This window comes from Actinomycetota bacterium (genome assembly GCA_040881665.1).
Lineage (GTDB): Bacteria > Actinomycetota > UBA4738 > UBA4738 > HRBIN12 > JBBDWR01.
Genome location: JBBECT010000002.1, coordinates 57,672 through 115,342, shown reverse-complemented (window position 1 = coordinate 115,342; position 57,671 = coordinate 57,672). Strand labels below are relative to the sequence as shown.

Annotated in this window: 57 protein-coding genes and 1 tRNA gene (1 of these 58 only partly in view); 42 read left to right on the top strand and 16 right to left on the bottom strand. The window is 69.2% G+C overall.

All coding sequences use genetic code 11. The annotated features are described in order from the left end of the window. The 3 genes in view from WEF05_00550 to holA are tightly spaced (at most 37 nt apart) and all read left to right on the top strand, a layout consistent with a single transcriptional unit that may run on beyond the window. Positions 1-90, top strand: partial view of a ComEA family DNA-binding protein gene (locus tag WEF05_00550; protein ID MEX1100389.1) — the final stretch only. 588 nt of this gene lie to the left of the window's left edge; 90 of the gene's 678 nt are visible here — the last part of the coding sequence; its start codon lies beyond the left edge, outside the window; it ends in the stop codon at positions 88-90. 1 nt (position 91) lies between these two features. Beyond that, a complete protein-coding gene (locus WEF05_00545) occupies positions 92-2,482 on the top strand; it encodes a ComEC/Rec2 family competence protein (protein ID MEX1100388.1) in 2,391 nt (796 codons plus the stop codon). Between the two features lie 37 nt (positions 2,483-2,519). Beyond that, a complete protein-coding gene (gene holA, locus WEF05_00540) occupies positions 2,520-3,467 on the top strand; it encodes a DNA polymerase III subunit delta (protein MEX1100387.1) in 948 nt (315 codons plus the stop codon). Positions 3,468-3,471: 4 nt separating this feature from the next. Here holA and WEF05_00535 read toward each other — a convergent pair whose 3' ends face one another. Together WEF05_00535 and rpsT are read right to left on the bottom strand one after the other, a co-directional pair. Beyond that, entirely contained in the window at positions 3,472-4,845 is a 1,374-nt protein-coding gene (locus WEF05_00535) for a metallophosphoesterase (protein ID MEX1100386.1), read from the bottom strand. Between the two features lie 185 nt (positions 4,846-5,030). Then, a complete protein-coding gene (gene rpsT / locus WEF05_00530) occupies positions 5,031-5,315 on the bottom strand; it encodes a 30S ribosomal protein S20 (protein ID MEX1100385.1) in 285 nt (94 codons plus the stop codon). Between the two features lie 61 nt (positions 5,316-5,376). On the opposite strand from rpsT, the gene lepA reads away from it, so the two are divergent. From lepA to dnaJ, 4 genes are read left to right on the top strand one after another with little or no spacing between them, the layout of a single operon-like run. After that, entirely contained in the window at positions 5,377-7,191 is a 1,815-nt protein-coding gene (gene lepA / locus WEF05_00525) for a translation elongation factor 4 (protein ID MEX1100384.1), read from the top strand. Then, positions 7,188-8,357, top strand: a complete 1,170-nt coding sequence (gene hemW / locus WEF05_00520; protein ID MEX1100383.1) for a radical SAM family heme chaperone HemW — start codon at positions 7,188-7,190, stop codon at positions 8,355-8,357. Before lepA ends, hemW begins: the two co-directional genes overlap by 4 nt. Before the next feature lie 36 nt (positions 8,358-8,393). Next, positions 8,394-9,452, top strand: a complete 1,059-nt coding sequence (gene hrcA, locus WEF05_00515) for a heat-inducible transcriptional repressor HrcA (protein MEX1100382.1) — start codon at positions 8,394-8,396, stop codon at positions 9,450-9,452. Next, entirely contained in the window at positions 9,452-10,558 is a 1,107-nt protein-coding gene (gene dnaJ / locus WEF05_00510; protein ID MEX1100381.1) for a molecular chaperone DnaJ, read from the top strand. The genes hrcA and dnaJ overlap by 1 nt, the downstream gene beginning before the upstream one ends. A gap of 3 nt (positions 10,559-10,561) precedes the next feature. Here dnaJ and WEF05_00505 read toward each other — a convergent pair whose 3' ends face one another. Then, positions 10,562-12,181 carry a hypothetical protein gene (locus tag WEF05_00505; protein MEX1100380.1) on the bottom strand — a complete coding sequence of 540 codons (1,620 nt, stop codon included), beginning with the start codon at positions 12,179-12,181 and terminating at the stop codon, positions 10,562-10,564. 186 nt (positions 12,182-12,367) lie between these two features. Further along, positions 12,368-13,984, bottom strand: coding sequence for a hypothetical protein (locus tag WEF05_00500; protein ID MEX1100379.1), 1,617 nt, complete (start codon positions 13,982-13,984; stop codon positions 12,368-12,370). A gap of 126 nt (positions 13,985-14,110) precedes the next feature. Here WEF05_00500 and WEF05_00495 point away from each other — a divergent pair, with 126 nt between their 5' ends. The 9 genes from WEF05_00495 to uppS all read left to right on the top strand — a co-directional run bounded on the left by WEF05_00495 (position 14,111) and on the right by uppS (position 21,007). Next, complete coding sequence (locus tag WEF05_00495) at positions 14,111-14,470, top strand: histidine triad nucleotide-binding protein (GenBank protein ID MEX1100378.1); 360 nt, start codon at positions 14,111-14,113, stop codon at positions 14,468-14,470. Positions 14,471-14,648: 178 nt separating this feature from the next. After that, on the top strand, positions 14,649-15,575 hold the full coding sequence (locus WEF05_00490) for a PhoH family protein (GenBank protein ID MEX1100377.1): 927 nt from the start codon (positions 14,649-14,651) through the stop codon (positions 15,573-15,575). Then, positions 15,572-16,054 (top strand): rRNA maturation RNase YbeY, encoded by a 483-nt coding sequence (gene ybeY / locus WEF05_00485; GenBank protein ID MEX1100376.1) that lies wholly within the window; start codon positions 15,572-15,574, stop codon positions 16,052-16,054. The genes WEF05_00490 and ybeY overlap by 4 nt, the downstream gene beginning before the upstream one ends. Continuing rightward, positions 16,051-17,346, top strand: a complete 1,296-nt coding sequence (locus WEF05_00480; GenBank protein ID MEX1100375.1) for a hemolysin family protein — start codon at positions 16,051-16,053, stop codon at positions 17,344-17,346. Before ybeY ends, WEF05_00480 begins: the two co-directional genes overlap by 4 nt. Positions 17,347-17,360: 14 nt before the next feature. Further along, complete coding sequence (gene era / locus WEF05_00475) at positions 17,361-18,242, top strand: GTPase Era (protein MEX1100374.1); 882 nt, start codon at positions 17,361-17,363, stop codon at positions 18,240-18,242. A gap of 34 nt (positions 18,243-18,276) precedes the next feature. Further along, on the top strand, positions 18,277-18,672 hold the full coding sequence (locus tag WEF05_00470) for a cyclic nucleotide-binding domain-containing protein (protein ID MEX1100373.1): 396 nt from the start codon (positions 18,277-18,279) through the stop codon (positions 18,670-18,672). A 5-nt stretch (positions 18,673-18,677) separates the two neighbouring features. Next, positions 18,678-19,460, top strand: a complete 783-nt coding sequence (gene deoC / locus WEF05_00465) for a deoxyribose-phosphate aldolase (GenBank protein ID MEX1100372.1) — start codon at positions 18,678-18,680, stop codon at positions 19,458-19,460. A gap of 72 nt (positions 19,461-19,532) precedes the next feature. Continuing rightward, positions 19,533-20,273: a DNA repair protein RecO gene (gene recO / locus WEF05_00460; GenBank protein ID MEX1100371.1), complete on the top strand. Its 741-nt coding sequence runs from the start codon at positions 19,533-19,535 to the stop codon at positions 20,271-20,273. Beyond that, positions 20,270-21,007 carry a polyprenyl diphosphate synthase gene (uppS, locus tag WEF05_00455; protein ID MEX1100370.1) on the top strand — a complete coding sequence of 246 codons (738 nt, stop codon included), beginning with the start codon at positions 20,270-20,272 and terminating at the stop codon, positions 21,005-21,007. The genes recO and uppS overlap by 4 nt, the downstream gene beginning before the upstream one ends. A gap of 18 nt (positions 21,008-21,025) precedes the next feature. Here the strand turns inward: uppS and WEF05_00450 are convergent, their stop codons facing one another. Next, positions 21,026-21,595 (bottom strand): hypothetical protein, encoded by a 570-nt coding sequence (locus WEF05_00450; protein MEX1100369.1) that lies wholly within the window; start codon positions 21,593-21,595, stop codon positions 21,026-21,028. Between the two features lie 284 nt (positions 21,596-21,879). On the opposite strand from WEF05_00450, the gene WEF05_00445 reads away from it, so the two are divergent. From WEF05_00445 to rpoD, 10 genes are all read left to right on the top strand, one after another. Then, a complete protein-coding gene (locus WEF05_00445) occupies positions 21,880-23,178 on the top strand; it encodes a glycine--tRNA ligase (protein ID MEX1100368.1) in 1,299 nt (432 codons plus the stop codon). 5 nt (positions 23,179-23,183) lie between these two features. Then, the gene (locus WEF05_00440; GenBank protein ID MEX1100367.1) at positions 23,184-23,426 is read left to right on the top strand and encodes a hypothetical protein; all 243 of its coding nucleotides are present in this window, start codon (positions 23,184-23,186) and stop codon (positions 23,424-23,426) included. A 38-nt stretch (positions 23,427-23,464) separates the two neighbouring features. Next, positions 23,465-24,832: a hypothetical protein gene (locus WEF05_00435; GenBank protein ID MEX1100366.1), complete on the top strand. Its 1,368-nt coding sequence runs from the start codon at positions 23,465-23,467 to the stop codon at positions 24,830-24,832. A gap of 104 nt (positions 24,833-24,936) precedes the next feature. Continuing rightward, on the top strand, positions 24,937-27,645 hold the full coding sequence (gene ppdK / locus WEF05_00430; protein MEX1100365.1) for a pyruvate, phosphate dikinase: 2,709 nt from the start codon (positions 24,937-24,939) through the stop codon (positions 27,643-27,645). A 223-nt stretch (positions 27,646-27,868) separates the two neighbouring features. Beyond that, positions 27,869-30,109, top strand: coding sequence for a hypothetical protein (locus tag WEF05_00425; protein ID MEX1100364.1), 2,241 nt, complete (start codon positions 27,869-27,871; stop codon positions 30,107-30,109). A gap of 101 nt (positions 30,110-30,210) precedes the next feature. Further along, on the top strand, positions 30,211-30,843 hold the full coding sequence (locus WEF05_00420) for a YdcF family protein (protein MEX1100363.1): 633 nt from the start codon (positions 30,211-30,213) through the stop codon (positions 30,841-30,843). Positions 30,844-30,906: 63 nt separating this feature from the next. Beyond that, entirely contained in the window at positions 30,907-31,248 is a 342-nt protein-coding gene (locus WEF05_00415; GenBank protein ID MEX1100362.1) for a hypothetical protein, read from the top strand. A gap of 377 nt (positions 31,249-31,625) precedes the next feature. Continuing rightward, a complete protein-coding gene (locus tag WEF05_00410) occupies positions 31,626-32,663 on the top strand; it encodes a deoxyguanosinetriphosphate triphosphohydrolase (protein ID MEX1100361.1) in 1,038 nt (345 codons plus the stop codon). A 24-nt stretch (positions 32,664-32,687) separates the two neighbouring features. Further along, positions 32,688-34,487, top strand: coding sequence for a DNA primase (dnaG, locus tag WEF05_00405; protein ID MEX1100360.1), 1,800 nt, complete (start codon positions 32,688-32,690; stop codon positions 34,485-34,487). Positions 34,488-34,584: 97 nt separating this feature from the next. Further along, entirely contained in the window at positions 34,585-35,889 is a 1,305-nt protein-coding gene (gene rpoD, locus WEF05_00400) for an RNA polymerase sigma factor RpoD (protein MEX1100359.1), read from the top strand. Here the strand turns inward: rpoD and WEF05_00395 are convergent. Both WEF05_00395 and WEF05_00390 read right to left on the bottom strand, forming a co-directional pair. Next, complete coding sequence (locus WEF05_00395) at positions 35,877-36,665, bottom strand: MOSC N-terminal beta barrel domain-containing protein (GenBank protein ID MEX1100358.1); 789 nt, start codon at positions 36,663-36,665, stop codon at positions 35,877-35,879. The two genes, rpoD and WEF05_00395, sit on opposite strands and share 13 nt — an antisense overlap. A 24-nt stretch (positions 36,666-36,689) precedes the next feature. Next, the gene (locus tag WEF05_00390; GenBank protein ID MEX1100357.1) at positions 36,690-36,932 is read right to left on the bottom strand and encodes a hypothetical protein; all 243 of its coding nucleotides are present in this window, start codon (positions 36,930-36,932) and stop codon (positions 36,690-36,692) included. 160 nt (positions 36,933-37,092) lie between these two features. On the opposite strand from WEF05_00390, the gene WEF05_00385 reads away from it, so the two are divergent. The 3 genes from WEF05_00385 to WEF05_00375 all read left to right on the top strand — a co-directional run bounded on the left by WEF05_00385 (position 37,093) and on the right by WEF05_00375 (position 38,722). Continuing rightward, positions 37,093-37,165: transfer RNA gene (locus WEF05_00385), tRNA-Asn, on the top strand. A 349-nt stretch (positions 37,166-37,514) separates the two neighbouring features. Continuing rightward, the gene (locus tag WEF05_00380; GenBank protein ID MEX1100356.1) at positions 37,515-38,132 is read left to right on the top strand and encodes a dihydrofolate reductase family protein; all 618 of its coding nucleotides are present in this window, start codon (positions 37,515-37,517) and stop codon (positions 38,130-38,132) included. 41 nt (positions 38,133-38,173) lie between these two features. Further along, positions 38,174-38,722, top strand: a complete 549-nt coding sequence (locus tag WEF05_00375) for a dihydrofolate reductase family protein (protein ID MEX1100355.1) — start codon at positions 38,174-38,176, stop codon at positions 38,720-38,722. A gap of 136 nt (positions 38,723-38,858) precedes the next feature. Here WEF05_00375 and WEF05_00370 read toward each other — a convergent pair whose 3' ends face one another. Both WEF05_00370 and WEF05_00365 read right to left on the bottom strand, forming a co-directional pair. Further along, positions 38,859-39,068, bottom strand: coding sequence for a hypothetical protein (locus WEF05_00370; protein MEX1100354.1), 210 nt, complete (start codon positions 39,066-39,068; stop codon positions 38,859-38,861). Further along, complete coding sequence (locus WEF05_00365) at positions 39,068-39,268, bottom strand: hypothetical protein (protein MEX1100353.1); 201 nt, start codon at positions 39,266-39,268, stop codon at positions 39,068-39,070. Before WEF05_00365 ends, WEF05_00370 begins: the two co-directional genes overlap by 1 nt. Positions 39,269-39,402: 134 nt before the next feature. On the opposite strand from WEF05_00365, the gene WEF05_00360 reads away from it, so the two are divergent. Together WEF05_00360 and WEF05_00355 are read left to right on the top strand one after the other, a co-directional pair. Beyond that, positions 39,403-39,660 (top strand): sigma factor, encoded by a 258-nt coding sequence (locus WEF05_00360; GenBank protein MEX1100352.1) that lies wholly within the window; start codon positions 39,403-39,405, stop codon positions 39,658-39,660. Next, positions 39,612-40,292 (top strand): sigma factor-like helix-turn-helix DNA-binding protein, encoded by a 681-nt coding sequence (locus WEF05_00355; protein MEX1100351.1) that lies wholly within the window; start codon positions 39,612-39,614, stop codon positions 40,290-40,292. Before WEF05_00360 ends, WEF05_00355 begins: the two co-directional genes overlap by 49 nt. A gap of 123 nt (positions 40,293-40,415) precedes the next feature. On the opposite strand, the gene WEF05_00350 is transcribed toward WEF05_00355, so the two are convergent. Both WEF05_00350 and WEF05_00345 read right to left on the bottom strand, forming a co-directional pair. After that, a complete protein-coding gene (locus WEF05_00350; GenBank protein ID MEX1100350.1) occupies positions 40,416-40,850 on the bottom strand; it encodes a VOC family protein in 435 nt (144 codons plus the stop codon). Positions 40,851-40,944: 94 nt separating this feature from the next. Next, on the bottom strand, positions 40,945-41,508 hold the full coding sequence (locus WEF05_00345; protein ID MEX1100349.1) for a hypothetical protein: 564 nt from the start codon (positions 41,506-41,508) through the stop codon (positions 40,945-40,947). A 161-nt stretch (positions 41,509-41,669) separates the two neighbouring features. On the opposite strand from WEF05_00345, the gene WEF05_00340 reads away from it, so the two are divergent. The 3 genes from WEF05_00340 to WEF05_00330 are packed head-to-tail and all read left to right on the top strand — an operon-like array spanning position 41,670 to position 44,144. Continuing rightward, entirely contained in the window at positions 41,670-42,521 is an 852-nt protein-coding gene (locus WEF05_00340; GenBank protein MEX1100348.1) for a sulfurtransferase, read from the top strand. A gap of 49 nt (positions 42,522-42,570) precedes the next feature. Further along, a complete protein-coding gene (gene xth / locus WEF05_00335; protein MEX1100347.1) occupies positions 42,571-43,356 on the top strand; it encodes an exodeoxyribonuclease III in 786 nt (261 codons plus the stop codon). Beyond that, positions 43,353-44,144: a hypothetical protein gene (locus WEF05_00330; GenBank protein MEX1100346.1), complete on the top strand. Its 792-nt coding sequence runs from the start codon at positions 43,353-43,355 to the stop codon at positions 44,142-44,144. The genes xth and WEF05_00330 overlap by 4 nt, the downstream gene beginning before the upstream one ends. Before the next feature lie 111 nt (positions 44,145-44,255). Here the strand turns inward: WEF05_00330 and WEF05_00325 are convergent, their stop codons facing one another. Next, positions 44,256-45,173 (bottom strand): cytochrome c oxidase assembly protein, encoded by a 918-nt coding sequence (locus WEF05_00325; protein MEX1100345.1) that lies wholly within the window; start codon positions 45,171-45,173, stop codon positions 44,256-44,258. A gap of 82 nt (positions 45,174-45,255) precedes the next feature. On the opposite strand from WEF05_00325, the gene WEF05_00320 reads away from it, so the two are divergent. From WEF05_00320 to WEF05_00285, 8 genes are read left to right on the top strand one after another with little or no spacing between them, the layout of a single operon-like run. After that, positions 45,256-45,834 (top strand): heme-copper oxidase subunit III, encoded by a 579-nt coding sequence (locus tag WEF05_00320; GenBank protein ID MEX1100344.1) that lies wholly within the window; start codon positions 45,256-45,258, stop codon positions 45,832-45,834. Beyond that, the gene (locus WEF05_00315) at positions 45,831-46,616 is read left to right on the top strand and encodes a c-type cytochrome (GenBank protein ID MEX1100343.1); all 786 of its coding nucleotides are present in this window, start codon (positions 45,831-45,833) and stop codon (positions 46,614-46,616) included. The genes WEF05_00320 and WEF05_00315 overlap by 4 nt, the downstream gene beginning before the upstream one ends. A 46-nt stretch (positions 46,617-46,662) precedes the next feature. Next, entirely contained in the window at positions 46,663-47,502 is an 840-nt protein-coding gene (locus WEF05_00310) for a Rieske 2Fe-2S domain-containing protein (GenBank protein ID MEX1100342.1), read from the top strand. Next, on the top strand, positions 47,499-48,926 hold the full coding sequence (locus WEF05_00305) for a cytochrome bc complex cytochrome b subunit (GenBank protein ID MEX1100341.1): 1,428 nt from the start codon (positions 47,499-47,501) through the stop codon (positions 48,924-48,926). The genes WEF05_00310 and WEF05_00305 overlap by 4 nt, the downstream gene beginning before the upstream one ends. After that, positions 48,923-49,681, top strand: coding sequence for a cytochrome c oxidase subunit II (gene coxB, locus WEF05_00300; GenBank protein MEX1100340.1), 759 nt, complete (start codon positions 48,923-48,925; stop codon positions 49,679-49,681). Before WEF05_00305 ends, coxB begins: the two co-directional genes overlap by 4 nt. Then, complete coding sequence (gene ctaD, locus WEF05_00295) at positions 49,678-51,348, top strand: cytochrome c oxidase subunit I (GenBank protein ID MEX1100339.1); 1,671 nt, start codon at positions 49,678-49,680, stop codon at positions 51,346-51,348. The genes coxB and ctaD overlap by 4 nt, the downstream gene beginning before the upstream one ends. Further along, positions 51,345-51,737 carry a cytochrome c oxidase subunit 4 gene (locus WEF05_00290; protein MEX1100338.1) on the top strand — a complete coding sequence of 131 codons (393 nt, stop codon included), beginning with the start codon at positions 51,345-51,347 and terminating at the stop codon, positions 51,735-51,737. Before ctaD ends, WEF05_00290 begins: the two co-directional genes overlap by 4 nt. Then, positions 51,734-52,789: a flippase-like domain-containing protein gene (locus tag WEF05_00285; GenBank protein MEX1100337.1), complete on the top strand. Its 1,056-nt coding sequence runs from the start codon at positions 51,734-51,736 to the stop codon at positions 52,787-52,789. Before WEF05_00290 ends, WEF05_00285 begins: the two co-directional genes overlap by 4 nt. A 10-nt stretch (positions 52,790-52,799) precedes the next feature. Here WEF05_00285 and pgi read toward each other — a convergent pair whose 3' ends face one another. The 4 genes from pgi to gnd form a co-directional block, all read right to left on the bottom strand. Then, a complete protein-coding gene (gene pgi / locus WEF05_00280) occupies positions 52,800-54,440 on the bottom strand; it encodes a glucose-6-phosphate isomerase (GenBank protein ID MEX1100336.1) in 1,641 nt (546 codons plus the stop codon). 90 nt (positions 54,441-54,530) lie between these two features. Next, positions 54,531-55,211: an HAD family hydrolase gene (locus WEF05_00275; protein ID MEX1100335.1), complete on the bottom strand. Its 681-nt coding sequence runs from the start codon at positions 55,209-55,211 to the stop codon at positions 54,531-54,533. Positions 55,212-55,218: 7 nt separating this feature from the next. After that, complete coding sequence (gene zwf, locus WEF05_00270; GenBank protein MEX1100334.1) at positions 55,219-56,601, bottom strand: glucose-6-phosphate dehydrogenase; 1,383 nt, start codon at positions 56,599-56,601, stop codon at positions 55,219-55,221. After that, positions 56,598-57,623 carry a decarboxylating 6-phosphogluconate dehydrogenase gene (gene gnd, locus WEF05_00265; GenBank protein ID MEX1100333.1) on the bottom strand — a complete coding sequence of 342 codons (1,026 nt, stop codon included), beginning with the start codon at positions 57,621-57,623 and terminating at the stop codon, positions 56,598-56,600. The genes zwf and gnd overlap by 4 nt, the downstream gene beginning before the upstream one ends. Positions 57,624-57,671 lie beyond the last annotated feature (48 nt).

Genomic DNA, 57,671 nt, shown 5'->3' with positions numbered 1-57,671 from the left:
GGCCCGTTCACGTCGATCGACGAGCTGGAGGACGTCAGTGGGATCGGACCTGCCACCCTCGAGGAGATCCGCGACCACGTGACGATCTGAGGTGGGCGTCGTGCTGCTGCCGGCGGCGGCCGGCGCGTTCACGCTTGGGCTGCTCGCGTGGCCGATCCTTGGCGGCGCCGTTCCGGAATGGGGCTGGTTGCTCCTGGGGGCGGCGGGTCTGATCGGCGCAGCGGTCGGTGCATCCGGACCGCGGTCGTTCGATGAGATCGACCTCTCAGGCAGGATCGGGGCGGAACGTCCGCGAGGGTCCGACGCGATCGCGGCGCTCGAAGCGCTTGCGCCGGGCCGCGTGACGAAGCCGGGTGTGACCGCGCTCGCCCTGGCGGGCCTGATCCTGTTCGGGGTCGGGTGGGCAGGACTCTGGGAGGCCCGGCTCGACGACGGCGTGCTCGCCGGCGCGGCTCCTTCTTCGGGGCGTCTGGAGGCCGCGCTCCGGACCGATCCCACCCTCGGACCGTACGGATGGTCGGCGCTCGCCGACGTCGGCTCGTTCGACGGCGGCGAGGGTGTCGTCGGGGTGCGCGAGCGCGCCTGGATCTCCGGCCGGGGTGATCCACCTGCGGGTGTCGTCCGTGGCGACCGGGTCGTGATCGAGGGCAGCATCGAGGTCCCCGACGATCCAGGGTTCCGCATGTCGTTGCGACGGCGTGGGATCGGCGTGCTCGTGACCGTCGACGAGCTGGAACGGATCGGGCCGTCGGCCAACACGTTCGTGCGCGCGGCACAGGGCGTGCGCGCCGCGACGTCGCGAGCGCTCCTGGCGCTGTTCCCGCCCCGCGAGGCAGGGCTTCTGATGGGGCTGGCGCTCGGTGACGGAGCGAACCTCGATCCCGCGCTCGAGCGCGACTTCGACGCGGCCGGGCTCGGTCATCTGCTCGTGGCGTCCGGCGGGAACGTCGCGATGGTCCTCGTTCCGGCACTCTGGCTCGCGAGCCTGCTCCGGTTGCCGCGGACCGTGCGGTTCGCCGGGGGAGTGGCGCTGGTCGCCGCGGTCGTGCTCGTCACGGGCGGCGAGCCATCCGTGCTCCGTGCCGGCGTGATGGCGGGGCTCGCGTTGCTCGGCGTCGCGTCGGGGCGGCCGAGAGCCACTGGTGCGCTCGTCGCGGGTGCGGTGCTGGTCCTGCTCGTGCTCGACCCCTGGCTCGTCTGGTCGGTCGGTTTCCAGCTGTCGGTCGCGGCGACGGCCGGGCTCGCTGCGCTCGCGGCGCCCCTGGCCGATCGCCTGTCGTGGCTGCCGCGCCCGGCGGCACTCGCCGTCGGAACGACCATCGCGGCCCAGCTCGGGGTCACCCCGTTGCTGCTGTTCCATTTCCGGGAGGTGCCGGGGACCACGATCCTCGCGAACCTGGCCGCGTTCCCACTCGTCGCGCCCTCGATGCTGCTCGGGCTCGGTGCGGCCGCAGCCGGGGCGGTTCTCGAACCGCTCGGACGCCTACTCGCCGGCATGGCGTTGGTCCCGGTCCGCGGTCTGGAGGTCGTCGCCGATCGCGCGGCCAAAGCGCCGGTGCCGGCGCTCGCGTCGGGAGGGGGGATCGGCGTGCTGCTCGCCGGGACGGCGCTGGTCGCCGCGATCGTGTGGCGCCTTCGGACCCAGCGCCCGTTCCCGCGCATCGTCCCGATCGCCGCCGCGGCGATCGTCCCGGTGCTCGCGTGGTGGGTCGCGCTCGGCGCGGGTCCGCCCGGAGGGCTGGAGGTTCGTGTCTTCGACGTCGGCCAGGGCGACGCCGCGCTCGTGAGCTCGCCGGGTGGGGCGCGGATCCTGATCGACGGCGGGCCGGATCCCGACGAGGTCGCCGGCGAGCTGGCCGCGCTCGGGGTCCGGCGGCTCGACCTGGTCGTCGCATCGCACCCACACGCCGATCACATCGTGGGGCTCCCCGCCGTCCTGGCGCGCTTCCCGGTGGGGACCGTCCTCGAGCCCGGGTGCCCCGACGAGTGGGGAGCGCTGCGGCCGGAGTTGTTGCGCGCGATCAGCGAGGAACGCGTTCCCCTTCAGCATCCGCGAACCGGGGCGTCCTACAGGGTTGGCGATCTCACGGTCGAGGTCCTGTCTCCCGCCGAGTGCTTCACCTCGACCGAGTCCGATCTCAACAACGACGCCCTCGTGCTGCGCATCCGCTGGGGCGACCGCACGGTGCTGTTCGCGACCGAACCGGAGGAGCCCGCACAGGAGGCGATGCTCGATGCCGGCCTCGATCTGCGGGCAGACGTGTTGAAGGTGCCGCATCACGGCGGCGGGACCTCCGTTCCCGAGTTCTTCGAGGCGGTGGCGCCGTCGATCGCGGTCGTCAGCGTGGGTGAGAACCCCTACGGGCATCCGGTCGGCTGGGTCCTCGACGAGCTCGAGGCAACGGGGGCGCAGGTGGTCCGTACCGACCAGCACGGGGATGTCGTCCTCACCCTCGGACCCGGCGGCGTCGGGCTCGCCTAGGTCGTCGGTGATCGGGCGCCCGTAGGATGGGCGGGTCGTGGCGAGCTCACCGATCGTGTTGCTGTGGGGCGAGGACCCCTTCCTCTTGCGGGATGAGGCCCTGCGGGTGCTCGGAGACGTCGAAGCTCGTGAGGTCGACGCAGCGGAATGGGAGGGCGCCGAGCTGTCGGACCTCGCGACGCCGTCGCTGTTCGGCGAGCCGCGCGCCTTGCATGTCACCGACTGCCGAAAGCTCACCAAGGAGGCCCAGACCGCGCTCACCGCGTACCTGAGCGCGCCCGATCCCGACGCGATCCTCGTGCTGAACTGCACCACCGCGGAGCGGGGCAAGCCTCCTGCTGCGTTGGTCAAGGCCGTCAAGCCGGTCGGGGCCGTGCGCGAGGTCAAGCTCGCTCGCAAGGAGCTCCCCGGATGGATCGTCGAGCGAGGCCGGCGGCACCGGACCGATGTTTCGGGGGCGGCCGCCGCCGCGCTCGTGGAGCGCCTCGGCGAGGAGCCGGCGGCGCTCGACCAGGCGGTCGTGCAGCTCGGAGCTGCCTACCCCGCTCAGACGATCACCCCCGACCTCGTCTCGACGCAATTCCGGGGGCTGGGGGAACAGCACCTGTGGGACCTGTGCGACCGTGCGTTCGGCAAGGACCTGCCCGGAGGGATCGTCGCGCTGCGGTCGCTGCTCGAGCAACGGGCCGACCCGCTGATGATCCTCGGCTACATCGCGTCGCGGGTGCGAGACCTGTTGAAGGTGCGCTCGCTCCCCGAGCGGATGCCGCTGGCCGATCTCGCGAAGGCCGCGGGTCTGCGCTTCGACTGGCAGGCGCGCCGCTACCGCGATCAGGCCTTCCGCTTCTCGATCGCCGAGCTGATCGCGATCCACGGGCGGCTCGTCGACGCCGACCGCTCGTTGAAGTCCGGGGCCGACGGCGAGATCGTCCTGGCGTCCCTCGTCGGCGAGATCGCCGGCGCGCCGGCCCTCGTCGGCGCGTGAGCGTCTACTCGGGCAGCAGCGGTCCGTTGGGCCAGGAAGCGACCTGGACGGGATCGGTTTCGAGTCGGCGTTCGGCGCGGCCGGCGGCCGCCCGTTCCAGACGTGACGCGCCGGGAACGCCGCGGCGAGCCGCGATCAGCCGGACGGTCCAGCCGTTGGTGAACTCGAGCATCACCCAGGACAGCTGCAACCTCGGTAGGTAGACGTGGGGGAGCCGCAACCGAGCCGGAACCCGGTCGATCACCTGCGAGCACGAGCCGGTGTTCGCGTAGAACCCGGTGTCGAGTTCCGACAGCTCGCAGTGGTGGGTGTGCGCCGCGACCATGCCGGCGTAGCCGTTCTCGACGAGCCTGCGGGCGGCGTCCTTGGTTCGAGCGTTCTGCGTCTTCCCGCGGAACGAGCCGACCTGGTCCTCTCCCCTGTGCCATCCCCGCCGGGCGAATGCGAGGCCGGTGAACGCGAGAACGATCAGGGCGAGCAGCTGGACGGTGTCGAGCCCGATGAAACGCGCTCGCAGGGCGTCATCCAGCCCGGAGCGAGGATCGCCGCTGAGCACGATCAGCAGACCCGTGACGATCCGCGCGAGGAACAGCAGGGCGAGCGGGATCACGATCCACCCGGCGATGCCGACCACCCGGCGGTAGAAGTAGCGCGACGACATGAAGCCCAGGAACGTCCTGGGGTTCGCGAGGCGATCGAAGCCGTCGAGCGCTCCGTGTTCGGCGAAGGTGAGCTCGGGCATCACCTCCTCGACCAGATGCATGCCGAGGGGTGACTCCCCGGGGTCGCGCGGATCCTCGAACGCGTTCGCCGGGTCGTAGGCGTGTCCATGCTCGATCCGGACCCGGCCCCCGTCCCCCTCGTCGGGAATCAGCTCGATCGCGAACGCGAACTCGCAGCCGAGCCGCTCGGAGATCGCGTCGAGCAGATCGCCGTCCCATCCGAGACGACCGTCGTGGTTCCCGATCGCATACAGCACACGCCGTTGCGGATGCCCCGCACGGAACCGTTCGACCGCCTCGGTCAGGTCCGGGTGCGCGTCGAGGGAGCCGAGGCCGTCGGGCGGCTGAACGAACCACATCTCGAGCACGTCGCCGATCAGCACGAGCGTTGCGGGACCGTCGAGCGCATCGAGCGCCTTCGCGAGCTCGGGGATCGCCCACGCCGACGCCTCGCTGCGCTTGGGGCGCAAATGGAGGTCGCTCACGCAGAACACCCGGTGTCCCTTTGGGACGCGCACTTCGAGGACGTCGCTGATCTGCTGCGAACCGGGAGCGCGCACGCGGATGTCGAGTTCGACATCGGGCACGACCGGTGAGGTGGGTGGGTCGGCGGCGGCGGTGGTGGTGGGCGCCGGGTCCGGATCGGTGTTCCTCACGTGGGGGAGCCTAGTGCCGGGGAGGGCCCGGGTCCCGCAACCGATCGAGGACAGCCCGTCAGTTCCCTGACGACAAACCACGGAGCGCTCTCGTCGATGGCGTCAACTGCCTGACCGATCGTAAGGAGGCTGACCGATCTCACCGAACAGCACTCGGCAAGGGTCGTCAGGAGCCTGACCGATCGTCAGGAGGCTGACGGGGAGGAGCCAGCCGCGCGGTTGACGGCCTTGGCCAGGCGGGACTTGCGCCGGGCGGCTGTGCGCTTGTGCAGGATGCCCTTCGAGGCCGCCTTGTCGAGCGCCTTCGAGGTGGCCAGCGCCTGATCGCGCGCGGCGTCCGCGTCGCCTTCGGCCGAGGAAAGCTGCACCTTCTTGGCCGAAGTCTTCAGAGAAGAGCGCACGGCCTTGTTCCGCTCGTTGCGCTTCTCGGTCTGCCGGTTCCGCTTGATCTGGGACTTGATGTTCGCCATGAGCGCCACAGCCTACCAGCGCCTCGTGCGCCCGTACGATAGGGCGGTGACCGAGACGTCCATGATCCGCAACTTCTGCATCATCGCGCACATCGACCACGGCAAGTCCACGCTGGCCGACCGGGTGCTCGAGCTGACCCATGCCGTCGCGGCCCGGGACATGCGCGCGCAGTACCTCGACAAGATGGATCTCGAACGCGAGCGCGGCATCACGATCAAGGCCCAGGCGGTGCGGCTCCACCACGCCGGTCACGTGCTCAACCTGATCGACACGCCCGGCCACGTGGACTTCACCTACGAGGTCTCCCGCTCGCTCGCTGCGTGCGAGGGAGCCGTCCTGCTCGTCGATGCCGCCCAGGGGATCGAGGCCCAGACCCTCGCGAACTACCATCTAGCGCGCGACGCCGGGCTCGTTATCGTTCCCGCGGTGAACAAGATCGACCTGCCGGCGGCCGATCCCGACGCCGTGAGCGAGGAGCTCGCTGATCTGCTCGGTGTCGATCCCTCCGATGTCCTGCGTGCGTCGGGCAAGACGGGAGCCGGCGTACGGGAGCTGCTCGATGCGGTGATCGAGCGGGTTCCGGCTCCCGAGGGAAACGCCGGCGGTCCGTTGCGCGCGATGATCTTCGACTCGATGTTCGATCCGTACCGTGGCGTGATCGCCTACCTGCGAGTGGTCGACGGCCACCTTCCCTCGAGCGCCGCGATCCGGCTGATGGCGGCAGCGCACGAGACCGACGCGGAAGAGGCGGGCGTGCTCTCGCCCGATCCGGCTCCCGTCCCCGTGCTCGGCCCCGGTGAGGTCGGCTACCTCGTGACCGGGCTGAAGGACGTGCACCTGGCCAAGGTGGGGGACACGGTCACCCTGGCCGGCAAGCACGGAGCCACGGAGCCGCTGCCCGGCTACCGCGAGCCGAAGCCGATGGTGTGGAGTGGACTGTTCCCCGCCGATGGCGCGGACTACGCGGACCTGCGCGAGGCGCTCGACAAGCTGAAGCTCTCCGACGCCGCGTTGCACTACGAGCCGGAGACGTCGCAGGCACTGGGGTTCGGCTTCCGCTGCGGGTTCCTCGGATTGCTCCACATGGACATCGTGAAGGAACGCCTCGAGCGCGAGTTCGATCTCGAGCTGATCGCGACGGCTCCGAACGTGGAGTTCCATCTGTTCCGGATCGGCCAAGACGGGGCTGACGAGGGTCCCGTCGTCGTCCACAACCCGAGCGAGATGCCGCCGAGCGGTGACTACGAACGCGTGGAGGAACCGGTCGTGCTCGCGACCGTGATCGTGCCGAAGGACTACCTCGGCGCGGTGATGGACCTGTGCCAGTCGCGGCGCGGGGAGATGGTGGACATGACCTACCTGTCGCCCCAGCGCGCGGAGGTCCACTATCAGCTGCCGCTCGCGGAGATCATCTTCGACTTCTTCGATCAACTGAAGTCGCGGACGAAGGGCTACGCCTCGCTCGACTACGAGCCGTGGGGCTACGTGCCCGCGAACCTCGTGCGCGTGGACATCTTGCTGCACGGCGAGCCGGTGGACGCGTTCAGCTCGGTCGTCCACAAGGACAAGGCGTACGCCTACGGCCGGCGCATGACCGAACGGCTGCGCGAACTGATCCCACGGCAGATGTTCGACGTCGCCGTCCAGGCCTCGATCGGCAGCAAGGTGATCGCGCGCGAGACGGTCAAGGCCAAGCGCAAGGACGTGCTGGCAAAGTGCTACGGCGGCGACATCACCCGCAAGCGCAAGCTGCTCGAGCAACAGAAGAAGGGAAAGGACCGCCTGCGCCGCGTCGGGAAGGTCGACGTTCCGCAGGACGCGTTCATCACCGCCCTGCGGGTCGACCAGGGCGAGCAGAAGGCACAGAAGAAGTGATCGGCGGCGCGGCGGCGGGCCCCGATGCGTTCGGTCCAGGCGATCGGGCCGAGGCGGGGATCTACGTCCACGTCCCGTTCTGCCTCACCCGATGCGGCTACTGCGACTTCAACGCCTACTCGGGCCTGGACCACCTGGGCTCGCGCTACATCGACGCGCTCCGGCGCGAGGCCGACCTGGCCTCCTCGGCCTGGGACGGGCAGGTGGTCTCGACGGTCTTCCTCGGAGGGGGAACGCCGACCACCCGTCCGCCCGAGGAGCTCGCCGGGCTCCTCGCGCATCTTGCGAGCGTGTTCGAGACGGCCGGCGATGTCGAGGTCACCGTCGAGGCCAACCCCGACACCGTGGACACCGGATCGCTGCACGCACTGCTCGACGCCGGGTTCGCGCGGGTGTCTATGGGGGCGCAGTCGTTCGACCCGTCGGTGCTCCGAGCTCTCGAGCGTCTGCACACACCTGAGGCGGCGCTGCGCGCGTTCGACGCCGCCCGCGAGGCCGGCTACGACAACGTGAACCTGGATCTGATCTACGGCGCGGACGGGGAGACGGCCGGCTCGTGGGCCGCGACGCTCGAACGCACGATCGCGCTCGGGCCGGAGCACATCAGTGCATACGCGCTCACGATCGAGCCCGCAACGCCGCTCGGGCGCAAGGTGGCGGCGGGAGAGGTGCCGGCGCCCGACCCCGACCTGCAGGCCGAGATGTTCGAGCTCGCGTGCGGGATGCTCGCGTCGGCGGGCTACGGGCACTACGAGGTGAGCAACTGGGCGCGTCCCGGGTACGAGTGCCGCCACAACCTCGGCTATTGGGAACGTCGTCCCTACCTGGGGCTCGGCGCCGGGGCACATTCCTATCGGGACCGCCGCCGCTGGTGGAACCTCCGCCCTCCGCAGGAGTACCTCGAGACCGTGGAGCGAGGAGACCTCCCCACCGGCGGAGGGGAGGGCCTGGACCCAGCCGACGACTACCTCGAAGAGGTGTTCCTGCGGATGCGCACCTTCCACGGCATCCCCTCGAGCTGGGTCGAGGCCGACCGGCTCGGACCGTTCCTCGCCAGCGGGCTGCTCGAGGAACGTGAGGGCTCCGTCGTTCCCACCGAGCGCGGCATGCTGCTGTTGAACGAGCTCGTCCTGGCGATCACCGGCGAACGCTCCGCGGGTGCTTAGCACTCCCAGCCAGAGAGTGCTAGGTATCATGCGGGCATGAGCGACCACTCCGCGCCCTCGCAGCCAGGCGCCCTCGGCGAACGCAAGCTCGCCGTGCTCCGCGCGGTGGTGGAAGAATACGTCCGGTCCGGTGAGCCCGTCGGGAGCGAGACGATCGCCGAGCGCTCGGGTCTGGGCGTGTCGTCGGCGACGATCCGCAACGAGATGGCCGCCCTCGAGGAGCTCGGCTACCTGAGCCACCCGCACCCCTCGGCGGGAAGGATCCCGACCGACGTCGGGTACCGCCGCTACGTCGACACGCTCCCCGCGGGCGGGCGGCTCCGGGACGCGCAGCGCAAGGCCGTCTCCGCGTTCTTCGACGAGACCGTGCTCGATCTCGAGGATGTGCTGCGTGGCACGACCCAGCTGCTGTCGCGCATGACCCAGTACGCGGCAGTCGCCGTCCCTCCGGGTCCCGTGGACGAGGCATTGTTGCGGGTCGAGCTGATCGACCTCGGCGGCGCGGCCCTGATGATCCTGGTCGTCGGGCAGCACGGCCGCGTCGACAAGCGGATGATTGATCGGCCCGACCGGCTCGACGCCCAAGGTGTGACCGCGGTCGAGAAGCGGCTGCGGGCGTTCTCGGGGCTGACCCTGCCCGACGCGCAGGCGCGCGCGCTGCAGCTCGCCGCCGAGAGCCCCGGGGCCGAGCGACGGGTGCTCGGAGACGTCGCGGAGGCCCTTCGGGAGATCCAGATGGGCGAGGGAGCCGAGCACGTGCTCGTCGGTGGGGTCGCGAACCTCGCCGACGACGCGGCGAAGTGGCGCGCCGACACGATCCGGCGGCTTTTCGAGGCGCTGGAGCGCGAGACCGAGATGCTGAAGCTGCTGCGCGACGTCGCCGCGGGCGATCTCGCCGTCACGATCGGCGGCGAGCATCCGACCACCGGAGGATGGGATGCCTCGCTCGTCACGGCCCCGTTCGGCACCGTCGAGAACCAGGTCGGCACGATCGGGATCGTCGGCCCGACGCGGATGGACTACCTGAGCGTGATGGCCTCGGTGCGCGCGGTCGCCAAGCGGTTGTCGGATCTGGCAGCGGAACTGGAACAGTAGTGGCGGCCGTCCGCGACCTCTACGAGCTGCTGGGCGTCGGGCGCGACGCGTCGCCGGACGACATCAAGCGCGCCTACCGCAGACTCGCACGCGAGCTGCACCCGGATGTGAACGCCACTCCGGAGGCGGAGGAACGCTTCAAGGAGGTCTCGGGCGCCTACGAGATCCTGTCCGACCCACAGCGGCGGCAGCGCTACGACGCCTACGGGTCCGAGGGTGGACCCGGGTTCCGGTTCGGAGATGTGCAGGACATCTTCGACATGTTCTTCGGGACCGGTGGCGGATCCGGTGGACGTCGCACGCAGCAGCGCACCCGGACCCAACGCGGCGAGGATCTGTTCGCGGTCGTCCAACTCACCTTCTCCGAGGCGGCGTTCGGCGCGCATCGCGACCTCGAGGTCGAGCGGGCAGTTGTCTGCGGAACCTGCGAGGGCTCGGGTGCGGAGCCGGGGACCGCGCCGACGACGTGTCAGGTCTGCGGTGGCTCGGGGCAGGTCCAGCAGGTGCGCCGGAGCATCTTCGGTGAGCTCGTGAGCGCCGGGCCGTGCGGCACGTGCGAGGGGACCGGACGACAGATCGCCTCGCCCTGCCCGACCTGCGAGGGACACGGGCGGGTCCTCGCGACCGAGACCGCCCCGATCGATGTCCCCGCGGGCGTGGCCGACGGCCTCGAGCTCCGGGTCGGATCGGGGGGCCACGCGGGCCGCGCGGGAGGGCCGCCGGGCGACCTGTACCTGTCGCTGCGGGTGGAACCGAGTCCGCTGTTCGAACGACGCGGGCAGGATCTGGTCACCCTCCTGGAGATCGACATGACCCAGGCGGCGCTGGGCGCCGAGGTCGAGGTCGATACCCTCGACGGGCGCGAGCGCGTGAAGATCGAGCCCGGAACCGAGGCCGGCACCGTCGTCCGGCTGAAGGGCCAGGGGATCCCGAACCTGCACCGCCGGGGCCGCGGAGACCTGTTCCTCAGCGTGCGGATCCGGATCCCGGACGGCAAGGACAAGGCCGAGCGCGAGCTGCTCCGCCGGCTCGCCGACCTCCGCGGCGAGCCGGCGGGCAAGGGATCGGTCGTCGACGGCCGGCTACGCCACCCGTCCGAGCCCTGATCGCTACGCGGGCGAGGTCTCCACGGAGTAGGTCATGTTCGAGGGCATCGGGTTGTTCCCTCCGGTTCGCGTCACGTTGCTGACCACGGCGACCGGGCGCGTGACGCACCCGTCGGCGTCGACCGATGTCGTCAGCGGCCCTCCGTCGGTCACGTCGTCGGTGTCGACGAGATCGAGCTCGGTTCCCGTGTCGCACACGATGCTGACTGCGAACGTTCCCTCTCCGGAGGTGTTCGTGACGTCGACGTCGTAGGTGCCGGAGCCCGGCAGACCGACCCAGTTGAGCGCGTAGTTGTCCTGAACGGTGCCGTCGTAGTCGTCACCGACCGAGCCGATCACGGTCGTGTTCGGGTTCGGCCCCGTGGTCTTCCGGTAGCCGTTCGCCTCCTGGAGGCAGTAGGGATAGACGTACCCGCCTCGGCACTTCTTCAGGAACTTCAGCGCGATCGACGCCTCGTGGTAGTCCTCGCCGAGGTCTCCGCCATGGGCGTCGAACAACGCCTGCTCCCACGCGCCGAGGTTGCTCGCGGTCTCCTTGCTCACGAGTTCCCAGAACGTGCGCATCACGAGCTGGCCGCCACCTGCCGTTCCTGTTCCGTACTGCTCCACGATCGCCCGGAACACGACCCAATAGGAGTAGGGGAACTCCGCCGGGGCATCGCCGTAGCGCGACATCGAACGATTGAAGAGCGGCCACAGGTAGTACCAGCTGTCGTTGGCGGTGTCCCAGACCTCGTCCTCCATGTACGTGGCGCCGCCCTCGGTCCAGCCGATCGTCGGGGAGTTGGAGCCGGTGAGCCCGCCGATGCCGAACTGGAGCGAGTGGTTGTACTCGTGGGCGGATGTCGCGTCGAGTGCGCCCCGAGGCCGGGAGGGGAACCCGCGGTAGTCGCTGTTGAGCACGAGACAGCTCGCGAACGCGTCCCCGTCGGGCCAGGGCGTGTGCGGGTTGTTGCCCACCGGCCCCCCGTAGGTGCCGCCGGTGGTTGCGAAGCCGTAGAGGCCCGAACCGAGATTCGCGATGTACGCGTGGTATTTCGGGCCGGCGTTGTTCCTCTGCGGTGGCTTCCACCAGCCGAACCGCTTGACCTCGAACCTGTACACCCGGTTCAAGGAGGCCTTGTAGTCACCGATGTTCAACGGGCTGCGGATCTTCGTCGGATCGAAGTGGATCTTGAAGAACTTCGTCTTCGCGATCTTCGGGAAGGGCCCGGTCCCGCCGCACTTGGAGCTGTCGCCTGCGGCCCTCTCGGTCGTCGACGTGCCGGCGAACCCGAGCGTCCGAGAGACATCGGCGGGCAGGTCGCCAGCCTCGGCGCGCCGTTGCAGCGCGAGCAGGATCATCGTGCCGTCCCACGGAACCTCGCTGCGGAACCGCGGGGGGATCGCGTCGCCGGAGAGGGCGGACGCGAGGTACCGATCGACCTCGTCCTGGGACAGGAGGCCGTCGCGGACGGCATCGGAGAGCAGATCCGGCGTGGAACCCTCGGCTGCGGATGCCTCTGCAGCGGCGGGCGTTCCCACGGTCGCGGGAGACGCACCGGCCGGGGCGGGCGCGGTCACGACCCCGACGGCGATCAGGGCGCTCGTCACGACGAGCAAGAACCGGGACTTGGGACGCATCTGCTTCTCTCCTCTCCCGTGCTGCGGGGGCAAGCGCTCGGTCATCCGGGCGGTCGCAGGCGGGGCGGGCAACGCCCCTCGCCGATGGCTACGTTATCGCCTGGCAGGGGGTTCGGGTTGAGCGACCGATGCCGACTTCTGCGAACCGGCCGGTGGTCCTCCCGGTCGCGACATCGGCCGTCGGACCTACGACTGCGAGGTCGCGACGGCGTAGGTGCGGGTCGCCGAGGTGGAGGGGTTCGGCCCGTTCTGCTTCTGGTTCGTGACCACCGCCCAGGCCGACGCGCATGCTCGCGCGTCGAAGTCCGGGATCGAGGTTGCCTGCCCGGGGCCGAGGACCTCCGAGGCGGGACGGACCGACGCCGAGGTGCCGTCGTCGCAGACGAGGCTGATCCGGAGCTGGCCACCACCGGCGGTGTTCGCCAGGCGCACCCGGTAGATCGATCCGGTCGGGATGCCCACCCAGTTCAGCCCGAAGTCGTCCTTGACGCCGCCGCGGTAGCTCTCGCCGACCTGGGTCACCTTGCCGTGCAGGGGAGGCTTGCCGGCCGCGGCCATGTACGCCCCGGCCTCCTCCAGGCAGACCGGCGGGGCATAGGCCAGTGCTCCGCACGTGCGGAGCACTCGCAACCGGATCGCAGACGCGTGGAACGCCTCCCCGAGCGAGTGGCCTTCGGCCCCGACGCCGGCGCGGAGCGCATCGAGGTTCTCGGCGTTCCGCTTGCCGATCGATTGCCAGAACCGCTGGAGCACGTCCTCGCCGCCTCCCACGACCCCGGCGCCGTACGGCTCGGTCAATGCTCGGAACACGACCCAGTACCCGTACGGGCTGTCGGCGTAGGTGCCCATGGCATCGTAGAACGAGGGCCACAGGTACTGGTGGTTGTCGTCCGCTGCGTCGACCACCTCGTCCTCGATCCACGTCGCGCCGCCCTCGACGAAGACGTCGTCGGGTCGGTCCGGGCCGATCAAGGCGCCGTAGCCGAACTGGATCGCGTGATTGAGCTCGTGAGCCGCGGTCGCGTCGAGAGCTTCGCGCGGGCGTGTCGACACGCCGAACAGGTTCGCGTTGAGCACCATGCACGAGGCGTAGGCGTCGACGTCGTCCCACGACGTGGACGGGTTGTCGCCGACGAGGCCGGCGTGGGTGCCGCTGGGTGAGACATACCCGTAGAACCCCTTCAGGCGGACGAGCCGGACGTGGTAGCGGCCTCCACCGGTTCCCGGCGGCGGTGCGGCCCATCCGAAGGAGTCGATCTCGGTCGCCCAGGCGGACTCGAGCGCGGCAACGTAGTCCTGCAGCGTGAGGCCGGCGCCGATGCGGCTCGGGTCGTAGGAGATCAGGAAGTGCGGGGTGGTGATCGTGCTCGGCAGGGGGGTCGTGGAGCTCGAGCAGCCCGGTGTGGTCTGAGCGCGCCGGTTCCCGGCCCGGGTACCGGCTCCGATCATCTCGGCGATCCGACGCGCGATCGGTGTGGAACGGGTCGCCACGCGGTGCAGGCGCAACAGCAGGATCGTCCCCTCGGCGAGCGCGTCGCTGCGGTACTCGGGGGGGAGGCGATCGGGACGTGCGAACGCGAACGCGAGCAACAGGTTGCCGCGGGCCCGAGAGATGCGGCCGCGATCCGCTGCTCGGTCGATCAGCTGTGGCGTGGTGAGGACCGTCGGATCGTCGCGGAAGGTTTCGGCCGCTCGTGTCTCGTTGCCGCCGGAGGTCGCGGAGGCGGGCACGAGGGTCAACGTCGTGCCGATCACGAGGAACCCGGACAGCGCGAGCGGAACGACCGCACGCAACCTGCCCATCGGCTGCCTCCCTCGGGCGCGGGAAGCACCCACGCGGAACCTACTCCGAGACACGGGCCGAAGCCAGTTGGCCGAGGCGGTCATCATGGGAACGCCATGGCGCACCGAAGGAGTAGCATCGCCCCCATGGGGGAACTCGCCGTCGATTCCGAGTGTCTGTTCTGCAAGATCGCCTCCCGCGAGGTGCCGGCCGAGATCTTGCACGCCACCGAAACCGTCGTGGCGTTCCGCGACATCAACCCGAAAGCACCGACGCACATCCTGCTGATCCCCAAGGAGCACATCGCGTCGATCGCGGTCGTCGAGGAGCGTCATGGCGGGATGCTCGCCGACCTGATGCAAGCCGCGACGCACCTCGCTCGCACCGAGCGGATCGACGAGTCGGGCTGGCGCTTGCTCACGAACGTGGGGGAGGGCGCCGGGCAGTCGGTGTTCCATCTGCACTTCCACCTGCTCGGCGGGCGTCCGCTCGCGCCGCTCGGGTGATCCCCGTCCGCGAGAACACAGGGCTGGGCCGCGGCGGGCCTGCGCGGTAGAATCACCCAACGGACCCGGCGTCGCCGCGTCCGACGTCGACCAGGAGGGCGGGGGCGACCCCGGAGAGAGGCACTTGGCGAGTCGCGCCACCACGCAAGTCAGGATCCTCGTGCCCGGCAGCCAGTCGATGGTCGCCCTCCTCGGCCAGCAGGACACCTTCCTCAAGCTCGTCGAGGCCGCGTTCGCCTCCGAGATCCTCGTTCGCGGCAACGAGATAACGATCAGCGGTCCCGAGCGGGAGGCCGAGAAGGTCGGGACCCTGTTCGAGGAGCTGATCGAGTTGCTCGACAAAGGTCACGAGTTGACGCCCTCCTCGGTCGGACAGACGATCGAGTTGATCAAGGGCGAGGAGGCCAAGCCCACCGAGGTCCTCGGCGACGTGGTCCTCACCCGTCGCGGCAAGGGCATCGCGCCCAAGACTCTCGGGCAGAAGCGCTTCGTCGACGCGGTCCGGCGCAACACCGTCACGTTCGCGATCGGTCCCGCCGGAACGGGCAAGACCTACCTCGCGGTCGCGATCGCCGTGAAGGCCCTGCAGGAGCGCGAGGTCTCACGGATCATCCTCACCCGGCCCGCCGTCGAGGCCGGCGAGCGGCTCGGCTACCTGCCCGGCACGCTCTACGAGAAGATCGATCCGTACATGCGTCCGCTCTACGACGCGCTGTTCGAGTTCACCGGGGCCGACTCCCTCCCACGGTTGATGGAGCGCGGGACCGTCGAGGTGGCACCGCTGGCCTATATGCGCGGACGGACGCTCAACGATGCGTTCATCATCCTCGACGAGGCGCAGAACACGACGCCCGAGCAGATGAAGATGTTCCTCACGCGGATCGGATTCGGGGCGAAGGCCGTCGTGAACGGCGACACCACCCAGGTCGACCTGCCGGCGGGCAGCCGCTCGGGTCTGCAGGTGATCGAGGAGATCCTCACCGACATCGAGGGGATCGAGTTCTGCCATCTCGGTGCGCGCGACGTGGTGCGCCACAAGATCGTGCAGGACATCGTCGAGGCCTACCGTCGCTTCGGCGAGCGGCGGGAACGGGCAGCTCGATGAACGACGCCGGCCATCCTCCGAGTCCCGATCCGGCGACGGCCGGACCTCACATCCTGCTCGACGACCGGCAGGACCTCCCCGTCGACAGCGATGATCTGCGGGCGCTCGCGCTCGCGTGCCTCCGGGGCGAAGGGGTGCAACGGGGCGAGCTGTCGATCTCGCTCGTCGCCGACGACGAGATCGCCGAGCTCCACGAGCGATTCATGGGCGAGCCCGGACCCACCGATGTGCTCTCGTTCGGGTTCGACGACGAAGACGATCGCGCACCGGGCGGCGCTCCGCTGCTGGGTGACGTCGTGATCTCCCCGGCGACCGCCGTCCGCAACGCCGCCGAGCACGGCAACGATCCGACCGGCGAGGTCCGTCTGCTGCTCGCACACGGGGTGCTCCACCTCCTCGGCTATACCCACGACGAGGAGATCGATCGCGCAAGCATGTGGGAACGGCAGGAGGGCTACAGCGGGGTGCGGACGCCGTGATCTGGCTCTGGGCGCTCGTCGTGGCGCTGATCGTGTTCGGCACCGTGCTCGCGCTCGCCGAGTCCTCGCTCACGAGGATGACCCGCGTGCGGGCGCTGGCCCTCGTCGAGGAAGGCCGCCGCAACGCGCCGATCCTCGAGCGGATCGAGAGCGACCCACCCCGGTACCTGAACTCGATCTACCTGACCGTGATGCTCGTCCAGAACGGCTCCGCGATCCTCGTTGCGATCCTCGCTGAGGACTCCTTCGGCGGACTCGGTGTCACGATCCTGTCGCTGTTGTTCACCCTGCTCTACTTCGTGATCGTCGAGGCGATGAGCAAGACCTACGGGGTACTCCACAGCGACCGGGTGGCCCTCGCGCTGGCGCCGATCGTATGGTTCCTGGGTCGCGTGCTGGCCCTTCCCACGCGCGCATTGATCGGCATGGCCAACGTGCTGCTCCCCGGGAGGGGACTCAAGCAGGGCCCGTTCGTCTCGGAGGAAGAGATCCGCTCGATGGCCGAGGTCGGCTCCGAGGAGGGGTCGATCGAGGAGGGAGAGAAGGAGCTGATCCACTCGATCTTCGAGTTCGGCGACACGATCGTGCGCGAGGTGATGGTGCCGCGCCCCGACATCGTCGCGATCGAAGCGGACGAGACGCTCCGCGACGTGCAGGCGCTCGTCCTGCAGCACGGGTACTCGCGGATCCCCGTGTTCCGAGACGACCTCGACGAGACGATCGGCTTCGTGTTCGCCAAGGACGTGCTGAAGGCGTTGCACCAGGGCAAGGTTGACATGCCTCTGGAGGAGATCGTCCGCGAGCCACACTGGGTTCCGGAGGCCGCGAAGGCCGCCGTCCTGCTGAAGGACATGCAGAAGGAGAAGTTCCACATCGCGCTCGTCACCGACGAGTACGGCTCGGTGTCGGGCATCGTCACCCTCGAGGATCTGCTCGAGGAACTCGTCGGCGAGATCGTCGACGAGTTCGACACCGAGGAGATCGAGCTCGAGGAGGTCGCCGAGGGCTCCTACCTCGTCAGCGGCAAGATGGGTGTGGACGAGCTGAACGACCGACTCGACGTCGAGCTACCGGACGAGGAGTGGGACACGGTGGGCGGCCTCGTGATGGGCCTCATGGGCAAGATCCCCGAACAGGGAGAGCAGACGCGGCTCGACGGGCTGGACTTCCGCGCCGAGGCGATCCAGGGCCGGAGGATCTCGAAGGTGTTGATCACGCGCGTCCCGGAACCCTCGCCCGGCGACGAGGACGCTCAGTCCGCCTCCGGGAGCCGGGAAGTCGCCGCCGAGTAGGCGGTGAGCCACCGATGACGTTCCGCTCGGGGTTCGTCGCGGTGCTCGGACGACCGAACGTCGGCAAGTCGACGCTCGTGAACGCGTTCGTCGGCGAGAAGGTCGCGATCGTCTCGGACAAGCCGCAGACGACACGGAACCAGATCCGTGGGATCCGCTCCACCGACGACTCCCAGATCGTGTTCACCGACACGCCGGGGTTCCACAAGCCGAAGACGCTGCTCGGCAAGCGTCTGAACGACCTCGTCGGTGCCTCGGTCGCGGGGGTCGACACGATCGTGCAGGTGGTCGACGCGCACGCGGGGGTCGGACGCGGCGACGCGTTCGTCTACGCCAGGCAGGTCGAGTCGCACGCGGGGACCAAGGTCTGCGCCGTGAACAAGGTCGACCGTCTCGCGCACCACGAGGTGGTCCCCCAGCTCGCGGCGGCGGGAGCGCTCGGCGCGTTCGACGAGATCGTTCCCGTCTCGGCAGCGACGGGCACGGGCGTCCCCGAGCTGATCGAGGTGCTGCTCGCCTCGCTCGGCGAGGGTCCCGCGTTCTACCCGGCCGGGGAGGCCACCGATCAGCGGCTCGAGGACCGGGTCGGCGAACTGATCCGCGAACAAGCGTTGCGCAGGACCCGCGAGGAGGTGCCGCACTCGCTGGCCGTCGTCGTCGAGGATCTCGAGCGGGAGGGAGAGCTCACGCGCATCTTCGCGACGGTCGTGGTCGAGCGAGACTCCCAGAAGGGCATCGTGATCGGGAAGGGCGGCGAGATGCTGAAGCAGATCGGCACCGCCGCACGCGGCCAGATCGAACAGCTGCTCGGAACGAAGGTCTTCCTCGACCTTCGGGTCAAGGTGCTGAAGGACTGGCAACGCGATCCGAAGCACCTGCAGCGCCTCGGGCTGTAGCATCGTGGCACCGACGAGCGAACGGAGCGGGTCCATGGAACTCGAGCGGTTGATGCGACTGCCGCTGTTCGCCGAACTCGATCAGCACGACCTGTCGATCGTCGCGCACGCGTCGGGCGAGAGCGAGATCGCCGAGGGCGACCTGCTGATCGAGCAGGGAGCGCCCCCGTCGGAGATGTTCGTGATCGAATCGGGCACGGCGGAGGTGCTGCGCGACGGTGAGCGGATCGCGACGCTCGGCCCGGGGGACGTCGTCGGCGAGATGGGACCGATCAAGCTCCAGCGACGGATGGCATCGGTCCGCGCGACGACCCCTGTACTCGCCGTCACGCTCGGTTCCGACGCCCTCGCATCGATCGCCCGGGAGATGCCGGAGCTCGCCGTCGACCTGCGCGCCGAGGTCGAGCGCCGCGAACGCCTGCTCGGGTAGCCGCGGTGCGAGGCGACCGGGATCTCGAGCGGCTCGAACGGATCTTCCGTTGCCTGGATCTCACCTCGCTGTCTGACGATGACACCGAGGAGGGGATACGGACCCTCTGCGATCGAGCGCGACGGCCCGACCCCGAGGACGAACGGTTGGCTCCGGTCGCTGCGGTGTGTGTGCTGCCGCGCTTCGTCCGAGTGGCGCGTGACGCGCTCGGCGACACGGAGGTGGCGCTCGCGGCCGCTGCCGGCGGCTTCCCCTCGGGTGTCGCCTCGACCGAGGAGCGGGTCTCCCAGATCCGTCAGGCCCGCGTCGATGGGGCCGTCGAGATCGACACGGTCCTCGATCACACGATCCTGCTGACCGGGGCCGACGCCGCCGTGAGCGAGCAGCTGCACGCCTCGCGGGAGGCGGCGGGACCGGCGGTTCTGAAGGTGATCCTCGAGACCGGGGCATTGCCGGGAGAGGACACGATCCGTCGCGCGGCCCGGCTCGCGGTCGCAGCGGGAGCCGATTTCCTGAAGACCTCGACCGGGACGAGCGCCCCGGGCGCGACGCCGGCTTCGGTTCGGACGGTGACCGAGGAGGCGTTCCGCGCGATGGAGCAGGGACGGCAGGTGGGCGTGAAGGTGGCCGGCGGGATCGGCTCGCCCGAACAGGCGTTGTCCTACCTCGACCTGGTCGAGGAGGTGCTCGGACCCGGATCGGCGACGCCGGAGCGGTTCCGGATCGGAGCCTCCTCTCTGCTCGACGCGCTCGTCGACGCGCACCGGCGGCGGCGCTCGGCCCCGTGACCGGGCACTCCTCACGGAAACGCAACAGCGGGAACCGGGACTTCGCCCCTGCTCGGGGCGTACCATCCCAGCGTGCCGCTCACGAAGGAACAAGGGATCGTCCTGCGCTCGGTCAAGCTGGGTGAGGCCGACAAGATCGTGACGATCATGACCCAGGGCTCGGGCAAGGTCCGGGCCGTGGCCAAGGGTATCCGCAAGACCACCTCCCGGTTCGGCGCCCGGCTCGAGCCGTTCACCCACGTCGATCTGATGCTCTACCGGGGTCGCGGATCGCTCGACACCGTCACCCAGGCCGACATCCTCGGGTCCCATCGTGCACTGCGCGGGGACCTCGGGCTGTTCGGCGCAGGGGAGACGATGCTCGAGGCGGTCGACAAGGTCGCCGAGGAACACGAGCGCAACGTCCGGTTGTTCCTCTTGTTGCTGTCGGGGCTCCGCGCGCTCGAGACCCGGCCCGCCGATCCGACGGCGGTGACGGAGTCGTTCCTGCTGAAGCTGCTGTCGCTGTCCGGATTCCACCCGAGCCTGAACGCGTGCGCGATCTGCGGATCGACCACCGCGGATCGTTGGTCGTCCGCGCAGGGCGGGCTCGTGTGTGCGACCTGCGCCGATGGGCATGCCGAACACGCGCCCGCCGGAACGGTCGCCCTGCTTGCGGCGCTGGCGACCGCAGATCTGACCGACGCCGGCGCGCAGGTGGTCGACGACCGCGTGCGACGCGGGGCGCGGGCGTTCCTGTTCGGGTTCTGCGAGTACCACCTCGAGCGGCGGATGCGCAGCTTCCCGATCCTCGCGAGGAGCCTGGCTCCGTGAGCTACCTCGCCGACCTCGACCGCGAGAACCTACCCCGTCACGTCGGTGTCGTGATGGACGGCAACGGCCGGTGGGCGCAGGCGCGCGGACTCGCGCGGACCGAAGGACACGCGGCGGGCGAGGAGGCGATGTTCGACACGGTCAAGGGCGGTGTGGAGGTCGGCCTCGACTGGCTCACGATGTTCGCGTTCTCCACCGAGAACTGGCGGCGTCCGATCCTCGAAGTGAAGTACCTGATGGAGTTCAACCGCGGCCTGCTCCGTCGCCGCCGCGACGAGCTGAACGATCTGAACGTACGCGTACGGTTCCTCGGCCGTCGCGACTGGCGCGTTCCGCGGGGCGTGCTCCGGGAGATGGACGAGGCGGAGGAGCTCACCGCAGACAACACGGGGATGACGTTGTCGATCGCCTTCAACTACGGCGGCCGGATGGAGATCGTGGACGCCGTACGGCAACTGTTGGATGAGAAAGAGCTCGGTGTCTTCAACGGCGAGCGACTGTCGCCCGAGTCGATCGCGTCGCGCCTCTACGATCCCGAGCTCCCGGACGTCGACCTGCTCGTGCGCACAAGCGGCGAGGAGCGCATCTCGAACTTCTTGCTGTGGCAGGTCGCCTACGCCGAGCTGTGGTTCACGCCGGTGCTGTGGCCCGACTTCGATCGCGAGCATCTGTACGAGGCCCTGCGCGACTACCAGAAGCGTTCCCGGCGGTTCGGCCAGGTCGTCGAGGAGTGAGGCGGGCCGCCCCCGCCGCTACCGGCGGCCGGCGTCGCGATCGACGGGCGCCTCGTCGATCCGCACCACGTCCGGCCGGGGCATCGCGGACCGGTAGGTCGCGATCGATCCGCTGCGTTCCGCGACCCGCGAGTGCGGCGAGGTACGCCAGGTGAACCACAGCACGATCGCCGCGAGGATCGTGTACGCCCCGAGCACGACCAGCTCGATCGCGCCGGCCAGATCGCCCAGCTGGTCGCGGAACCCCTCGAGTCCGAGCGTGATCGCCGCCCCCGTCCCGAGGACGATCGCGGTCACCACGAGCTTGCCGACCACGCCGAGGCTCGCGCTCTGGGGTTCGACCTGTGGCCGGGGACCGGCCGTCGGACGGAAGCCGACGGTCGGGGTCGGCGGGACGATCACGAGGCCGCCCGCGGTCCGTTCGGGCATCGTCGTCGTCGCCGGAAGGGTGATGACCGGGTCTCCCGGCCGCTCGCTGGTCCGCCGGTACGAGCGATCCGGTCGCATGTTCGCGACCGGTGAGAAGCACTGTCCGCACCACGCGAGCTGCGGAGAGAGCGCAGCCCCACACACGCTGCACGTGGACATGTCGCCGCCTTTCCACGTCCCGGGGGGCCGGTTATCCGGGCGCCCGTTGCCCGGGGGCTCCCAGAGGGGGCCCGAACGTACCCCCGCGGGAACCGCCTGCGCAAGAGGCCATCGGTCGGTTCGGGGGCGCCGTTCGGCGCGGGTACGATGGGTGCGCCGGAGCGCCGAGGCAGCGGGTGCCCCGCGCGTCGTGCGTACGGAGACGCGGGGCTCGAGGCACGAGGCCACACACGAGGGAGAGCGGTGAACTGCCCGTGACCGACCGATCGAACGGGACCGAGCGCATGGAGGCCGTGACCTCGTTGGCCAAGCGCCGGGGGATCGCGTTCCAGTCCTCCGAGCTGTACGGGGGCTTGCGCTCGAGCTGGGACTACGGACCCCTCGGCGTCGAGTTCCGGCGGAACATCCGGGACGCCTGGTGGCGGTCGATGGTGCAGTTGCGCGACGACATCGTCGGGCTCGAGGCTGCGGTGATCTCCTCCCCGAAGGTGTGGGAGGCCTCCGGGCACGTGTCGGGGTTCTCGGACCCGTTGATCGAATGCACGAACTGCCATCGCCGGTACCGGGAGGACGAGCTCGCCGAGCGCGTGTGCGGCAACTGCGGTGGCACCGCGTTCACCGAGCCGAAGCAGTTCAACCTGATGTTCTCAACGCATCTCGGACCGGTCGCCGACGACGAGCACGTCGCGTACCTTCGTCCCGAGACGGCGCAGGGGATGTTCGTCGACTTCGCCACGGTCCAGCAGGCTTCTCGCAAGAAGATCCCGTTCGGGATCGCACAGATCGGCAAGAGCTTCCGCAACGAGATCACGCCCGGGAACTTCATCTTCCGGACCCGCGAGTTCGAGCAGATGGAGATGGAGTTCTTCGTCGAGCCCGGCACCGACGACGAGTGGTTCGACTACTGGGTGAACGAACGGCTCCAGTGGTTCCTCGACCTCGGGGTGCGCAAGGACCGGTTGCGGCTGCGGCCGCACGATCCCGACGAGCTCGCGCACTACGCCAAGGCGGCGACCGACGTCGAGTACGAGTTCCCGTTCGGTTGGGGCGAGGTCGAGGGGATCGCGAACCGGACCGACTACGACCTTCGCCACCACAGTGAGGCGAGTGGACAGGATCTGTCCTACTTCGATCAGGAACACGAACGACGGTACGCGCCGTTCGTCGTCGAGCCCGCCGTGGGCGTCGACCGGGCGCTGCTCACGTTCCTGCTCGATGCGTACCGCGAGGAGCAGGCGCCGACCGCGAAGGGCGACACGGACACGCGTACCGTCCTCGGACTGCACCGCGATCTCGCACCGATCAAGGTCGCGGTGCTCCCGCTCTCGCGCAAGGACACGTTGGTGCCCGAGGCGCGACGCGTATTCGATCTCGTGAAACCGGAGTGGATGTGCGACTACGACGACGCGGGCGCGATCGGACGGCGGTACCGCCGCCAGGACGAGGTCGGCACGCCGTTCTGCGTGACGGTCGACTTCGACTCCCTCGAGGACCGGCAGGTGACGGTCCGTGAGCGAGACACGATGCAGCAGGACCGGATCGGGATCGACGCGCTCGTCGGCTACCTCCGGGAGCGTCTGTGACCGAGGTGACCGAGGTAGACGAGGTGACCGAGGTAGACGAGGTGACCGAAGTGGACGAGGGATCGACGACGCCGCGTTCGATCGTCCTGTACCTGATCGCGTTCGCGCTGTTGATCGCTTCCGTCGTGGTGATCGGACTCGGGGCGATCGTGGGGTTCTCGACGTCGCACTTCTGGCTGTCGATCGTGCTGTCGGCGCTCGCGGTCGTGAGCGCCGTCGCTGCGGTGTTCCTGCCTCACAGGCGATGAGCCGCAGGCAACGCCCGTCTCGGACGAGGCGGACGATCGTGGCCGGGGTCGCGGCGTTCGTCGGTGTGGCGCTCCTGGCGGGGTGCACGGGTGACCGTCCTCTCCGCGAGGCGGCGGCCTCCCTCACGCCGGTGCCGACGCCGGAGGCATCGCAGGTCCGGGCGCTCCCGGTCGGCGAGGTCACGACTGCCGAGGCGCGCCGGACCCTCTGCCCGGCTCCGGGTTCGGCCGAGGGCGGATCCGTGCCGGACGAGGGCCCGGTCCCCGCGTCGGTCCGCGAGGTCGAGCAGAGGATCGCGGACATCCGAGGGCTGCGGTTCCTCGATCCCGTGCCGGTACGCCAACTCACGCGGGAGGAGGTCGCCGACGCGACAGGCCGCGAGTTGGAGCGCTCCGCGCCGGCGGACTACCTGGAACGCAAGACGATCGTCTACCGCACGATCGGCGTGCTGCCGGAGGATGCGTCCCTGGGGGAGGCGCTGCGGTCCTTCCTCGGTGGCCAGGTGGCCGGGTACTACGTGCCCGAGACCGGCCAGCTCGTCGTAGTCTCCGACGGCGGTGGCGGCGAGCTGGACGCCCTCGGGGAGGCGACGCTCGCCCACGAGCTGACGCACGCGCTCGACGATCAGCACTTCGACATCGGACGGATCGCGTCCCTGGGAGCGAGGTGCAAGGACGAGCAGGCCCAGGCGATGCGCGCGACGGTCGAGGGGAGCGCCCAGCACTTCATGACCCGCTACGTGGTCGAGCACCTCGACCTCGCCGAGCTCGGGTCCCTCGCGCTCGAGCAGCAGGGTGGTTCGCTCGAGGACGTGCCTCCGTTCGTGGTGGAGATGCAGCTGTGGTCCTACACCGCCGGACAGGGGTTCGTGACCGGGCTCGCGCAGGCGGACGGGGAAGCCGCGATCGAGGACGTGCTGCGCAACCCGCCGGTGTCGACCGAGCAGGTGCTGCACCCCGAGCGCTTCCCCGACGATGCCCCGCAGCAGGTCGAGGTGCCGGATCTCTCACCGGCGCTCGGCGAGGGCTGGAGCGACCTCGACGTGGAGGACGTCGGGGAGGCCTGGCTCGCGACGATGCTCGGTCTCCGCCTGGACGCCGCCGATGCGGATGCCGCCGCGGCCGGATGGGACGGCGGTGTCGCTCGCTCGTGGGGCGCGGGCCAGGACGCGGTGACGGTGCTGCGCACGGTCTGGGACACGCCCGAGGACGCGGCGGCGTTCGCCGGGGCGGTTCGCCGGTGGCTCGCCGAGGCAGGGCAGGCCGGCGAGGTCGTCGAGGAACCGACGGGCGCCGTTTCGGTCGTGTTCTGGTCGCCGGGTGGCGCCGGCGAGGAGCGCATCCCCACCCTGGTCGCCTCGTTGCGCGAGTGGAGCGCGTCGGCCCGGCCCGCGGCCACGCCTTAGAGGAGTCGGCGCCGCGACGGTGGAGGGGCGGTCGCCGTCGTTCCGTAGACTGGGTCGAACCCCACCCGTGAGACGTTCCCAGGCGCCGGAGGAGAGGCACCCAGATGACGAAGTACGTGTACGACTTCAGTGAAGGTAACAAGGACATGAAGGATCTGCTGGGTGGCAAGGGCGCCAACCTGGCGGAGATGACGAACATGGGCCTGGCGGTGCCGCCCGGGTTCACGATCACCACGGAGGCGTGCCTGGCCTACCTGGCCGGCGGCGGGGGAACGATCGACGACGCGCTCGAGGCGGAGACCGAGATCCATCTGCAGACCCTCGAGCAGGCGATGGGCAAGAAGCTCGGGGACGCCGACGACCCGCTGCTCGTCTCGGTGCGCTCCGGAGCGAAGTTCTCGATGCCGGGGATGATGGACACGGTCCTGAACCTCGGCATGAACGACGACTCGGTCCAGGGTCTCGCGAAGCAGACCGAGGGCGACTGGCGCTTCGCGTGGGACTCCTACCGGCGCTTCATCCAGATGTTCGGCAAGATCGTGATGGACGTGCCGGCCGACGCCTTCGAGGACGAGCTGGAGAAGGCGAAGGAAGCGAAGTTCTCCGGCGCCCAGGACACCGACCTCGATGCCGACGATCTCAAAAAGCTCGTCGAGGTGTTCAAGGGGGTCTACCGATCCCGCGTGGGCGAGGACTTCCCGACCGATCCACGTCGCCAGATGTTCCTCGCGATCGAGGCGGTCTTCTCCTCGTGGAACGGCAGGCGTGCGATCGACTACCGCCGCCAGAACAAGATCTCGGACGACCTCGGGACGGCGGTGAACATCGTCGCGATGGTGTTCGGCAACCGGGGGATGGACTCGGGAACGGGGGTGGCGTTCACGCGCGATCCCTCGACCGGGGAGAAGGTGCCCTACGGCGACTACCTGCAGAACGCGCAGGGCGAAGATGTCGTCGCGGGCATCCGCAACACACTGCCGCTGACCGACCTCGAGAAGCTCGATGCCGACAGCTACGCGAAGCTCCGCGAGATGATGACGACGCTGGAGAACCACTACCGCGACATGTGCGATATCGAATTCACGATCGAGAAGGGCCGCTTGTGGATCCTGCAGACGCGGATCGGCAAGCGAACGGCCTTCGGCGAGTGGGTGATGGCCTACGAGATGCTCGACGAGGGCATGATCGACGAGGACACCGCCTTGCAGCGCGTCGACGCGAACCGTCTCGAGGAGCTGTTCAAGCAGGTGATCGCCGAGGGGTCGGACGCCGAGCCGATCGCGACCGGCCTGAACGCGAGCCCGGGAGCCGCGACCGGGACGGTCGTGTTCACGGCCGACGACGCCGCCGCACAGGGCGAGAACGGTGAGCGCGTGATCCTCGTCCGACGCGAGACCACGCCCGACGACTACCACGGCATGATCGCCGCACAGGGCATCCTGACCTCGGCCGGCGGAACGAACTCCCACGCGGCGGTCGTCGCGCGCGGTGAGGGGATCCCCGCCGTCTGCGGCGCAGACGCGATCAAGCTGGACATGGCGTCGAAGACGTTCGCCGCGCACGGGGTGAAGGTCGCCGAAGGTGACGTGATCACGATCGACGGCTTCACCGGCAACGTGTACCTCGGTGAGCTTCCGCTCGAGGAGTCCGTGCTCGAGAAGGCGCGAGCGGGCGACGTGGACGCACGGCAGCAGGAGATCTGGAAGGCGTTCGAACGGCTGATGCGGCACGCGGACGCACGACGTCGCCTTCGGGTACGCGCGAACGCCGACACACCCGACCAGTCGACCAACGCCCGCGAACGCGGCGCCGAGGGGATCGGCCTGTGCCGCACCGAGCACATGTTCCTCGGATCGGAGCGGGTGCTCGCGGTGCGGAAGATGATCTTCGCGGAGAGCGCGGACGAGGAGCAGGAGGCCTACGATGCGCTCCTCCCGCTGCAGCGTGAGGACTTCGTCGGCATCTTCACGGCGATGAGCGGGCTCCCGGTGACGGTCCGGCTGCTCGACCCGCCGCTGCACGAGTTCCTGCCCGACATGACGGAGCTGTCGGTCGAGGTCGCGTCAGCCGAGGTCCGCGGAGAGCTTGGTCCCGAGCTCGACGAGCAGCGGCTGGTGCTGCAGAAGGTGCGTGAGTTGCACGAGGCCAATCCGATGCTCGGTCTGCGTGGCGTGCGGCTGGGCATCGTCAAGCCCGGGCTGTACGCGATGCAGGTCCGCGCGATCGTCGAGGCCGCGGTGCGTGTGCAGGCGTCCGGCGGCAACCCGAAGGTCGAGATCATGATCCCGCTCGTCGCGACCCGGCCCGAGCTGGAGCAGATGCGCGCCGAGCTGGAGCCGATCGCGACCGAGATCCTCGAACGCGAACGGGTGACGCTCAGCCACCTCGAGTGGGGAACGATGATCGAGCTGCCCCGCGCCGCGGTGACCGCGGGGGAGATCGCCGAGGTCGCCGATTTCTTCTCGTTCGGGACGAACGACCTGACCCAGACCGCGTTCGGGTTCAGCCGCGACGACATCGGGAAGTTCGTGGCGATGTACGAGGAGCGCAAGCTCGTGCCCGCCAATCCCTTCGTGACGATCGATCGCGCGGGTACCGGCCGCCTGATGCGGATCGCGGCCGACGAGGGCCGCGCCGCGAACGGTCACCTGCACCTGGGCATCTGCGGCGAGCACGGGGGTGATCCGGCGTCGGTGTTCTTCTGCCACGAGCTGGGGCTCGACTACGTGAGCTGCTCGCCGTTCCGCGTGGAGACCGCGCGTCTGGCCGCCGGCCAGGCGGCGGTCGGGGATGCCGAGGTCGCCTCGAAGTAGGTCGGCGCCGCCCCCGGAGGTCGTGGTGCTCGCGACCCGTTGCGGGGCACCTGGGTGCGACGCCTAGGGCTTTCGGTGTAGTGCAAGCGAGCGTTCGCCGTATGGTCCCGCGCCCCGGGGGACGAGTAGTATCCAGCTCGTCGTAGGCCCCTCGGGCGACTCCGACCGCTGTCCGGTGCCGGACAGGCCGGGGTTCTGTGCCCTCGAATCAAGGAGGAACACCGTGCACGTAGCCACCCCCCGGATCGCGAGGCGAACGTTGACCGCGCTCGTCGCCGCGTCGCTCGTGATCCTCGCCCTTCCCTCGACGGCCTTCGCGGTCGCGTCCGCGACGCCGAACCCGACCCCGCTGCAGATCGGCGACCGCGAGGTCAAGGCCGTCCTGCAGGTCGGCACGAGGATCTACCTCGGCGGCAACTTCCGCTGGGTCGGTCCCGCGTTCAATGGCGCCGGTGGCTACGCCGACCCGAACGGCCTCGGGGCGATGACGCAGTTCCCGGAGGTCAACGGCACGATCAACGTCGCGATCCCCGACGGGTCCGGTGGTGTCATCATCGGCGGCAGCTTCTCCATGGTGGGGGGCCAGGCACGCGCGAACGTCGCGCAGGTCGCGTCGAACAACTCCGTCACGGCGTTCGCTCCGAACCCCGACGGCCCCGTCTACGCTCTCCAGCGCGACGCGGGAACGGGCAACGTCTTCATCGGCGGAGACTTCGACACCGTCGCGGGGCAGCCCCGCATCGGGTTGGCGCGCGTGAACTCCACCGGCGGCAGCCTGAACTGGAACGGCGTAACGAACGCCGGTGGTGTGGTCCGCGCCCTCGCGCTGTCGGGAACCACCCTGTTCGTCGGCGGTGAGTACACGACCCTGCAGGGGCAGTCGCGAGCGCGCCTAGGCTCGGTGGGGATCACCAGCGGCAACGCCACCGCGTTCAACCCCGGCCCGACCGGCACGGTGTACGACCTCGAGATCAGCGGCGACGGGATCCAGATGTACGTCGGCGGCGCGTTCCAGCAGTTCGCCGGGCAGAACCGTGGCCGGCTGGCGTCGTTCCTGATCAGCACCGGGGCGATCCAGCCGTTGAACGGGCAGGCAGACAACACGATCTACGACCTTGAGCGCTCGCCGAACGGGAACACGCTGTACGCCGGCGGCGCGTTCAAGAACATCGCCGGCGGGGCCGTACGCGGCATCGTGGGATTGAACCCCAGCACCGGGGCGATCACCGCGCTGAACAACTCCCAGACGTCCGGAACGGTCTTCACGATCGAGGCCGCCGCCGACAAGCTGTGGTACGGCGGGACGTTCAACCACAAGAGCAAGCAGGCCCTTCGCCTCATCGCGCAGGTCGACCTCACGACCGGCAAAACGACGGATTGGCAGCCGCCGATCTTCAACGGGTTCTCGACGAACCCCAAGGCCGGCGTCAACACGATGCTTACCGTCGGGACCAAGCTCTTCATGGGAGGAGCCTTCCGCGCCTACGGCGGTGAGAACCGTCAGTACCTGGTGGCGGTGAACGCAGCGACCGGCGCGCTCGAGGCCGGCTTCAACCCCGTGGTCAACGGACCGGTGAACGCCCTCGCGGCATCCTCGGACGGCTTGTCGCTATTCGCCGGAGGCTCGTTCACGCAGGCGGGTGGACAGTCGCGTACCCGCGTGGCGAAGTTCAACGCCAGCACGGGCGCGCTCGTGGGCGCGTTCGCGGACCCTGTGGTGAACAAGCTCGAGGTCTACTCACTGGCCGTCACCGGCAACAAGCTGTTCGTCGGCGGCGGATTCACGAAGGTCGGTGGAGTCGTGCACAGACGGCTGGCGCAGCTCGATGCCACGACCGCCGCGGTCGATCCCGGGTTCACGCTTAACGTCGACGGCGGGGTCCGCGACGTGGACCTGACCTCGAACGGCCAGAGCCTGTTCATCAGCGGCAACTTCACCGACGTCGACGGACTCGTGCGGACGGACACGGCGAAGATCAACACGACCGACAACACGGTGACGGGGTGGGCGCCGACCTTCTTCGCCTCCGGCAGCGGAGCGCTCGGGCGGAAGCTCGACGTCTCCCCCGACGACTCGGCTGTATACGTGACCACCGCGGGACCGACCGGCACGCCGGCCTCGAACATCGCGAAGTTCCCCACGACGGGCACCGGCAACGTCCCGCCGTCGTGGTCGAACGACGTGCAGGACGCGATCGAAACGGTCGCGGTCGGGAGCGACGCGGTCTACATCGGTGGCCACTTCGAAGACGTGGCCGACGGCGCGAACCCGCGCGTGGACCGGTTCCAGCTCGCGGCTCTGAACCCGAGCACCGGCGCTCCGCTCGCGTGGGACCCGGGCGCGGGCGGGTACCGCGGGATCTTCGACATGTCGATCGGACCCGCGGGCCTGATCGTCGGCGGAGACAGCCTGCGGATCGCGACGAAGGGACATCGCGGCTACGCGGTCTTCCCGGGCGCCTAACCGAGAGCAGCGCCGTTCGAGGGCCCCGTCCGCACGCCGGGCGGGGCCCTCGGCGTTCGGTGCGCCCGGGCGTCAGGGCAGCCCCGAGTAGGGTGGGCCGCGTGGGCTCGTTGCGTCGCCACCCGGTCGTCTCCGTCATCGTCGGCGTGCTGCTGCTGGTCGTCGGTGTGATCGCGGTCACCGGCATCGCCGTCTGGCGCGCGGCCCATGCCGACGATGCGAGCCACGTCGAGCGGGTCGACGCGATCGTCGTCCTCGGTGCCGCGCAGTACGACGGGGAGCCCTCACCGGTGTTCGCGGGCCGGCTCGACCACGCGCAGCTCCTCTACGAGCAGGACCGGGCCGACACCGTGCTCGTGATCGGCGGCGGCGCCCCCGGCGACAGCACCACGGAGGCGGATGCAGGGCGCGGCTACCTGCTCGAGGCCGGCCTGCCGGAAGCCTCTGTGCTGGCGGTCGGGGAGGGGTCGACGACCTTCGAGAGCCTGCGGTCCACGGCCCGGACGATGCGCGACGCCGGCCTGGACTCCGCGTTCCTCGTGTCCGATCCGTGGCACAACCTGCGCATCCGGAGGATGGCCTCCGACCTCGGGATCGAGGCATACGCATCGGCCACCTGGCAGTCGGCCGCCACGTCGGAGCGAACGCGGGTTCCGGGATACCTGCGGGAGACCTTCGCCTACATGTATTACTGCATCCAAAGGACACCGGAATACGGGATTCTGTGCTGGTGAAAGGAGCGACCGTCGGGTGCATCGAAGGCGCCACGTGCCATCGGTGTGTGGTAGTGATTCCGTATGGTCGACAACCCATCCAACCCGCGTCGCACCCGCGCTTGGGCGGCGCTGGCGATCGTCGTGGTCATCGCGACGGCAGCCGTTGGCGGCGTGTTGTGGAACCGGCACGTCCAGCAGCAGAGGCAACAACAGCAGCAGAGGCAACAAAAGGTCGAAGCCGACCAACGCAACTTGATCGCATGCACCGCGCTCCGAGGCGTGTTGATCAACGGGGTGTGTTTCCCGTTGCCCGATCCGTCCCCGGCTCCGGCGTTCGACGACCCCCAACGCACGTGCACCGACCTCGGCGGCACGTGGTCGGGATTTCCCCCTAAGTGCTCTCTGCCGACGCCCGGTCCGTAGCGACCAATGCAAAAAGAGAGCAGCCCACCACCATCCATACATGATTCAACCCGTCTCGCCGGGACAGCTCGAGTGCGCCCGCCGCGCTCGGCCTTCTACATCATCGCGTGGTGCGGCCAACCGATCGAGGCCTCTGGCGCCTTGGCGCTCGAGTTCTCGAATGCTCAGACGCTTAGGTGTCCCTCGGATCCGGACTCGAAGCCTGGGAGCTCGTCGGTCCCGCTGGTGAGCTGACAGTGAGCCTGCCGGGCGGCGGGCTGGCGCGATGGCCAGCGGCCAGCCCTGATTCGGTGGAGTAGGCGGGGAAACGTTCCCCTACTCCTACCGGTTGTTCGGTCGCTGAGGTCGTGTCGGCGGGCGCCGGTAGCATGGAACGCGTGAGCACCCCCCGTGAGACCCCTCGTGAACGAACAGAGCAGATCGAACGAGACACGCTCTCGAGCTTCGCCACGCTCGCAGCCGACTCGAAGGGGCGCGAGCGACCCGAGCCCGACGACCCGTTGCGCACCTGCTTCCAGCGCGATCGCGATCGGATCGTGCACGCGAAGGCGTTCCGCCGGCTCAAGCACAAGACCCAGGTGTTCCTTGCGCCCGAGGGCGATCACTACCGGGTGCGGCTCACCCACACGCTCGAAGTCACCCAGATCGCGCGGACCGTGGCGCGCGCGTTGCGGCTGAACGAGGACCTGGCCGAGGCGATCGGGCTCGGTCACGACCTCGGCCACACACCGTTCGGGCATCTGGGCGAGACGGCACTCACCCCGTTCCTGGGCCGGCCGTTCCGGCACAGCGAACAGAGCCTGCGGGTGGTCGATCACCTGGAGAACGACGGCGACGGACTCAACCTGACCTGGGAGGTGCGCGACGGGATCGTGCACCACCCCTGGTCGATGCCGGCGCCCTCGACACCCGAGGCGCAGATCGTCCGGTTCGCCGACCGGATCGCCTACATCAACCACGACGTCGACGACGCGGTCCGCGCGGGGGTGCTCGACGCCGCGACGCTGCCGCCGGGACCCCTCGAGGTGCTCGGGGGCACCCACGCAGAGCGGATCAACACGCTCGTGACCGACCTCGTGGCGACCAGCGAGGGCTCGCCGGAGGTGCGCCTGACCGAACCGGTGTTCCGGGCGCTCGACCAGCTTCGCGACTTCATGTTCGAGCAGGTCTACCTGCGGCCCGAGGCCCAGGTCGAGCAAGACGAGGCGATGGAGATGATCCGGCGGTTGTTCTCCTACTTCCTCGAGCACCCCGACGAGATCCCGGGCGAGTACGATCGGGCGCCGGGCGACCTGCCGACCCGGGTCGCCGACTACGTCGCCGGGATGACCGACCGGTACGCTCTGACCACCTACGAACGGCTCTTCCTCCCCGCGAGCCGGCCCGAAGGCGGGCCGGGCGGCAGCCGCGGCTAGCACGACGCAGCGAGGGAGACACCGGTGCCGAGGATCAGGGACGACGACCTGCAGGTGGTGCGCGAGCGCACCGACCTGGTGAAGGTCGTTTCGGACTACCTCACCTTGAAGAAGAGCGGGCACGACTCGATGACCGGGCTGTGTCCGTTCCACACGGAGAAGTCGCCGTCGTTCTCCGTCTCCCCGTCCAAGCAGGTCTACTACTGCTTCGGGTGCGGCGCCGGCGGGGACGCGGTCCGGTTCCTGCAGGAGACCGAGGGGCTGTCGTTCGTCGAGGCCGTCGAGCGCCTCGCGAAGGAGGCGGGCGTGCCCCTGCGGTACGAGGGCGAGAGCCCGGCCGACCGCAAGGCGGCATCGCGGCGCGCGGCGTTGCAACGCGCGAACGAGGAGGCGGCCGGGCTGTTCCATCGCTTGCTCCTCGAGGGCAAGGAGGCGTCCGAGGCTCGCGACTACCTCACCTCGCGGGGGATCGGGTCCGAGGCGATCGATACGTTCCGGATCGGGTACGCGCCCGGGTATCCCGACTTCCTGCTCCGACGGCTGTCGGAGGGGTTCGGGCCCGAGACGCTGCTCGAGGCCGGACTGGCGACGAAGGACGACAAGGGCGGCGTGCGCGACCGGTTCCGCGGCCGGGTGACCTTCCCGATCCAGGACCTCGCGGGCAAGCACATCGGGTTCGGCGCGCGGATCCTCCCGAGCGATCCACGGGCGGGCGACCTGGCGAAGTACCTGAACACCGCCGAGACGCCGATCTACCGCAAGGGCGAGATCCTCTACAACCTCGCCCGCGCCCGTGCCGCGATCACCCGCAGCGGCGAGGCGTTCGTAGTGGAGGGCTACACCGACGTGATCGCGATGGCCCAAGCCGGGATCGAGAGCGCGGTGGCCACGTGCGGCACGGCGCTCGGGGCCGAGCACTTCCGGCTGCTCTCACGGTTCGGGCAGCGCATCGTGCTGTCGTTCGACTCGGACGAGGCCGGGGCCCGCGCGGCCGAGCGGGCGTACGCGTTCCACCAGGACTACCCCGTGCAGGCCGTCGTGATGATCCTTCCCGACGGTCAGGACCCGGCGGACTTCGTGCGCGAGCACGGGTCCGGAGCGCTGCAGGAGGCCGCGTCGTCGGCCCGCCCACTCGTGGAGTTCATGATCCGGCGAACCGTGGCCGCCCACGACCGGTCGACGGTCGAGGGGCAGTCGGCGGCCGTGCAGGCCGCGCTGCCCGTCGTGGCCGGATTGACCGACCCGGTGCGACAGCGCGAGTACGCGCACCTGCTCGCCGAGCTCGCGGGAGTTTCGGAGAGCTCGGTGCTGATCGCCCTCGACCGTGCGATGCAAGGCAGGCCGGTCGAGGCGGCGAAGCAGGTCAAGCGCGGGTCGGTCCAGGAGCGGGTCGAGCGCGAGATGCTCCGTTTGCTCGCACGCGATCGCTCGTTGTGGGACGCGTTCGCGCCGCGGCTGGTTCCCGAGCACTTCCGCTCGAGCACCCAACGCTCGCTGTTCTCCTCGCTCGTGACGGCCGGGGGAGAGGTGCAGCGGATCGTCGAGACGGCCGAGGAGGGCGACCCGCTCGTCGCGAAGGTCACGGCGCTCACGGTCGAGCCGCTCGAGGGTGCGCCGACCCTCGCCTACGCCGAAGGCGTGTGGGCGAGCCTCCAGCACCAGTTGTTGAAACGCCAGAGCGACGAGCTCCGGCTCGAGCTGCAGAAGCGGAACCCCACGACCGACCCGGAGTACGACGAGCTGTTCGGACGGCTCGTGACCCTCGACGGACAGCTGCGACAGCTCCGCGCCGGGCACGAGCCGGCGGCTTCGACCGGCGCTTGACTGTTGCACGGCACGACCCCCGGCCACGGGGGTCAGTCCGTTCTGTGTTTCGTACACTTCCCCGGCACCTGCGTCCCCCCGTGATCGAGGAGAACCGTTGAGCGAAGTGGCCCGTGACCTGGGCTTGGACGAGGCGAAAGAGGCGATCACCGCCCGGGGCCGCGAGCGCGGCTTCGTGACCTCCGAGGATCTCCTCGAATCCGTCCCGGTCGACGACTTCACCCCCGAACAGGTCGAGGAGTTCCTCACCGCCGTCGAGGAGCACCTGCGCGGCGAGGGGATCGAGGTGATCGAGGTCCCCGGCGACGACACCGATGCCGCCACGCAGGCGCGCATCGAGGTCGATCTGCTGAAGGCGCCCACGAACGATCCGGTCCGGATGTACCTCAAGGAGATCGGGAAGGTCCCCCTGCTGACGGCCGCGCAGGAGGTCGACCTGGCTCGGCGTATCGAGGCCGGGGAGTTCTCCACCGCCTTGCTGTATTCCACCGGCGAGGAGGAGAAGGTCGACCAGAAGGCCTTCCGCAACGTCGTCGAAGAGGTGATCGCGATCCGCGACCACCAGATCAAGCACTTCGGCAAGAACGAGGGCATCGGGCGGCGCCGGATCTCGAAGAGCTACAAGCCGAAGACGCGCGAGGACCTGCTCGACTTCCTTCGGGTGGTCGAGCGCGACGGGCAGCTCGCGAAGAAGAAGCTGATAGAGGCGAACCTGCGGCTGGTCGTCTCGATCGCGAAGCGCTACGTCGGACGCGGCATGCTGTTCCTCGACCTGATCCAGGAGGGCAACCTCGGTCTGATCCGCGCGGTGGAGAAGTTCGACCATTCGAAGGGCTTCAAGTTCTCGACGTACGCGACGTGGTGGATCCGCCAGGCGATCACGCGCGCGATCGCCGATCAGGCCCGGACGATCCGCATCCCGGTGCACATGGTCGAGACGATCAACAAGCTTGTGCGGATCCAGCGCCAGCTGTTGCAGGATCTCGGCCGCGAGCCCACACCGGACGAGATCGGCAAGCAGATGGGGATCAGCGCGGAGAAGGTTCGCGAGATCCTGAAGGTGTCGCAAGAGCCGGTGTCGTTGGAGACGCCGATCGGTGAGGAAGAGGACTCGCACCTCGGCGACTTCATCGAGGACTCCGACGCGGTGGTCCCGGTCGACGCGGCCAGCTTCATCCTGTTGCAGGAACAGCTCGAGGGTGTGCTGCACACGCTGAGCGAGCGGGAGAAGAAGGTGATCCAGCTCCGGTTCGGGTTGATGGACGGGCACCCGCGCACCTTGGAAGAGGTCGGACGCGAGTTCGGCGTGACCCGCGAACGGATCCGGCAGATCGAGAGCAAGACGCTATCGAAGCTGCGGCACCCGTCCCGGTCACAGAAGCTGCGCGACTACCTCGAGTAGGGGGGAGCGGGCGTGAGCATGTCGCCGATCGTGAGCGTTCCCGGTCGGACGACGTCCGCGTACACGCCGAGCGTGAGGGTTCCGTCCGGCGAGCGTCCCTTGTGGGTCGCGAGGAGCTCGAGGGTGGGCAGGTCCTGGGCGCCGGAGTCGGGGTCCATCGTCGTCATCACGCAGCGTGAGACGGGCCGGGTGATGCGCAGTTGCGCGTCGCCGGCCACGAGGGTGCGGCCGAGCCAAGATTCCTCGGCGAACGGCTCGGTCTCCTCGAGCTCGATCAGCATGCGGAACCGCCGGGAGTCGATGTCGCCGGTTCCCGCCCGGCGCGCGAGTTCCCGGACCGAGCTGAGCGAGAGCAGGCTGACGGGCTCGCCGATCGTGTCGTGACCGGGCCGGGCCAGGCGGCCGAGCCGCAGGGGACGCTGCAGGAATCCCGACGCCGCGTCGACGAGCGCCGGTGCCTCGAGCAGCCGGACGGGGTGGGTGATACCGCCGTAGAACTCGACGTCGAGCGCATCGCCGGCGCCGGATGCGTCTCCCTCGACCGTGCAGCCGTCGGGCATCGACAGGGTGAGCCTGTCGCGGTGGGGATCGTAGGTCGAGCGGATTCCCATCAGCGCGGCCTTGGAGACCCCGGACACGCGAGCCCCGTCGGACTGGAGGAAGACGAACTCGCGGTTGCCGCGAACGCCGCGGCGATCGAGCCGGATCCGTTCGGGGTGGGTCAGTCCCGTGGACTTGACCGGCGTGACGTTGGTGCGGGCGATCCGAGCGATCACGGCCGCAGCGACCGCCCGGCGATCCTAGTTCCAGGTGGGGTCGGGATCGCCCAGCCGGGCCTGGATCGAGCTCCGCGCGCGTTGGATCGCGCCGAGCCCGGCGATCTGAGCGCGTTCGGCGATTCGGCGGCCCTGCGTCCCCAGCATCCCGCTGCCGCCCGTGTCGCGCGGGCCGGTCACGACGTTCGGGTCGTCGGAGAGCATCCGCTGGAACAGCTTGTAGCCGATCGCGAGACCGATGAGCACCCCGGCGATGAACTTGAACATGTTCGGACCCCCTCTGATCGCGTCCACCGTGCGCGTGACGCCGGACAGCCTAGCCGATACGGCACTGGGCCCGCTCGCGTGAAGTGGGGCTGGAGGACGCGTACCAACCACCCATGGCGAGGTGCTCAAGGGAGCGTTGGTATCCTGGGCCGGCACCCATTCCGGGGTAGCTCAACCGGCAGAGCGGCGGACTGTTAATCCGTAGGTTGTGGGTTCGAGTCCCACCCCCGGAGCCCTTCGCGACGTGGTCTTGCATCCCCGGATCGGCGAATATCGGCTCATCCCCGTCGCTCGAACATCCTGTGCGTGGCTGCCCACTTGAGCAGGCTTAGATCAGCAGCGCTCGCTCGAGCATCCTGGAGCGCAGGCGGCGCTGGAGACCTTCAGCAGCAGCGGGCCTGACACGGAACAGCGCCGGGCGGTGCTCACGGTGTCCGTTCAGGAGCACGACGTCGCCGACGTGCGGCCCGTGTTCGGGAGGGAGGCAGAGTGAACTTGCAGCACGGAGCCACGTCGACCGATGAGATCCGCGCCTCGATACGGTCATGACGAGGAGACCACCACGAGAGAAAGGACGAACCCGTGAAACTGACGACCACCACGATGGTCACCGTCGACGGCGTGATGCAAGGACTCGGCGGGCCGGATGAGGACCGCAGGGGCGGATTCGAGCGCGGCGGATGGGTCGCGCCGCTGTTCGACAACGAGGGCGGGGCGTTTCTCAACCAGATCTACGAGTGCGCCGACGCGTTCCTGTTCGGCCGGCGGACCTACGAGATCTTCGCTGGCTCCTGGGGAACGTGGGACGATCCGGGCGACAGCCCGATCTGGACGGCGTTGAACACGCGGCCCAAGTACGTCGCGTCGACCACACCCTTCGACCCCAAGTGGGCGAACACGACCGTCCTCTCCGGCGACGTCGCGGCGGCCGTCGGCGAGCTGAAAGCCAAGCCGGAGGGTGAGCTGCAGGTGCACGGCAGTGGCGATCTGATCCGCTGGCTCCTCGACAACCAGCTTGTCGACGAGATCACCCTGCTCGTCTGCCCCGTGGTCCTCGGCCAGGGCACGCGGCTGTTCCCCGACACCGGCCCGGACGTAGCGCTCGACCTGGTGGAATCGCGGTTCACCCCGAAGGGGGTAACGATCCAGATATACCGGCCCACCGGGCGCCCGCAGTACGAGACGGCCACGGCCGACTGAGGCATGTGGACATTGGTGCCGCAGTCAGTGAGAGTCGGCCAATGCGACCCCTTCGGTATTCCATCAACGTCACATTGGACGGGTGCTGCGATCATCGTGCGATCCCCGCGGACGAAGACTTGCATCGTCACGCGGTCGACAACCTCAACCAGGCCGATGCCCTTCTCTTTGGCCGGGTGACTTACGAGATGATGGAATCAGCGTGGCGGCCGCCGGCGCCGACGGGAGCGAGACCTGATTGGATCGAACCCTTCGCCCGGACGATCGACGCGGCAAAGAAGTACGTCGTGTCGAGCACCCTGGAGCAGGTCGATTGGAACGCGGAACTCGTGCGCGGGGATCTGGGCGAGGCCGTTCAGCAACTCAAGCGGGAGTCGGGCAAGGGACTGTTCGTGGGAGGTGTGAAGCTCCCACTGGCGTTGACGGAGCTGGGATTGATCGATGAGTACGAGTTCGTGGTGCATCCCAGGCTCGCGGGCCACGGGCCGACGTTGTTCGCGGGGCTATCGAAGCATGTCGACTTGAAGCTCGTGAGCCGGCTGGAGTTCGGCTCGGGGGCGGTGGCGATGCGGTACGAGCCGAGAAGGTAGCCATCGGGCTTGCCTTGGCCCGAGCCCGCCGCATCATGGAGCAACTCGCGCGAGGCCTTCCAAAGTCTCGACCAACAACGCAGCGCACGAAGAGCTCGACCGGCAGGACGCTCAGGACGCTGAGGATGTGTGGCCGTTACGCGACCTCGCCGTGCATCCCCGAGAGCGAGCGCTCGAGCGAGGCGAGGTTCCGCCTCTGCTCGTCCAACCGCTCGTCCAGCCGCTCGTGATGGAGCTCCAGGTATCTGTGCACGACCACCGGATCGTCGGCCGTGAGCACGACTCGGATCTCCTCGATCGGCATCCCCTGAAGCCGAAGGGTCTTCGCGACCCGTAGTGCCGACATCATCGTTCCGTACGCTTCTTCGGGGTGAGCATCAAGCCCAGGCCCGCCGCGAACATCGGGATGCCGAGCGGGATGCCGATGATGGTGAAGATCAGCATGCCTCCCGTCATGAACAGGATGGAGCCGATCACGACGCCGCCCAGGCTCGGCAGCTCGGGACCAACCCAGTCCTTCGTCGTCTCTTCTGCGTGCTTCGGCATCGATCCTCCTCTCGGGTTCCACCCACGAGACGAGAGAGCCGGCGAGCCTGTGACAGATGGCGCAGATGTCACAGGGTGAGCTGCTACCTCGTCGAAGGAGGAGGATGGAACGACGCTCCAGGAGGAACCAGCACGTGGATGAGTCCTACACCGAGCTGAGACCGCTGATGTTCTCGATCGCCTACCGCATGCTCGGCGCCGCTTCGGAGGCCGAGGACATCGTGCAGGAAGCGTTCCTGCGCTTCCATCGCGAGACCCGCGCGGGCACCGAGGTCGAGCAGCCCAAGGCCTATCTGTCGGCGGTCACGACGCGCCTGAGCATCGATCACTGCGCTCGGCGCGGGTGCGCCGAGAGCGCTACGTCGGCACGTGGCTCCCCGAGCCGCTCGTGACCGACACAGAGCCCGATGCCGCGCGGCACGCCGAGACGGCTGATTCGCTCTCGATGGGCTTCCTCGTGTTGTTGGAGCACCTCACCCCGGTCGAGCGAGCCGTGTTCCTGCTGCGCGAGGTCTTCGCATACGAGTACGACGAGATCGCCCAGGTCGTCGGCAAGACCGAGGACAACTGCCGCCAGATCGCCGTGCGCGCCCGCAAGCACGTCCAGGACGGGACGCCCCGGTTCGAGGCCTCGCGCGAGCGCCGCGAGGAGCTCGCCCGGCGCTTCTTCGAGGCGGCCGGAGCCGGCGACCAGGAGGGGTTGTTGACTCTGCTCGCCGCCGATGTGGTCGCCTACGCAGACGGCGGGGGCAAGGGCGTGGCCTTCCCGCGCCCGGTGCACGGGCGGGACAAGGTGGCGCGGCTGCTGCAGGGGGGCGCCGCCTTGGGCAAACGTGCGGGCGTGGTGGAGATGCGGCTGGCCGAGATCAACGGCCAGCCAGGGGCCCTGTTCTTCGACGCCGAGGGGAAGCCGGTGGTCGCCGTCTCGCTCGACATCGCCGACGGCCAGGTGCAGACCCTGCACGCGGTGAGCAACCCGGAGAAGCTGATCCACCTGCGGGCCGTCGGCGGGGTGGATCCATGACGACTCCCGAGCGACCCCCGTGCCGCTGATACGTTCCGGCAGACGGGGTCTCTCGAGGAAGCGGTCGACTGGATGTGGGCGCTTTTCAAGGTCGTGTGAGACCCGACTCGAGTAGAACGAGCCCTACTGCACGTCGAACTCGTTCCCTTCCGGGTCTCGCATCGTGACCCAGTGCTCGCCGAGTTCGTCGTACGCCTGGACGGTGGTCGCGCCGAGCTCTTCGAGACGCGTGACCTCGGCGTCGACGCGCGGACGGCGCTCGTCCTCGGAGGTCCCCGCAGGACCGCCGACGCTCATGTCGAGGTGGATGCGGTTCTTGCCCTCCTTCTTCTCGGGCACGCGCTGGAAGAAGATGCGCGGGCCCGCTCCGTCGGGATCGATGATCGCCGATCGCGCGTTGCGCTGGTCCGCCGGGACGCCGAGTTCGTCGAGCAACGCGTCCCATGAGTCGTAGCCCTCCGGGGGCGGTTGCTTGATGTAGCCGAGCGCCTCTGCCCAGAACCCGGCGAGCGCGTCGGGATCGTGGCTGTCGATCACGATCTGCACGGGTGTGGCCATATGGGACTCCTCTGCTCGATGATTCCCGACGGAAGCCGGTGGGGACCAGCGTTCGGTCTGACCAGCCTACGGTGTTGCGCCCACGACCTGTGCGCTACCAGGCGGGCGGTCGTTCCCGGCGCTTGATGATGCCGTCCCACGTGGCGAGAGGTGCTGGGTGCCAGTACCAGAGCTCGTCGAGCCGAGGGGAGTCGGGAAGGGCGACGCGACCGTTCGCCCAACGGAGTGTGTCCCACGGATCGTTCCCCTGCGGGGCCCAGGGGAACAGACGCCGAAGAACCGCGTCCGCGAGGTCGGGCGGAGGCGAGAACGGAACGTCGAGCCCCGAGGCGATGTCCGAGGTATGGATGAGGATCTCGTCGCATCCCATCGCGACGAACCCCTCCGAGTCGGCCATGCCGGCGGGGTGGAAAGCTCGCGCGCTGGGCGGGGCGGCCCTCGCCACCTCGGCGAGGATCGTCGTCGCTCCGACCGCTGCCGCCAGGAGCTCCTCGATCGAGCGTTTCGGATCACCGTCTCGTAGGAACGGTTGCCGATCGTTCGCTCGCGTCGCCAGCGACCTCGCGTAGAGGAGCAAGGCGTCCGGGATGTGATCGAGGGTACGGCGGCATGACCACGACAGATCACCGGCAGGCACGGTCCAATCGGCGTCGACCATGTGGCCGAGGGTCCGGTCCGTCTGATCGATCGCCCGGAGGAGCTCGCCTGGCTCTATCCGGGCAGAGTATCCGGCTGTGGCATCCCCCATCGTCCAGGGTCCTCCTCTAGTGGAAGGGTTCCGGGCGAACGCTGTTGCGAGTAGCCCGTATCCTCCCAGCGATGGAGCTGCCCGGCCTGCTCGTGAGCGCTGACTGGCTGCGTGCGAACCTCGACGCGCCCGATCTGGTGGTTGCCGATGTTCGGATGGTGGCTGATGGCGCCGGGCGGGCCGCGTACGAGAAGGGCCACATCCCCGGCGCGGTCTACCTCGACGTGGACGCGGACCTGTCGGCGCCGCCGGAGGGCGACGATCGTGGGCGGCACCCGCTGCCGGACCCGGAGCTGTTCGCCGAGGCGATGCGCCGGTCGGGGGTCGACGAAGACGATGCCGTGGTCGTCTACGACGACGACGACGGCTCGTCAGCCTCGCGACTCTGGTGGTTGCTCGATGCGATCGGTCATCCGGTCGCGCTCCTCGATGGATCGCTCGCAGGATGGGACGGACCGCTGGAAACCGGCCCGCAGGACTTCACGGAGCCCGGCTGGTTCTCGGGTCGTCCTTGGCCGCATGAACGCGTCGTTCGAACACCCGAGGTCGAGGCGATCGTTCGCGAGGGCGGCGCGACCTTGGTCGATGCGCGGGCGGCGTTCCGGTACCGCGGCGAGCAGGAGCCGATCGATCCGGTCGCCGGCCACATCCCCGGGGCGATCAGCGCGCCGTTCGAGGAGCTCGTCGATCCGGCGACGGGGCGTCTGCGCTCGGCGATCGAACTGCGGCGGCGGTTCGAGGAGCTCGGGATCGACCGGGCCGAGGACGTCATCGCGTTCTGCGGATCCGGCGTGACCGCAGCCCTCGACGTGCTTGCGTTGCGTTACGCCGGGCTCGGGCGGGCACGGCTGTACGAGGGCTCGTGGTCGGGATGGATCGCCGGCGGCACGCGGCCGACCGCCACCGGTCCCGAGCCGGGCTGAGGCCCCTCACCTTCCGGAACCGCGACGGACCTCCGCTAGGCTCGATGTCGTGAAGATCGTCACCTGGAACGTGAACTCGATCCGCCAGCGCCTGCCGCGGGCGCTCGCCCTGCTCGAGCGCTACGAGCCCGACGTCGTGTGCCTGCAGGAGACCAAGGTGATCGACGAGGACTTCCCGGTCGCGGAGTTCGCCGACGCCGGCTACACCTCGGCCTCGTTCGGACAGAAGTCCTACAACGGCGTCGCGATCCTCGCCCGCGACCCGGTCGAAGACGTGGTCCGTGGGTTTCCCGGCGATCCGGTCGCGACCGAGTCGCGGATCCTTGCCGCGCGGGTGGGAGGGCTTCACCTCGTGGACGTCTACGCGATCAACGGCAAGGCGGTCGCCACGCCGTCGTACGAGCTGAAGCTCTCGTGGCTCGATGCGCTCGCGAACTGGATCGGCGACACCTACACGCCCGACGACGCCCTGATCGTGACCGGCGACTTCAACATCGCTCCCGACGATCGCGACGTGCACGACGCCGACCTCTGGCGCGGCAAGAACCTCGCGAGCGAGCCCGAACGGGAGCGGATCGGCGCGCTGTTGCAGTGGGGGTTGGTGGACCTGCAGCGACTGCACGCGGATGGACCCGGTCCGTTCACCTGGTGGGACTATCGGATGGGCGCGTTCCACAAGGGCTGGGGGCTGCGGATCGATCTCGCGCTGGGAACGAAGACCGTGGCGGACCGATGTGTCGCCGTCGAGGTCGACCGTGAGGAACGCAAGCCCTCGACCGGCGAGGGGAAGCCGAGCGATCACGCACCGGTGATCGTGACGCTGGCGGATCGGTGACCTATCGGGGCCGCCACCGCGTGGGGTGGACCCGCCGCCGCTTCCTGATGGCGGGAGGTCTGGCGGCCGTGGGTGTCGCGGCCGGCGGGGTCGCGTGGTGGAACCGCACCCCGGAGGAACATGCCCGAGCCCGCGGGAGGGAGCGCTCCGGCGAGCCACGCGAACCGGTGATCGGCGACGAGCCGCTCGTCGTTCCCGAGCCGAGGAACGTGCCGTTCGCCGCGTTCCGCGACCTCGAGTTGGTGGTTCCGTCGGAGAAGGAGATCGCGATCTGCTACCACGAGGCGGTCTACCCGGATGCCCAGACGATGGAGCCGATCGGCACCTGCCGGCGGAACGGGAACCGCACGAAGTTCGATCCGCCGCCGAAGCGTCCGGGACCGCCCTACATCGTGATGAGCTCCCGGGGACGGGGGACGCCGGCGACTTCGGCGGTCGATGTCGTGATGGAGGGGCGCACGCGGGTGCTGGCGCCGGCCACCGGCCGCGTCGCGCGCGTGAAGCGCTACCGGTACGAGGGAACCTTCGACCAGCGGATCGAGATCGCGCCCACCGACGCCCCCGACCTACGGGTCGTGATGCTCCACGTCGACCAGGTGCAGATCCGGGAGGGCGATCAGCTGATGGCGGGGGAGTCGGTGCTCGGCGTCCCGCGCGTCTTCGGGTTCACCCAGCAGGTCGACTACTACATCCCGGGCCGCAACCCGCACGTGCACCTCGAGGTGAAGGTCCCCGAGCCTCGGAGCGGCAACGGCGGCAACGGCGGCAACGGCGGCGGGAACAACTGATCCTGTGAGGTCCGACCCCAGCGTGAGGGGTGTCCTCCTGGGTAGGACGCGGTTCTAGTACGCGGTACTAGTACGGCGTACGAGCCGGGAGGACCCCCACCGCACCCGCGGTCACTCGGTCGCCGGCCCGACCGCGGCGGTCGGTTCCCCGCCGCGCCCCGCGTCCGAGGCTTCGATCCGCCGCTGACGCGCCTCCTCGCTCCGCTTCCACGCCGTGGCCTCGAGCAACACGGCCACCGCGAGGATCGCGCCTCCGACCACCCACATCAGGGCTGCGGCGTCGCGCTGATCGGCCACAGCTCCCGCCCACGGCGCGGGTAGCGCCGCATACCAGACGTACAGCGGGGACTCCTCCGAGAACAGGGCGAGCGAGAGGAACCCACCGGCTGGGATCGCAAGCAGCAGGGAGAAGATCCGCGCCGGATAGCTCACGCGATGCGGCGACGGGTCGGCGCCCACGAGCGGCCACCAATAGACCAGCCCGATACCGAGGAACAGCCCGTGCTCGATCGCGTGCATCCAGGCCGACTCCATCGAGGCCTGATAGATCGGCGAGAAATGCAAGGCGAACGGACCCGTCGCGAACAGCACCCACCCGACGACCGGGTTCGAGAGCACCCGCGCGGCCCGGCTGCGCACCAACGGCTGCCAGAGGCGGCGCCGCGCCGACGGGCTCGCCGACCGCAGCGCGAGGGTGATCGGAGCCCCCAGTGCCAGCAGCGGCGGCGCCACCAGCATCAACAACACGTGCTGGGCCATGTGCACCGAGAACCGCACCTCGGCGTACGCGTCTATCGGCGACGCCAGTGCCACCAGCACCGCGACCAGGCCCGACGCGAAAGCGAACGTGCGACCCGGGTCCCACCGCCACCCGTTGCGCCGGAGCCGGCGGACCCCCGCGATGTACGCGGCCCCGGCGATGACGACCGGCACCACGGCGGCGGGACCGAGGTTCCATCCGGTCCACGGCGCGCTCCAGGTGAACGGGGGTGGGAGCGTCGACGGATCGACGACGACGGAGATGTCCACCCGGCCATCCTGCCACGGCATCGGTCGGCCGACCCTGCGACGGAAGTTGACCCACCCTGTTCGGGCCGGGAGGATGACCGCGATGGCAGAGCGCGCGGTCGCCCTCGAGGGTTCCCGGCAGCGGGTCACCCCGCTCCGGTTCGGAACGATCCTGTTCCTGGCGTCGGAACTGATGTTCTTCGCCGGGCTGTTCGCCGCCTATTTCTCCCTCCGCGCGATCAGCGACCCATGGCCGCCCGAGGCCGTCGAGCTGGACCTGCTCCTCCCGTCGGTGGCCACCGCCCTGCTCGTGCTCTCGAGCTCCACGTTCGTGGGGGCGATGCATGCGCTCGAGCGCGGCGATCACGGGCGGATGCGACGGTGGATCGCGGCGACCGCCGTGCTGGGGACGGTGTTCCTCGCGTCGCAGATCTACGACTGGACCCGGCTGGATTTCGCCGTGGACACCGACGCGTACGGGACGATCTTCTACTCGATGACGGGCTTCCACGCCTTGCACGTGTTCGCGGGGCTGCTGCTGATGGGTGTCTTGTTGGGGCGTGCCGCGCAGGGTGCGTACGCGACCGGCGATCACAGCAGCGCCCACGCGATCGGCTACTACTGGCACTTCGTCGACGTGGTCTGGGTGGGTCTGTTCGCCGTGATCTACCTGATCCGATGACGGGACGGACGCCGCGCGCCTCGACGGGCCGCAGCGACGCCCGCGTGTTCTCCCGCGTCGTCCGCTGGGGACTGCTGATCGCCGTCGCCGGGCAGGTGGGCTTCTGGCTCTTCGGCGCGGCGACCTCGGCGGCGATCACCGACGAGGAGCGACACGGCCAGCAGCTCTACGAGACGAACTGCATGACATGTCACGGGGTCCAGGGCGAGGGGACCGAGGACGGTCCGTCGCTGGAGGGCTCCGGGCCCGCCGCGGTGGACTTCATGCTCTCGAGCGGACGGATGCCCCTCAACCAACCCCAGCAGCAGCCCGTACGGCAGGAACCCGCCTTCACTCGGACCGAGATGGACGCGATGATCGCCTACGTCGCGCTCCTGCAGCCCGGCGGACCCGAGATCCCCACGGTCGACGCTTCCGCGGGCAGCGTCTCGCTCGGCCAGCAGCTTTGGCTGAGCACCTGCTCGTCGTGCCACGGGGCCGCCGCGGTGGGCGATTCGGTGGGCGGCGGGCAGATCGCTCCTTCTTTGGAGGACTTGACCGACGTGCAGATCGCGGAGGCGATCAGGGTCGGTCCCGGCCTGATGCCGCCGTTCAGCGAGGAGACCTACACGCCGCACGAGGTGGACTCGATCGTGCGGTACGTGGACTTCCTGAGGGACAGCGACGATCCGGGCGGGTTCGGTCTCGGCCGGATCGGGCCGGTGACGGAGGGGCTCGCCGCGTTCGTCGTGGGGCTGGGGATCATCCTGCTCGTGATCCGCCTGACGGGCACGAAGGAGTGAGGTTCCCCTGAGCCCGCATCGCCGTCGCAAAGACACACCCGTTGTGGTGGCCTTCTCGCTCGCGATCCTCGCCGGGCTCGGGCTCGCGATCGTCTACTGGCGGGGGGGCCAAACCCAGATCGAGGGAGCGCTGCTCGCCGTCGCCCTGATCGGCATCGGCGGGGGACTGATCTACTGGAGCAAGCAGCTGATGCCACCCGCCGAGGTGACCGAACCGCGTCACACCGGCCCCTCCGCGGACGAGGACCGTGAGGCCGTCGAAGGCTCCCTGTCCGAAGGTGAGGAACGGCTCGCGCGTCGCACCCTGCTGGGGCGCCTGTTGATCGGCGCGGCGGGAGCGCTGGGACTGGCGGCCCTGTTTCCGATCCGCTCGCTCGGACCGAGCCCGGGGGACACGCTCTACCGCACGCCGTGGCGCGCCGGGATGCGGCTGCGCGACGAGACGGGCCGGCTCGTCAAGGTCGACGAACTCGAACAGGACTCGTTCACGACGGTGTTCCCGGAGACCGCACCCGGGTCGGCCGACGGGCAGGCGGTCCTGATCCGCGTGGACCCCTCCGCGCTCCGGCTCCCGGCCGATCGAGCGGACGGGGCGCCCGAGGGTTACGTCTGCTACTCGAAGGTGTGCACGCACCTGGGGTGTCCGATCGGGCTGTATCTGGCTGCAACCCATGAGCTCCGCTGTCCGTGCCACCAGTCGACGTTCGACGTGCTGAGCGGCGCCGAGCCCGTGTACGGACCGGCGGCCCGCCCGCTCCCGCAGCTGTTGCTCGAGGTCGACGACGACGACTACCTCGTCGCGCAGGGCGACTTCACCGGCCCGATCGGTCCGGGTTACTGGACGATCGACAAGGGGCCCGAGGGCTCGGGGGTCGACCCGCTGTGAAGCTCGTGCGCAAGGGGGTCGAGGAGATCGACGACCGCGTCGGCGGCGCGAGCTTCCTGAAGCGTTCGCTCGGCAAGGTGTTCCCCGACCACTGGGCGTTCATGCTCGGGGAGGTCGCCCTATATTCGTTCGTGCTGCTGGTCCTGACGGGCGTGTTCCTGACGTTCTTCTACGAGCCCTCGACCCGAGAGGTGACCTACGACGGTCCGTACCCGCCGCTGCAGGGCGAGCAGATGTCGGCGGCATACGAGTCGGTGATGCGTATCTCCTACGAGGTGCGCGCCGGTCTGGTGATGCGCCAGATCCACCACTGGTCGGCGCTCGTGTTCGTGGCGGCGATCCTGGTCCACATGCTGCGGGTGTTCTTCACCGGGGCGTTCCGCAAGCCCCGGGACATCAACTGGACGGTCGGGTTCACGCTGCTGCTGCTCGGGATGGGCGCCGGCTTCACGGGCTACTCCCTGCCCGACGACCTGCTGTCGGGAACGGGGATCCGGATCGGGTACTCGGCCCTGCTGTCGATCCCCGTGATCGGGGAGTGGGCCGCCTTCCTGTTCTTCGGGGGCGAGTACCCGGCGCCGGCCTTCCTCCGCCGCTTCTACGCGTTGCACATCATGATCATCCCCGGACTGCTGATCGGGGCGATGACCGTGCACCTGATGCTCGTTTGGCGCCAGAAGCACACCGAGTTCGACGGTCCGGGCCGCAGCGAGCACACGGTGACCGGCACGCGACTGTGGCCGAACTACGGGATGAAGGCGCTCGGGTTGATGTTCGTCGTCTTCGGCACGCTCTCGCTGCTCGGAGGCCTGTTCCAGGTCAATCCGATCTGGCTCTACGGCCCATTCGTCCCGTACTCGGCGAGCTCGCCGGCCCAACCTGACTGGTACATGGGCTGGATCGAGGGCCTCGTGCGCCTCGCGCCGAACTGGACCGAGTTCTCGGTGTTCGGCTACCTCGTCGCAGAGCCGTTCATCCCCGCGGTCGTGCTGCCGGGGATCTTCATCACGATCGTCGCCCTGTGGCCGGTGCTGGAGCGGCGGTTCACCGGCGACCATGAGATGCACAACCTGCTGCAACGTCCGCGTGACGCGCCGATCCGCACGGCGCTCGGCGTGGCCGGGGTCACGATCATGGCGGTCCTCACGCTTGCGGGCAGCAACGACGTGCTGGCGAAGTTCCTCCAGATCGAGGTCGACACCCTGAACGAGGTTTTCAAGTGGCTATTGCTGCTTGCGCCGCCGGCCGCCGGGTACCTGACCTACCGGATCTGTCGCGAACTTCGCGACCGGGACGAGCACCCGATCCGGCGGCCGCGCCGGGTCCGCGTACGGTGGAACGCCGAGGGTGGCTTCGACGACGTCGAGGATGACGCGCCGCCCGGCGCCGGGTCCCCGGGAACCCGTCCGGAGGAACGCGTATGAGCGTTCACGCGCGTCGGGTGCTCTCGGCCCTAGTGGTTGCGGTCGGGGCGGCGCTGCTTTCCGGGTGCGCGTCGAGCTTCGGGATCCCCGACGGAGCCACCGAGCAGGGCCGTGACATCAACGACCTGTGGGGGCGCTTCTTCGTCGCCTCGTTGATCGTCGGCGGGATCACGCTCGCGTTGATCGTGATCGCGATCGTGGTCTTCCGGCGCCGCCGAGGTGACGACGCGCTTCCCCGTCAGTCCGAGGGCAACGTTCCGCTCGAGATCGTGTACACGGCGATCCCGATCGCGATCGTGATCGTCCTGTGGTCGTTGTCGATGACGACCGAGAACCGGGTGCTCGACGTGGCCGACGACCCGGACGTGAGCGTGCACGTCGAGGCGTTCGCCTGGGGATGGCGATTCGGCTATCCGCAGGAGGGAGTCGAGCTCGTCAGCGAGCCGGACACTGCAGGCCCGCAGATGGTGCTGCCGGTGGGTCGCACCACCCGGATCCGCCTGACCTCGGACGATGTGATCCATTCGTTCTACGTTCCCGACTTCCTGTTCAAGCGCGACGCGGTGCCCGGTCACGTCTGGGAGTTCGACATCACGCCCGCGGAGACCGGCGTGTTCGAGGGAACGTGCGCGGAGTTCTGCGGGTTGAACCACGCGTTCATGCGGTTCAGCGTCCGGGTCGTCGAGCCGGCCGAGTACGCGTCGTGGCTGCGAACCGCGGCGGACGCGCAGGCGGAGCAGGAGGCCACCCTATGAGCATCACGGCCGAACGGCCGAAGGTGGGAGCCACGCCCGATCCGTCTCACCGACGCCGCGGCGCGATCGTGGAGTGGCTCACGACGACCGACCACAAGAAGCTCGGCGTCCTCTACATGTGCACGGCGTTCTTCTTCTTCCTGGTCGGGGGACTGCTCGCGCTCGGGATCCGGCTCGAGCTCGCGGAGCCCGGCCAGCAGTTCTTCTCGAGCCACACCTATGCGCAGATGTTCACGATCCACGGCACGACGATGATCTTCCTGTTCGCCGCCCCGTTCGGGCTCGGGCTGGCCAACTACCTCGTTCCGCTGCAGATCGGCGCGCCGGACATGGCGTTCCCCCGGCTCAACGCCCTCTCGTACTGGCTGTTCGCGGCCGGCGGGCTGTTGATATTCCTCGGGTTCGGGGCCTCCGGCGGGGCGGCGGGCGCCGGGTGGACGGGGTACGCGCCGCTGTCGGAGGTGCGATGGACCCCCGGCGCCGGGATCGACCTGTGGATCATCGGACTGACGCTCACGAGCATCTCGGGGATCCTCACCGGGCTGAACCTCGTCACGACGGTCGCCCTGCTGCGTGCGCCCGGCATGACGATGTGGCGTCTGCCGGTGTTCACCTGGGACATGCTGACCACGAGTGTGATCATCCTGATGGCGTTCCCACCCGTGGCGACGGCGCTCTCGCTCCTGCTGATCGACCGGCGGCTCGGTGGACACGTGTACGATGCCGCGACCGGGGGCGACCCGATCCTGTATCAGCACTTGTTCTGGTTCCTCGGCCATCCGGAGGTTTACATCGTGATCCTGCCGTTCTTCGGGGTGATCACCGAGATCATCCCGGTGTTCTCGCGCAAGCCGTTGTTCGGCTACTTCGGGTTCATCCTCGCGACGCTTGCGATCGCGGCGCTGTCGATGACGGTGTGGGCGCACCACATGTTCACGACCGGCGCCGTGGACAACCCCTTCTTCTCGGCGATGTCGATGATGATCGCGGTGCCCACCGGCGTGAAGTTCTTCAACTGGATCTTCACGATGTGGGGCGGGAAGATCTCGTTCAAGACGCCGATGCTGTTCGCGATGGGGTTCCTGTTCAACTTCCTGATCGGGGGTGTGACAGGGGTGATCCTGGCCTCGCCCTCGATCGACTTTCACGTGCAGGACACCTATTTCCTCGTCTCGCACTTCCACTACGTGATGATGGGAGGTGCCGCGTTCCTGGTGTTCGCGGCGATCTATTTCTGGTTCCCGAAGTTCACGGGGATCAAGCTGCGGGAGTCGCTCGGGCGCTTGACGTTCGCGCTGATGTTCGTCGGGTTCAACCTGACGTTCTGGCCGCAATTCGTGGTCGGTCTGCGGGGGATGCCCAGGCGGATCGTCGACTATCCCTCCTCGCTCGGCTACGACACCCCCAACCTCGTGTCGTCGATCGGCTCGGGTGTGCTCGCGCTCGGCGTGCTCGTGTTCCTGATCGACCTGGTCGTGTCGCTGCGCCGCCGGGTTCCGGCCGGGGGCGACCCGTGGGGCGGGTACTCGCTCGAGTGGGCCACGAGCTCGCCGCCTCCCGAGCACAACTTCGACCGGGTGCCGCCGATCCGTTCGGTCCGTCCGACCTTCGACCTGCGCCACCCCGAGCTCGCCGATCCCGGCGCCGGGAAGGAGGTCTCCCCGTGAAGACCCTGGCCAAGGCTTTCCTGGGCGTCGGCTTGTTCGCGACCGTCGTCGCGGTCGCCTACTGGTTCGTGGAGCTGTCCGAGGAGGAGGGGCGCGTCCTGCTCGCCGTCTGGGTTCTGATGACCGCGACGGTCGCCGGTTACCTGATCTACCACGGGGTCTTCCGCGACCGGCAGGCGGCGCCCGGTGATGATGCAACCGCACTGCCGGAGGACGCGGCGGGTCGCGAGGTGGGTGCGTTCCCGTTCTCGAGCATGTGGCCCATCGTGTTCGTTGCCGGGGTCGTGGTGCTCGGAGCGGCGGTGATCTTCGGGCTGCTCCTGTCGCCGGTGGGTCTCGCGATCGTGACGATCGCGGTGCTGGGGCTGATGCGCGAGAGCAGAGCTTGAGCGACGGAACCACCCCCCGCCCGCCCGACCCCGCCTCGGCACCGTCGGGCTCCCTGCGGCGTCGGATCCTGACGCGGGTCGCATTCCTGCTCGTGGCGGCGGTAGCGCTCTACATCCTGTGGCCGTCGCTCGCCAAGGTGTTCTCGGCGGTGCCCGACCTCGACGAGATCGCCCCGGGGTGGTTCCTCGCGATGCTCGCCCTCGAGGCGGCGAGCTTCGCCGCGATGTGGGTGCTGCTCGCGATCACGCTGCGCTCGCGCAAGTGGTTCGCGATCGGAACGGCGCAGCTCGCGGGGAACGCGGTCGGCCGGGTGGTTCCCGGGGGCGCGGCCGCGGGCGCCGCGGCGCAGTACACCCTGATGGTCCAGGGCGGCGTCGAGGCGACGCGGGTGGGAACCGGCGTCACGGCCGCGTCGTTGATCAGCACGGCGACGATCTTCGCCCTCCCACTGCTGTCGGTGCCCGCGGTGCTCGCGAGCGCGGGGATCCCCGACGGGCTCGTCCACGCGGTGTGGCTCGGTGGTGCCGTGCTCGGGCTGGCGTTCGCCGCGGGGGCGATGCTGCTGTTCCGCGACCGGCCGGTCGAGCGGGTCGGGCATGCGATCGCGTGGGTCCTCCGGCGGATGCGTCGTCCGGCCTCGGGCGAGCAGCTGGCGGAGCGGCTCGTGGACGAACGGGATCTGCTGCGCACGACGCTGCGCTCGGACTGGTGGAAGGCCGTCTTGGCCTCCCTCGCGAACTGGCTCCTGGACTACCTCGCGCTGCTCGCGGCGCTGACCGCTGTGGGCGCGCGTCCGGACCCGCCGCTCGTGCTGCTCGCCTACGCGTCGTCGATGGTCCTCGGCATGATCCCGCTCACCCCCGGCGGGCTGGGCTTCGTCGAGGCGGGGCTGACGGGAACCCTCGCCCTGGCCGGAGTCAGCGGTGCGGAAGCGGTCCTGGCGATCCTGGCCTACCGTTTGGTCTCGTACTGGCTCCCGATGCCGGTGGGTGGCATCGCGTACTGGCTCGCCCGGCGCCGTTCGGGCGCGAAACCGCTGCCCGCGAACTGATCCGCTCAGCTCACACGGGGCGGTCGTTGTCGCGGCGGTAGCGGCGGATCAGGGCGTTCGTCGAGGAGTCGTGCGTCAGGTCGGGAACTTCGGCCGCTCCGAGCTCGGGGATCACACGGTTCGCGAGGATCTTGCCGAGCTCGACCCCCCACTGGTCGAAGGAGTCGATCGACCAGATCGTGCCCTGGACGAAGACGTGGTGCTCGTAGAGCGCAATCAGTTTGCCGAGTGTCTCGGGCGTCAGCTCGCGGGCGAGCAGGGTCGTGGTGGGCCGGTTCCCCTCGCACACCCGGTGGGGGATCTGCGCCTCGGGAACCCCGGCGGCCCGGAGCTCGTCCGCGCTCCGGCCGAACGCCAGCGCTTCGGTCTGGGCGATCAGGTTCGCGGTCAGGAGGTCGTGGTGGTTGCCGACCTCATTCAGCGTGCGGGTGAACCCGATGAGATCGCACGGGATCAGGCGCGTCCCCTGGTGGATCAGCTGGTAGAAGGCGTGTTGGCCGTTCGTGCCGGGCTGTCCCCATACGATCTGCCCGGTGTCGTGGTCGACGGGGACGCCCTCGAGCGTCACGTGCTTGCCGTTGCTCTCCATCTCGAGCTGCTGCAGGTAGGCGGGGAACCGCCCGAGGTAGTGGTCGTAGGGGAGCACCGCGAGGGTCTGCGCGCCGAAGAACGTCGCGTACCACACCGAGAGCACCCCCATCAGCACGGGGAGGTTTCGCTCGAACGGCGCCGAGCGGAAGTGCTCGTCGATCGCGTGGAACCCATGGAGCATCTCGCGGAACCGCTCGGGTCCGATCGCGATCATCAGCGACACTCCGATCGCAGAGTCGACCGAGTAGCGGCCGCCGACCCAGTCCCAGAACCCGAACATGTTGTCGGTGTCGATCCCGAACCCCGCCACGCCCTCGGCGTTGGTCGAGACGGCGACGAAGTGCTTCGCGACCGCCGCTTCGTCGCCGCCCAGTCCCGCGAGCAGCCAGTCGCGAGCGCTCGTGGCGTTCGTCAGGGTCTCGAGCGTGCTCCAGCTCTTGGAGCACACGACGAAGAGGGTTTCCGCGGGGTCGAGGTCACGCGTCGCCTCGACGAGGTCGGTCCCGTCGATGTTCGAGATGAAACGGAACGTCATGTCCCGTCGCGCGTAGTGTCGCAGCGCCTCGTAGGCCATCACGGGCCCGAGGTCCGAGCCACCGATCCCGATGTTGATCACGTTGCGGATCGGCTTGCCGGTGTGCCCGGTCCATGCGCCCGAGCGGATCCGCTCGGCGAGCCCCGCCATCCGGTCGAGGACGGCGTGCACCTCCGGGACGACCTCGGCGCCGTCGGCCACGAGCTCTGCGTCGCGCGGCGCCCGAAGGGCGACGTGGAGCACCGCGCGGTCCTCCGAGACGTTGATGTGCTCCCCGGCGAACATCGCGTCGATCCGTGCCCGCAGGCCGGACTCCTCGGCGAGCCGAACCAGGAGACGGAGGGTCTCGTCGGTCGCCCGATGCTTGGAGTAGTCCAGGTACAGGCCCTCGGCCTCGAGGGCCATGCGGGTTCCCCGGCCCGGATCCTGGGCGAACAGCTCCTTCAACGTCCGGGGGGCGAGCTCGGCGTGGTGCTCCTCGAGCGCACGGTACGCAGGACGCAGGCGCAGTCGTTCCGTATCCAGGGTCGGATCCCTCCTCGCGCCGAAGTATGCGGAGTTTACCGACCTCGGACGTAACTCGGATAACTCGGGGTAACTCTTGTATACATCGACCTATCGGGCGAGCCGCCCGAGGTCGCGGTCGGTGAGGGCGGCGACGTCGGCGATCGCGTCGACGGTCACGTCCGCCGCGGGGTAGGCGCCCACGATGTCCGGGTCGAGGGCGTAGTGCCCCTGGCGGACGAACACGGTCGTGACCCGTTCAGCCCACGCCTGCTTGATCACCGTGAGGATGCGCAGCTTGTCGTCGAGCACGACGTAGCGCTCGGCGGGGAATCGGCGCTCGACGTACGCGAGCTGTTCCTCCTTGTGCACGTAGATCAACACGTTCCCGGCGACCGCGTCCCACAGCCCCGAGCGCACGATCTTGCGCGGCTGGAAGACCGCGTCGCCGTCGGAGAGGATCGCGGTCGTTCCGAGCCGCTCGAGCCGGCGCACGGCGTCGAGCGCCCCGGGGAGCACGCGCTCGGCGAAGGGGTAGTCGACGAGCCAGGACGACATCTCGAGCACGCGCGGATCGTGCAGGTTCGTGAGCCGATAGCGCTGGAGGGCGCCGAGGTAGTCGGCGAAGCCCTCGTCCTCGCGGATCTGCTCGAAGATCTCGAAGTACCGCTCGCGGAGCGGAACGCCGAACGTCGCATCCAGGTGCGCCCGCAGGTCGGCGGTGACCCGGTCGTTGTCCAGCAGCGTGTCGTCGACGTCGGTCAGGGCGACGACGCGCTCGCGATCGGCCACGCGCGGGTCAGTCCATGTCCGGCGCGTGCCAGCCGCCGACGTGCTCGGTCAGTTCGTCGGCTTCGGCCGGACCCCAGCTCCCCTTCGCGTAGGGGACAACGGGCACCGCGTCGTCGAGGATCGGGTCGACGATCCGCCAGGCGGCTTCGACGGTGTCCTGCCGTGCGAACTGGGTCTGGTCGCCGCGTGCCGCCTCGTGGAGCAGTCGCTCGTAGGGAGGAAGGTCGTCGGAGGGCCGGTTCGCGAAGTCGACGTCGACGTCCTCGCCCACGAGCCCCGCCGCCTGCTGCTTCGCCCGGGCGTCGAGCGAGATCTTGAACCCGGGCGTCACCTGGAACCGGAACATGTTCGGGTGCCCCTTGGCCACGTCGGGGAACACCGTCGAGGGAGGCCGCTTCAGCTCCACGGCGACCTCGGTGGTCGTCACCGGGAGGCACTTGCCCGCGCGGATCAGGAACGGAACGCCCTGCCAGCGCCAGGTGTCGACGTGGAACCGCATCGCGACGTAGGTCTCCATCGTGGAATCGGCACGCACCCCCTCGACCGATCGGTATCCCTCGTACTGCCCGCGAACGACGTCGCGGGGCCGGAGCGGGGAGATCGTCTCCATGATCTTCGCCCGCTCGTTGCGGATCGAGTCCTGTTCGGCGCTCGCGGGCGGTTCCATCGCGACCATCGCCGTCAGCTGGAGTAGGTGGTTCTGCACGACGTCCCGGACCGCGCCGACGGAGTCGTAGAACGCGCCTCGATCGGCCACGTCGAAGTCCTCGGCCATCGTGATCTGCACGCTGTGGACGTATCGCCGGTTCCACACGGGTTCGAGGAACGTGTTCGCGAACCGGAAGTAGAAGAGGTTCTGAACCGGGTCCTTCCCGAGGTAGTGGTCGATCCGGAAGATCGAACGCTCGTCGAACACCGAGTGGAGCACCCCGTTCAGGCGCCGGGCGCTGGCGAGGTCGTGCCCGAACGGCTTCTCGACGACGACGCGGGCATCCTTCGCGGACTCGCTCGACCCGAGCGCCTCGATCACCACGGGGAACAGGCTGGGAGGGATCGCGAGGTAGTGCATCGGCCTGCGGGCATCGCCCAGCTTCGTGCGCAGGTCCGCGAACGTCGCGGGATCGTTGTAGTCCCCGTCCACGTACCGCAGCAGTTTCATCAGCGTGGCGAACGCGTGCTCGTCGAGCCCGCCCGGATGGGCCGTTACGCTCTCGCGCGCTCGCTTGCAGAGATCGTCGAGGGTCCACCCGGCCTTCGCGACGCCGATCACCGGGATGTCGAGCGTGCCGTGACGGACCATCGACTGCAGCGCGGGGAAGATCTGTTTGTAGGCGAGGTCGCCCGTCGCGCCGAAGAACACGAGGGCGTCGGCCTGGGCGTCATGGCTCACGAGGAGCCGTCCTCGAGCTTCTCGAGGTGACCGCCGAACCCGAACCGCATCGCCGACAGCACCTTGTGCTCGAACTCGGCGGCCTCGCGGCTCGTGAACCGGTCGAACAGAGCGGCGCTGATCACCGGGACCGGCACCCCTTCGTCCACGGCCGCGAGCACGGTCCAGCGGCCTTCACCCGAGTCCGAGACGCGTCCCTCGAACCCTTCGAGCGTCGGGTGTTCCGCGAGTGCTTCCGCCGTCAGGTCGAGCAGCCACGAGGAGACGACGCTGCCTCGACGCCAGACCTCGGTGATGTCGGGCAGGGAGAGGTCGTAGCGATACAGGTCGGGATCGCGCAGCGGCGTGGTCTCGGCGTCAACGTCGCGCGTCCGGTTGCCGACGTCGGCGTTCTCGAGCACGTTGAGTCCCTCGGCGTAGGCGGCCATCAGGCCGTACTCGATCCCGTTATGCACCATCTTCACGAAGTGGCCGGCGCCGTTGGGACCACAGTGCAGGTAGCCCTGCTCGGCCCGGGAGGGATCCCCGGTGCGGCCCTCGGTGCGCGGTGCGGCGTCGACGCCGGGCGCCAGGGCCGCGAACACGGGATCGAGGCGATCGACGATCGCGTCCTCGCCGCCGATCATCATGCAGTAGCCGCGATCGAGACCCCAGACGCCGCCGCTCACCCCGACATCGACGTAGTGCAACGACTTCGGGGCGAGATCCTTCGCCCGGCGCAGGTCGTCGTGGTAGTAGGAGTTCCCGCCGTCGATCACGGCGTCGTCGGCCTGCAGCAGGGGAACGAGGCCGGCCAGCGTCGGATCGACGACCGCGGCCGGGACCATGAGCCACACGTGACGGGGAGGGGAGAGGGCGCCGACGAACTCCTCGAGCGAGCCTGCCCCCGTGGCCCCGTCGGCGACCAGGGTCTGCACCGCTGGGGGATGGACGTCGTAGACGACGCACTCGTGCCCGCTTCGGTGCAGGCGGCGCACCATGTTCGCGCCCATCCGTCCGAGTCCGATCATGCCGAGCTGCATCCGGTTGATCCCTCCCCGCGTCGGTGCGCACGACGATAGAGCATGAAG

What these genes read in the sequence shown, in the direction of transcription:
- WEF05_00390 (MEX1100357.1), bottom strand. Translation starts at nt 36,932, where the DNA reads ATGTTCAAGTTCATCGCCGGGGTGCTCATCGGTCTCGCGATCGGCTAC.
- WEF05_00490 (MEX1100377.1), top strand. Translation starts at nt 14,649, where the DNA reads ATGGTCGCCCTCCTCGGCCAGCAGGACACCTTCCTCAAGCTCGTCGAG.
- WEF05_00315 (MEX1100343.1), top strand. Translation starts at nt 45,831, where the DNA reads ATGACGGGACGGACGCCGCGCGCCTCGACGGGCCGCAGCGACGCCCGC.
- WEF05_00500 (MEX1100379.1), bottom strand. Translation starts at nt 13,984, where the DNA reads ATGGGCAGGTTGCGTGCGGTCGTTCCGCTCGCGCTGTCCGGGTTCCTC.
- WEF05_00370 (MEX1100354.1), bottom strand. Translation starts at nt 39,068, where the DNA reads ATGTCGGCACTACGGGTCGCGAAGACCCTTCGGCTTCAGGGGATGCCG.
- WEF05_00365 (MEX1100353.1), bottom strand. Translation starts at nt 39,268, where the DNA reads ATGCCGAAGCACGCAGAAGAGACGACGAAGGACTGGGTTGGTCCCGAG.
- era (MEX1100374.1), top strand. Translation starts at nt 17,361, where the DNA reads ATGACGTTCCGCTCGGGGTTCGTCGCGGTGCTCGGACGACCGAACGTC.
- WEF05_00415 (MEX1100362.1), top strand. Translation starts at nt 30,907, where the DNA reads ATGGTCGACAACCCATCCAACCCGCGTCGCACCCGCGCTTGGGCGGCG.
- lepA (MEX1100384.1), top strand. Translation starts at nt 5,377, where the DNA reads ATGATCCGCAACTTCTGCATCATCGCGCACATCGACCACGGCAAGTCC.
- hrcA (MEX1100382.1), top strand. Translation starts at nt 8,394, where the DNA reads ATGAGCGACCACTCCGCGCCCTCGCAGCCAGGCGCCCTCGGCGAACGC.
- gnd (MEX1100333.1), bottom strand. Translation starts at nt 57,623, where the DNA reads ATGCAGCTCGGCATGATCGGACTCGGACGGATGGGCGCGAACATGGTG.
- WEF05_00320 (MEX1100344.1), top strand. Translation starts at nt 45,256, where the DNA reads ATGGCAGAGCGCGCGGTCGCCCTCGAGGGTTCCCGGCAGCGGGTCACC.
- ctaD (MEX1100339.1), top strand. Translation starts at nt 49,678, where the DNA reads ATGAGCATCACGGCCGAACGGCCGAAGGTGGGAGCCACGCCCGATCCG.
- WEF05_00375 (MEX1100355.1), top strand. Translation starts at nt 38,174, where the DNA reads ATGCGACCCCTTCGGTATTCCATCAACGTCACATTGGACGGGTGCTGC.
- WEF05_00345 (MEX1100349.1), bottom strand. Translation starts at nt 41,508, where the DNA reads ATGGTCGACGCCGATTGGACCGTGCCTGCCGGTGATCTGTCGTGGTCA.
- coxB (MEX1100340.1), top strand. Translation starts at nt 48,923, where the DNA reads ATGAGCGTTCACGCGCGTCGGGTGCTCTCGGCCCTAGTGGTTGCGGTC.
- WEF05_00445 (MEX1100368.1), top strand. Translation starts at nt 21,880, where the DNA reads ATGGAGGCCGTGACCTCGTTGGCCAAGCGCCGGGGGATCGCGTTCCAG.
- ppdK (MEX1100365.1), top strand. Translation starts at nt 24,937, where the DNA reads ATGACGAAGTACGTGTACGACTTCAGTGAAGGTAACAAGGACATGAAG.
- ybeY (MEX1100376.1), top strand. Translation starts at nt 15,572, where the DNA reads ATGAACGACGCCGGCCATCCTCCGAGTCCCGATCCGGCGACGGCCGGA.
- WEF05_00350 (MEX1100350.1), bottom strand. Translation starts at nt 40,850, where the DNA reads ATGGCCACACCCGTGCAGATCGTGATCGACAGCCACGATCCCGACGCG.
- WEF05_00505 (MEX1100380.1), bottom strand. Translation starts at nt 12,181, where the DNA reads ATGCGTCCCAAGTCCCGGTTCTTGCTCGTCGTGACGAGCGCCCTGATC.
- WEF05_00470 (MEX1100373.1), top strand. Translation starts at nt 18,277, where the DNA reads ATGGAACTCGAGCGGTTGATGCGACTGCCGCTGTTCGCCGAACTCGAT.
- WEF05_00340 (MEX1100348.1), top strand. Translation starts at nt 41,670, where the DNA reads ATGGAGCTGCCCGGCCTGCTCGTGAGCGCTGACTGGCTGCGTGCGAAC.
- WEF05_00495 (MEX1100378.1), top strand. Translation starts at nt 14,111, where the DNA reads ATGGGGGAACTCGCCGTCGATTCCGAGTGTCTGTTCTGCAAGATCGCC.
- rpsT (MEX1100385.1), bottom strand. Translation starts at nt 5,315, where the DNA reads ATGGCGAACATCAAGTCCCAGATCAAGCGGAACCGGCAGACCGAGAAG.
- WEF05_00450 (MEX1100369.1), bottom strand. Translation starts at nt 21,595, where the DNA reads ATGTCCACGTGCAGCGTGTGTGGGGCTGCGCTCTCTCCGCAGCTCGCG.